Genomic DNA, 57,671 nt, shown 5'->3' with positions numbered 1-57,671 from the left:
CGCGGCACTGATGCAGCAGATGGCTCAAGTAGAACAGGGCCAGCGCAGCGGCAGTCAATAGCGGTGCGGCCAGCAGCCAGAACCAGAAGCGTAGATTGGCAAAACCGCGATCAATCGGCCAGGTAAACAGCAACACCAAACCGGCGAAAGCGACACAGACCAACGGCAGCAGTAGCCATAACCACCAGGCGGGGAATTTGGGCGGTGCGTTACGCGCCATCTGTGGCAAAATCCATTGCATCAGTTACTGTACTCCTGCGTTGGGCAAGGTGGAGCGCAAGACACAGCCACATTGCGCCTGGCAACCATCAATAATCACCGCCTTGCCGGACATGATCCAGGTGGGGTGCCCTTCGGTCACGGCAACCTGACCATGTTGTGGGCAGGAGACCTGATCCCCCACCAACATCACATTCTTGCCATCGAACAGCGGCCCGGAAGCCGTAGCAACGGTACCACCGTGTGAATGGGGATCGCCAAGGCGAATAACTCCACGCATGATCCTCTCCTGAAATGAGTGGTTATTGGCCTAGGGATAATATTAGGGTTACCATTTTTTGTTTACTCACTCATTCACGGTTTCAAATGCAGATAAGGCTGTTTCAGATAACGTATCTGATACTTTTACCACACCATAGACGTTCGACTGAAAACCAGCCATGACCATTAATACTAACGGCGTATCAATTTTGCGTTCACTAGAGTAATTCTGTGATACATCAGAGACGTTATAGGTCTTATCTTTATTCGTCGGTGCGAGAAGACCAATACCTTTGAGAATGACACTGCATTCAGGTAATTGGTCTCTAATTAGGTCTTCTTTTTTGGGGATCATCACCGCTAGGACTTGAGGGGAACTTTCAGCAACAGTTATTGCCGCGACATATTCATCAACATATTGTTTTTTAATGTAAATAAATCCATTATCTTCAACTTTATAAGTACCCTGTAAGGGTGGGCAGGCGGTTCCGGCACTTTTTATTCCACAGCCAGTTATGATGACCGATAGCAATGCAACGATGAGTGGTCCGATTAATTTTTTCATTCTCTATTTTCCTTGTTGTGATGCAGGTAACCCTAAAACCGGGTTGCACTGCATACGGTCCCAACCGCGATAGTTTTTCACTTCGGGCACTTTATTCGGGATGTTTTGCCAGTTAGGTTTATAGGCAAAAATCGTCCATGGGTCAGGGTCGTTAACTGCATTCCAAGAGATATACGCCCTTCCCCAATCCAGCCCAGAGGAACCTGGCTTTAAGCGAGCATGCTGTGTGGAACCATCATAATCACGATAGGTGTAAGGGATGCCAGTACCACCCGGTTGCAGTCGCGGATCATCAAAGGGTTTGGAGCTCATATAGAGGTCACCGGATTTGGTTTGGATAAAACCTTGGTCGTTAACGACGGTGAAGGAAAGAATATCGTCAGGTGAAGGTTTCCTATCTCCATAGCGCTTTGCCCCCCCTCCAGGCGTATATCTGGCTAAATACCATGTCTGTCCATAGTCTTTTGAAACGAAAAAACCGGCTCCTTCATACATAGTTACAGCTAGATATCGCTCTGAAGGGTGACGATAGGGTTTGGTGAAAATACGGTAAAATTGAGAAGTAACTTCACTGTGAATATTGCGCTGAGTGTCGGTATACCAAAGTGCCCCTTCGCAGTTAAAGCCCACCAACTCCAAATAGCGATGGTCGTCAAAGCGATACACTACCTGGGTTGGTGGCGGTTGGTTGACCGTGACCGCACTACAGGCGGTTAACGCACTGAGTGTGGTGATAAACACTGCGGTCACTATCTTCTTCATTGCTTCTGCCCTGATGCCGGTAACCCTAAATCCGGGTTGCACTGCATATGATCCCAACCACGATAGTTTTTAACTTCGGGCACTTTATTGGGGATATTTTGCCAGTTAGTTTCATAGGAAAAGGTTGACCAACCGGAGTCCATCTGAACAGAAGCCCAGGAGGTGTAATTTTTACCCCAGTAACTGTTATCATCGGTACCATTATATCTTGGTCGGAGGTGATGTTTTTCTCCTTCATAGGTATAGTCAATGCCTGTACCGCCGGGCATCATACGCGGGTCATCAAAAGGCTTGGAGCTCATATAGAGATCGCCGGATTGGGTTTGGATAAAACCTTGGTCGTTAACGACAGTGAAGGAAAGGATGTCATCACTTTCAGGATTTGAAGCCCCATAACGTTTCGCCCCCCCTCCAGGCATATATCTGGCTAAGTACCATGTCTGTCCATAGTCTTTTGAAACGAAAAAACCGGCTCCTTCATACATGGTTACAGCTAGATATCGCTCTGAAGGGTGACGATAGGGTTTGGTGAAAATACGGTAAAATTGAGAAGTAACTTCACTGTGAATATTGCGCTGAGTGTCGGTATACCAGAGTGCGCCTTCACAGTTAAAGCCCACTAACTCCAGATAACGGTGATCGTCAAAACGATACACCACCTGCGTTGGTGGCGGTTGGTTGGCCGTGACCGCACTACAGGCAGTTAGCGCACTGAGTGTCGTGATAAGCATTGCGGTCACTATCTTTTTCATGACTTCGACCCTGATGCCGGTAACCCTAAATCCGGGTTGCACTGCATATGATCCCAACCACGATAGTTTTTAACTTCGGGCACTTTATTGGGGATATTTTGCCATTTGGGATTGTGAGCACCAATGTCCCAATGGTCAGGTCCATCTACAGCGTTCCAAGAGATATATTCCCTTCCCCAATCCAGCCCTGAACTACCGGGCATGAGCCGATCATGTTGTGTTGAACCATCGTAGTCACGATAGGTGTAAGGGATGCCAGTACCACCCGGTTGCAGTCGCGGGTCATCAAAGGGTTTGGAACTCATATAGAGATTGCCGGATTTAGTTTGGATAAATCCTTGGTCGTTAACGACAGTGAAGGAAAGGATATCGTCACTTTCAGGGTTCGTGTCTCCATAACGCCTTGCTCCTCCACCAGGAGTATAGCGAGCACCTTGCCAAGTTTGCCCATAATCTTTCGAAATATAAAAAGCTGAGCCTTCATACATAGTTACTGCTATATATTGTTCTGATGGGTGGATATACCGTTTTGTGAAAATGCGATAAAATTGAGAAGTTACTTCACTGTGAATATTGCGCTGAGTGTCGGTATACCAAAGTGCCCCTTCACAGTTAAAGCCCACTAACTCCAGATAGCGATGATCGTCAAAACGATACACCACTTGAGTGGGGGGGGAGCTAGGTGCGGCATAACAACCTGTTAGTACAACCAGCCCGATCAACAAGGTTAGTATATTTTTCATTTTTATCTGTTCCTTTTGCTCAAACCAGCGGTTTTGGTGGTTCCCATTGCACAACGTCCACCATTTGATTTTCACTATCCTGTTTGCTACCCGGCTTAACACGCTGACGGGGGCCGTAGTCATTGACTACTCCAAATTCTTTATCGGTTGGAATACCATGTGGTAATTCAGGTTTGTTCATCAGTTGCTTGAATTCAGGAGGTAATATCCCTTTTTTGTAATAAATTTTGACTTTCTCTAGTGGATTTAGATCCCCACGTCGCCAGTCTGCTTGCAGTAGTAAGCTTTCCCAGAAATCTTTATTTTCAAATGCTTTGTTTTGACCAATCGCCAAGTCATAAACCATGGCCATTCTTGGTGCAAAAGTGCTGCGGACAATGGATGAGTGCTGGCTATAAGAGGATGGTACTTTTAGTGCCTCATTTAGTTCGTCATCAGTCATCCGGCGGCGCAGGGTTATCTTTTGGAGTGGACTATTATAATCACCAGTCACTCTGGCATCGATCACCTCGATATTATTGGGGGATAGGCTTTCTATCTCTTTTATCTGGGTAGGGTCCAGTCGTCGCCCGTCGTTGAGATAACGAAATTGCGATGAGTTGGGGATGTCTATCGTTTCGCTGATCAACCGTTCTGCTTTCATGGCAGCCTTGGAGATATAGATATCATTATCAGCCAGATCGTACTGATATCTATTCTTGCTGTTCTGGCCTTGCAGCACAAAAGTAAAAGAGACCGGCAGTAGCGGGGCATTTACCGTGATATCGTTAAAATTCCATTTGGCATCTTGCAGTGGTATTGCCGGGTCGTCCTTACTGGCGGGCGGCATAGCGAAATGGTAACCAGTTTGTTCACCCACTTTGGCCCCTTTACAGAAAGCCCGCTGATTAAAATTATCCCCTAGTTGGCTGCGTACCTTATCCGGCACCCCATGCCAGCCCATACCTTGAACCGGCAACATGGAAACCACCTGGTCATTAGGGCAAAAGTAGTTGTAGACCATACCAAAGTTATTGCGGGTGTAGCGGCTATCCCCCCAACGATTAACCCGGTGTAGACAGGTGGTGTCATCCAGTTTTTTGATATAAGCCGCATCGTGAGCTTTACCACCGTTATAAAGTGCATTGGTTGCCATCAACTTACAAAAATTTGCCAGAGTCTTTTGCCGAGCCTGACTGGTTTGCTGATTACCCGGCTGAACGTTTTCCAGCTTGCGGCTTTCCAGCGAATAGGGGGAGTGATTCAGGATGACACAATCAGCAGGCTCCAGCCCCTCGGCTTTAACCCACATATTGGCCAGTAGGGTAATAATGGTCCCCTGGCTATGAGCCACAATATTGATAGTATCTCTCTTGGATGGCTCGTTGCGTCTGATAGCAATAATCAAATCTGCCAGCCGCCGGGCGGCATAAGCCTGGTAGATACGGTGCGGGTTGTTGTATATCGGGTGGCTCCAGTCCCCGCCGTTCATTGCGGAGCGGGAGAAGGCTCCCACGACAGTTAATGCTGCACCACTAGCACCCGGGCCGAACATATCTGGGATGTTGGTAGTGGCATTGGCAAAGGTGCCACCGCCTTTGGCAAAAGCCGGATCGAGCCAGTTATTAAGATTATCCAGATTCTGATTATCGTGTTTCTTGATTATTTTGGAATCATTTTGCTGGTAAGTATCATAGGGTAAATCAGCATCCTGCTTCTTTTTTATTAGTTCATCGCGGTAGCGTTTTTGGTCAGCAGTAAAGGTGGTGTGATCCACCGGCTTATAGCCCCAATAAAAGGGGATAATCGGTGAGCGGTTAACCTCACCCACACAGTTCTGGTCGGATATTGAGCATGTCTTGAACGATATGTTGCCATCGACATCTGAAATCATAAATTCATGGGGTTTCCACTCATGGGGGTGGAGATCGTAACGGCCCAAGCGGTCATTTAGCCCGGCACAAATCCCTTCATCCTGATTTTGATAAGCTTCCCCCACATCGTTAACCCCATGCACCAGAATAACAATGCAGGGCATAGGCCGATGAACGCCGCAACGTTGATTGACCATATCGCCGGCTTCACAAGCTACGCCGATATCATTACTGGAAACACGCCCCTCTGTACGAATGGGTTTTTTACCTGCTACCGCCATGTTGTTATTTCCTTATTATCTCAAGTGCCACTTTTTCCAGCTCATTCATGGTGAGCAGTGGTGACTGCCCGAGCTCATCGGTGACACCTTCTAGCACCGAACCATCCTTCCGATGGATACGGAAAGCCTGGTTTTTCAATACCTGCTCAGGGTCGCCATCGGCATGAAGAATATAACGACGTACAAATTCGCCCTTGTTAAACGATGGCATCGCTTGATTCACACTTTCCCCCCCTTGATAGACCAGGTTTGGTGTCTTTTGCACAATACGCGTCGGGCCAAGCTCTTCAATCACGCCATTTTTGATACGGATACCGGCTCCGCCGCACATCAGTAGCAGCTCTTCTTTGGCATTGAGCACAATACGCCCATTGGTGCTGCTGATTTGCATATCGGCAAAAGAGGTCAGTTCCATCTGGTCTTTCTGCGCCTGGATCTGCACCCGGCCAGCGGCAGCAATCAGTTTCAGACCGAGTTTGTGGGCGAACAGCGAAACCATTTGACCCGCAGCAACAGAAAACTGGCGAAAGACGCTGAAGCTGGCGTCTTGACCGGCAGTGGCAATCAGGTTTTCCCCCGCAGTTTGTTGCAGTGATTGTGGGGTGGTTTGGGCAATACCAGCCTCACCATGCATCACCACACCGGGCTCTTTTAATGTATGGAGTGCGGTGGCCAGCGCTTGCTGCGTGCTGGTGCTGACTGGCGATGCATCGGCAGTTTGTGCCGTCTGCTCAAGGGTTTTGGCCAGCGCCAGTGCTTTTTCAAGCTGTTTAATGGTAGCTGCCATGTCCAGTTGCTGGCCTTCCGCTTTGGGGCTGGCCTCACTGGTGAGCAACACACCTTTGGCACCACGCACGGCAAGATGGGCATCGGTACGCAGTTCACTGCCTTCACCACGCAGATTTTGCTGTTTATCCACCAAGTGGCCGAGGTTCAACTCACTGAGGCCGGAATGCGGGGTGCTGAGTTTGATAAACTCATGCTCCCGCCAGTCATCCATCAACAGCGTATTTTTTGCCGGGGTCAGCAGGATATTGCGTTTGTGGTTCTGCTGGGTGACATGGTCCTCGTGGCGTGAGTCATGCATCACGTGCGCTATGAAGGGGCGGTCGATATCACCACTTTCAAACCCCACCATCACACCGGTGCCGTCTAACAGCGGCCAGTGAAAACCGTATTCCCCCCCGGCATAGGGTTTGGCCAGGCGCACCCAGCAGCTCTCAAAGCCTTTTTGCCACTCCCCCTGATCCAGGTCGAAGCGAATACGGTAGCGCCCTTGCTCATCAATGTGCGAGTAAATGTCGTTTTCATCAGTACTGGAAACCCGTGCGGGCAGGTTACCACTGACGGTGGGCCAGGGGAGTTCTTCTGGCCGCCAGGTGGTGTTGGCACTCCATGGAATGGCATTGAAGGTAATAAAATAAGCACTGTCACGGGCAATATTTTTGCAACTGGTGGAGACAACCAGCAAGCCATCCGGTGCATCCGGCCACACCTTGCCCGGGGTGGTGATAATCATGCCGGGGCGCAGCGCCATACAGTTGGACTTGCCTTCAAAGGTAATCAATCTACTGAGGTGGCGCTGTTTGCGAATATCGGCGTACCAGATCCCTTGGCCGGGTTGTTCCTGGTAGGCTTTCCCCGCCTCTGGGTAATGCTCTGCCCAGCGATTGTCACTGGCCCGTAAGGCGCGATACTCCTCACTGGTGGTGACTGCTGCCTTCATATCGCTTTGCGCATCACGGTAGTTGTCATCGTTGACCCCCACCTGTTTAGGGATCGCCGAGCGGTTTACCTGCATGTCCCACACTGACTCCTGCCCGCCATCAAATAACCCGGCCGGGTGGCGATAAGGAATGGTAGGCCCGCTGATCCAGCCACGCGAGTGGTCAGTCAAGACAATGACATCTTCATTGCTCTCTTCATCATACTGGCGATAAAAGGTGACACCGGCATCCGCCAGGCGGCGGGCCACATGGGTATAATCCGATTCCTGGTACTGTATGAAAAAATCGTGCAACGGATACTGGGTGTTGAGTTTGAAGGCAAAACCCAGTTTGTCGATCAGGTGATTGCCAAAAGTGTTTTCCGTCATGCTAATGATGCTGTCATTGAGGAACACCGCACTGTTGCGCCCCTGGGCCATGCGGGCCATTTTGTGTTCCAGCACCGCGACATAGCGGGTTTCATCGGCGGAGGTGTTGCATTGGCGGAACTGGGTGATGATGCCGGGAATAATACGCGGGGTCAGTTTCTGAAACGGTTTGCCATCGGGGTACATCAGCAGTTCGGCGGAGTAGTTGATAAGCAGATTGGCAGGAATATCGGCGGTGGCACTGGTGAACTCAATTTCATAACGCGGGATTTGGCTAAGGGCTTCGGTGCCACTGAATTTGAGCACCGAAATCTGAATATCCGGGCGTTCCCGGTTAAGTTTTTTCAGCCTGAGTTGATAATGGTTGTATGCGCCGTATTTACCACTCTCAATGATGTAGTCCACTATGCCCATCAGTTTTAATCCTTTATTTCGCTTACTGCGTCAGTAAAAACAATCGAGCACCTGCCCATGTGCCGACAGTGAGCAGCACCAAGGCCGTCATCAATAACCAGGGGGAGCGCCATAACGGGATTTCACGTTTTCCACGGCTGATGACTATGCTGTTGGGGTCATGAGTGCCAGTGGTTTGCGGTAATAACTTTTCCAGTTGCCGAATGAACGACATGCGCTCGCGATGGTCTTCGGTGTGATATTTGCCCTTGTAACCGAGTAACAGCATCCGGTGATAACAACTCACCAGCGCTACAGAAGGCGAGGGGGCTTGCAATAACGCCTCGATATGTTGATAGAACAGGTCACCCCCGTTGGTATGCCCGAGGAAATGCCCCTGCAACGGCGTGAGTTCCAACCAGACTGAAACATCGGTATCAGGCTGATTCATGATGGTTTCATCGAGGAAAACACAATGGGCAAAGCGGATTTCATCAATCACAGATGCGGGTGCGTTGGCCGCCGTCAGCTTGTCTTGTACCTGCTGAACCCGTTCCATACACTGGCGGTGTAGTTGCTGATCCACTGTGACCGATTGACCATGGCTAATCGTCAACGCGAGCAGCCAAGTATCCAATAAAAGTGCATCAAGAAAATCAGCCGTATCGATGTATTGCTCTTCCTTGTTAGGTATCACGACTGCCTGTCCTGAATATTAATATGGCTTATGAGTGTATTCCGAGCAACATACATTATTCAAGTCAAATAGTTAGAAGATTCGGGCTGGGTCACGGTAAGTGAGATTGGGGCTGCTGGGATTGGAGTGCGAACCGTTAATGGTATAGCTGATGGTCCAGGTACTCTATAACTTCGGCTCGCGATGGGAACTATTTTACCTTACTATTTTTTTGCAAGAGCCAGTTCGGATCCCGCAACCTCAACGCAGTGGTGTAGAGGTGACCTTTGCAATAGGGGCAGATTTTTTTCCCTAGATAGATGTGGTTACACAATACGCAGTATACATTAGGTTTGCCTAATGTAGCTGTATCAGGGGGCTTTGGTGTAACGCAAGGCTCGGTATGTTTTGTATCAGGCGATAATGGCAGTGTTGGGCTGTATCGATATCTGCACGTTCCAAATCGTGCTGGAAATATCGCCCTTCGGTATGCGTGACGTGTCAGCCTGGGTCAGTTCTCCGTGGGTATTGCAGGCTTCGCGTAGTTCTTCAAATTGCATGATGCAGATCCTTGTAGGGACCATTTATTATGCTTAAAATTCAGCGAATTAGATGATTATGGCGCGTCGAAACTCTACCTGATTCTACCCGGTTCAACCCACATCAACTACTATCTGTTGGTATACAGTAAGGTAAATCCAGGTATTCAAATGGTTCCTCTGCGAGATAAATGGCGACTATGGATAACATTAATAATGCTAAACGCGTTTTAGATGAAAACACCAAAGTGCTGTACGGTATCTTTGGTATCATTGATGCTTCTGGCTATTTTCCCCCTTTATGATTTTTGGCCCGACAGCACACGTGATGTTTTATCCCCCAGGTTGAATAAAGAGGATTCACTTCACGGACTCAGAAATGCAGGTTTACTCACCTCACCACTATTAAATAAGAGACCACAATGAAAACGTCTTTACTCGTCTGCACGCTCTTGTTGCTCAGCCTGACAACACAGGCACAAACGACTAATGTGCCAGAACCGATCAAGCAAATTGAGAAGCAAGGCATTGAGATTATTAAACCCTTTACCGCACCAGGTGGAGTGGAAGGCTGGCTTGGCAAGCATCAGGATACGGGGGTGACCTTGTATCTTACGCCAGATAAAAAGCATGTTATTGCTGGTTATCTTTATGATGATAAAGGTAATAATCTCAGTGAGAAAATTATCAATCAAGAAATTTATATCCCCGCTGGTCGTGAAATGTGGCAACGACTAGTGAATATGCCAGGCATTAAAGAAGGTAATGAAGGGGCTCTCTGCCATGCAGTGGTCTTTTCCGACGTTTTTTGTCCCTACTGCAAAAAATTCTGGCAACAGATACAGCCTCATCTGAAAGAGAATAAGATTAAAACCACCACGCTGCTGGTGGGCGTTATTCGCCCAGAGAGTGGTCAATATGCGGCTGCGGTGCTTGCGTCAGATAATCCACAAAAAACCTGGAGCGATTTAGAGAGTTCGAACGGCAAAATAATGCCGACACTGAAAAGTACGCCCCCGGAGGTCTTCAAACAAATTCAGGCTAATCAGCAAATTATGGAGCAGTTAGGGGCTAGTGGAACGCCAGCAATCTATTATCTGAATAAAGATAATGTGCTACAGCAAATCCTCGGTTTGCCTGATGCAGAGCAGATGGCAAATTTAGTTGCCTGCCAATAGTTAGTGTTTTTCACATCGGGCAACCGCCTTCAGGTGGCTGCCCGCCTAAAAAACTAGAGCGCTAACAATCTCTCTAATGCAGTGGTCGGTTGCTCTTGTTTGCTGAACCCCGCACGATACCAACTGGTGCCGGTCTCGCTGGTTACTTCTTCCAGTGACCATGTTTGGCGTGCCACAGCGACCAATATTTTTCCTGTCTCAATACACTTAAGCACCAGCCACACCGCAACAAATAGGCCGATGGGTAATACCCACGGATTAGTGGTGTGGAAAAGTTGCACAATCAACATCAACAATGTGGCAGCCTGAATTAGCCCTTTAAGCATAAAAGCCCGAAAGAAAAATGCTTGCAGGTGTGTTTGAATAGCAAAACAGGGGTTAGTCAAGACACTGCGGTTTTCCTGTACCGGGATGCCCTGCACATAGACCGTCCATTGAGACAGTTCTTTGGGGATCACCACCAAACTTTTTTCTTTCAATTGGTGTAAGCGAACAGAAATACCCACAGGGATAACCAATCCTACCAATAGAAAATAAAATATCGGGGCATTGATACCAAAAAAGGCCAAACCAATAGCCAAGACCACCAGCAAAAAAATCTTTCCTGAGTAGAACCACAGTGGTGCTATTTGATAATTCATTGATTCTCCTTACTAACAACCGTTAATAGTTAGCATCTAATTCGAGTGACTTGTAGACGGCAAGGGATGGAAGCCCTAGGAACCTAACCGATTAAACAGGGTGAGCCTCATTCATGGGCTCACCCTGCAGGTCAACATGCGTTTTGTCAAACGACCATCGAATGATGTTGGTTGCATACCACGCTGCGAATCTCACTCACACGATCAAGAATATTGTGATGATTGCAGGCTAACGGGATAATATTCAATTGGTCACACACCGCTGCTAGACCATTATCCTCAATACACTTTATCAGTTGATCTCCAGCCAAGGATTGATAGTAGGCAGACATTTGGGTGGCCTTGAACAGCGTAACCTGGGTATGCCGTAATCGCCCAGAAATCTCTCCTCGGCCAATGGCATTCTCCGCCTCTTCGGCGACCAACGCCCGTATCGCCGCCTCCCCATATACTCCTAACTCTGCCAGCATGTTTTTACGCAAGTCCGGTGTAGCCTGATAATCAACCTTGACCTGATAGAAACTGTCTAACAAGTAAAGCTGGATATTCCTGATGCCACGGGCCTCTAGCATGGCGGCAATCTCCAGGGCAATCACCCCACCCAAAGACCAACCCAACAGTTGAATCACGGGTTGTTCTAGCAGCCCTTGCTGCTCCATTTTAGCCAGATAGTAGGCGGCTACGGTGGACAGTTCGGTCAATTGCTGCTCGCTGTGATAAAGGTTGTAGTTATCCACCCCAAAGCAGTTTACCTCCCCTTCCAACGCCTTGGCGAAATCGAGATAGGCTTCACACCCTACTAAAGCAGGATGAATCATCCACAGGCTGTCGGCCCCCCGCTGGTAACGGTTAATTCGCTGAACGGGCTGATAGTTTTCCACTGCCAACATGCCTCGGATAGTGCGGTATTTAAACAGTTTCACCACTGGTACGGTTTCAGACAATATGCTAGACATTTTCTGGCACAGCGAAATTGCCAGAATAGAACTCCCCCCGCAGGCAAAGAAATCATCGGTCACACCGATGACCTCTTGTTGCAATATCTCTTGCCACAAAACGCACAATTGCTGCTCTTGTTTTGTTTCTGGCGCTACATACTGACGACGAGTATCCATATCAACTGGCAAGGGCAGTTGTTTGCGGTCTATTTTCCCGTTGGCATTAAGCGGGAACTCAGCCATAAAAATAAACGCAGCAGGGACCATATACGTCGGCAGATGTCCCTGAATCTGAGTAAGCAAACGTGAGTGATCCAACGGTGCATCGCTTACGTAATAAGCAATTAAGCGCTCTTGCTCACCGGCATCTTTCAATACTAAACATTGTTTGATGTTACTGACCGCCATTAGGGTATTTTCAATTTCGCCTAATTCAACCCGGTAACCATTAACTTTGACCTGATTATCAATCCGCCCGCAGAATTCGATATTGCCATCGTGCAACCAGCGCCCGAGATCACCGGTGCTGTAAAGCCGTTCTCCAGTGATTGGATGATTGATAAAACTTTCTGCAGTTCTCTCTGGATCGTTAAAATAACCCAGAGCTAAGCCAGCACCACCAATAAACAGCGTGCCTATAACGTTGGGCGGCACCGGCGCTAGCTGCTCATCCAGGATATAAAAGCATTGATTGGTTAACGCTTTACCGTAAGGGATACTCTGCTGAAATAGCGCGCCTTTCTCCACTTCATAGATAATCGACCAGATGGACACTTCCGTCGCCCCACCAGCACTGATAAAGCGGCAGTCAGGCGCCCAACGATGACAGCGCTGTGGTAGGTTCACCGGGATCCAATCACCACTTAACATGACGCGGCTTAAAGCGTTATTGCGCGCCAGCCCTTCACGTTCAATATATTGCATCAAGAGCTCAAACAACGCTGGGGCAGACTGCCAGAGCGTCACTCGGTACTCTGCCATCAGGTAGTACCAAGCCTCCGGCTGATAGCGTTGTTCTTCACTCGGGATGACCAAACGCCCTCCCGCCGATAACATGCCGAAAATATCATAGACCGACAGATCGAAACTCAGCGCACTGATGGCCAGCGTAGCATCACCAGGACCAACATTAAGACGATGATTGATATCGACAAGCGTGTTATTGGCCGCAGCATGTTGAATGGCCACCCCTTTCGGAACGCCAGTAGAGCCAGAGGTAAAAATAACATAGGCCAATTGCGTAGGGGCCACAACTTCGGCAGGGAGAATCACCTCTGTGGCCGGTAATGTAAGCGCTCGCCCATCTGGCGCAAGGCAAATTGTCGAAAACTCCTCCCGCTGCCAAGGCTTATCGGTAAGCACCAGGCGGCAATTCGCATGCTGTATGATGCTCAGCCTGCGACTCTCTGGCCATGACGTATCCATTGGCAAATACGCTCGGCCAGCCATCAGCACGGCAAGCACCCCCACTATTTGCGCTCGCCCTTTATCTATCACAACCGCAATAAGGTCTGAATGGCCAAAATTGCCTTGGCGGATCTGATTAGAGAGCGTCAGTGACCATTGATACAATTCACCATAGGTACAACTTCCCTGTGAATCGATCAACGCAATATCGTTCGGGTGTTGTTTGGCCCATGACATAAAGCCATGATGAATCCCATAGGCATATTCAGCAGCGGGTCTGGCCTCCACAGCAGGTTGCAGTAACTCACGTTGTTTCGCTTCACTTAGCAGGCTCAGGCTGGCCACGTTTGCCGCTGGCGTTTGCACCATCGCGCGTAACAACTGCTGAAAATGCTGCATAAAACCGTCGATCGTTTCTGGGGAAAACAACGCGCAGGCGTAATTAATATTTGCGACGAGCTGTGGTTGCCCATCTTCAATCAGCAGGCCTAAATCGAATTTCGCAACCTGGTAGTATTGCATGAGGTCAAGCGGAGTAAATAGCGACCTTTCCCCCTGTGTCTCCATCGCCTGTTCGACGCTGAACACTACCTGAAACAGCGGTTGTCTGGACAGATCGCGCTCAACATGCAAACTTTCAACCAACTTCTCCAATGGCATGTCCTGATACTCTTGACTGGCCACGGTATTGTTGAACACTTGGCGAATCATTTCATCGACCCGTAATTCAGGGTTAATGGTATTACGTAATACCAGTGTGTTAACAAACAGACCAATCAACGGTTCTATTTGAGAATGGGGCCGGTTGGCTACTGGCGCACCAATAACAATATCCTGCTGATGGCTGTATTTACCCAGCAGCAGAGTGAACCCAGTCAGTAATACTGCGTGGAGCGTTACGCCAGTCGCTCGGGCCAGGTTACGCAACTGCTCACTCAGTTCCAGCTCGATGTTTAATGAAACCGTTGCTCCGCGATGATCAAACTCTTTAGGTCGAGGATAATCCGTCGGGAGCTCCAATGACTGGTATCCTTGCATTTTGTCCAACCAGAATTGTTGACGAGCCTGGTTGCGCTCACTTCCCTGTTGGCTCTCCAACCACAACGCATAGTCAGAATATTGGATAGTCAGCTCAGGTAACGTTAGCGGCGTATCCTTGGCAAAGAAGGCATAATGCCCTTCAAGTTCAGCCAACAGTAGGTTGGCCGACCAGCCGTCAAAAGCGATGTGATGCACGTTGAGCAAGGAGAAACAGGTTACCCGCCCATCAGTCTCCCGGCGTTCGATCAATATATTGCGAATAGGATATTCTTTACGCAAATTGAATGGGCGATGAATGGCCGTTTCTAGTGTGGCTTCCCATTGGTCTGCAGCCACTTGCAAACGCTCCAGCGGTAACGGTTTCTGGTGCAGTAAAAACTCTGTGTCGCCCGACGCTGTATTTTGCACTATCGTGCTGCGCAGCAAATGATGGCGCGAGACCACCGCCTGCAATGCCTGCAGATAGGCGGCGATATTAATCTCTGCCCCCAGTTCGAACAGCACTGGAACCTGATAAAGATCACTGCCTTGCATCAGTTCATCAAGAAACCATAAACGCATTTGTGATGAGGATAGTGGATATTGCGTCTTCTTCTGTGCTGCGATTGGCCCTGCCGTATGCACCGCTGTCTGCTGTTTCAGGTGCTGGCAAAACTGTCGGATAGTGGGGTAAGCACTGAACATCGCGAAAGTCACTTCCCTTGCCAACGCTTGGCTCAGGCGGTTACAAAGGGTAATCGCCTGAATCGAATTGCCACCGCTACTATAAAAATTATCGTTGACGCCAACGCGTTCAGTACGCAATACCTCAGCCCATAAGTCGCAGCAAAGCATTTCCCACTCATCGCTTGGGGGCGTGTATTCTTTATGGCTCTCGCTCTGCCCAGGTATCGGCAGCGCTTTGCGATCAATCTTGCCACTGACGCTTAACGGAAAGCTCTCCAAGGCGATCACATCTGACGGACGCATATATTCTGGTAACGTCTGCGCCAACAGTTGGTGCAGGTAAGCGTTGTCCATCACTTGGCTGGCGGTGTAATACAGCAAAATCCGAGGATTCGTCTCAGTCACCAGCGCCACACATTGGCTGATTTCTGGCATGACGGATAAGGTACGCTCTATTTCGCCCAGCTCGATGCGATAACCATTGAGTTTGATCTGATTGTCGATACGGCCGAGGAACTCGATATCGTTATCTTCAAGCACACGCCCCAAGTCCCCAGTGCGGTAGAGGCGCTCACCGGTGGTGGGATGGAAAATAAAGCGCTCGCTGGTTCGCTGCGGGTCATTGAAATAGCCTTGTGCTACTCCCGCGCCCCCGATATACAATTCACCCGCCATTCCCTGTGGCAAGGGCTTGAGTTGCTCATCCAGAACATAAAGCGACTGGTTGGCCAACGTGATCCCAAGCGGAATACTTTGCTGGAATTGCTCAGTTTGCGCCACTTCATACATTGTTGAACAAACAGCAGCTTCAGTTACCCCCCAACAGTTGAAGAAACGACACTGCTCAGCCCAGGTAAAACAGCGCTGAGCCAATGTAGGTGGCACCCAATCCCCCCCTAACATCACTGCACGTAACGGTGAATCAGAGTCGCTGGCATAGTGCTCCACATGCTGGAGCAACAGGTCAAACAAGGCGGGTGTCGAGAACCAGAGAGTCACCCGATGCTGTGATACCAACTGATACCAAGCTTGCGGCTGATAGCGTTGTGCTTCTGTAGGCAGCACCAAACGCCCCCCAGCAGATAGCACGCCAAACAGGTCATAGACCGAGACATCAAAACTCAACGCGCTGACAGCAAAAATGGCATCGCCTGCACCGACATTCAGTTGCCTATTCATCGCTATAACGGTATTGGTGATCGCCGCATGCGAAACTGCGACGCCTTTCGGCACGCCCGTGGAACCAGAGGTAAAAATGACATACGCCAACGCTTCTGGATCTACCGGCTCTGGGGGTAAGAGAGGCTGTGGTAACGCTATACCTTCTGCTTTACCGGTACTATCCAACACGAGAGAGGTGAAAGCAGCATGCTGCCAAGGTTCATCACACAGGACGATCTCGATATCGGCCTGTTCAATGATGGTCAAGCGGCGTTTTTCTGGCCATGACTTATCCATCGGCTGGTAGGCTTTACCCGCCATCAACGTAGCCAAGATGGCGATCACCTGGGCTCGTCCCTTATCCATCAGAATAGCGACCAACGCCGAATGACGCCCTGCGCACTGGCGTATCTGGTTTGATAACACCAACGCTGCCTGATACAGCTCGCCATAGCTGCAACTGCCCAATGCATCGATAACTGCAATATCGTCTGGGTGCTTCCGCGCCCAATCCATAAAATTCTGGTGCAGGGCGTGTTGATAGTCAAACGGCGAATTGGCTACCGGCATGGGTTGCTGAACCATCCCACTGACTGGCAATAGGGGTAATTTATAATGCGGTACATATAAATGAGCTGGCAGAGAGCTCAACAGCGTGACCAGCAAGGATAACAGCGTATCGGCTTTCTGTTCGGTCAGATAGGGGGTGGCATACGCCAAAGAAAGCATTAATCCGTCTTCGGTAGTATGTGCCAACAGATTCAGGGGATAATCTGTTTTCTCGGCAGTAGAACGAATGCTCACCGGCATAGCCTGCATATCCACGCTTGGATAGTTTTCAAACACCAGCAACGTGTGGAATAGTGCCTCACCGCCATAGCTCAGTTCAGCCAGAGGTTGATAGCTGTATTCATCCAACTCATTCAACGAACGCTGAATGACCTGTAATTGCTGCAAACAGCTGTGATCGTTATCCCAATCCACCCTCAGCGGCAACGTATTGATATACAGACCAACGCTTTCCTCAATACCATCAATCGGCAGATTACGGCCAGATAGTGTAGTGCCAACCAAAGTGACTTCCTGCCGACTGTATATATGCAGAATTTTATGCCAGACAAACTGCAACATCACATTCAGCGTCACCCCCTGGTTCTGTGCAAGTTGCTGCAACGATGAAAATACAGCGGCAGGCAGCAGGCGCGTTAACAGGGTTTGTTCTGCGCTGGTGATACTTTTTGGCTCATAAGGCACGCTAAGCAGATAAGAGATATCATTTGCCTGGCATTGGTTAAGCTGGCGCTGTTGCCAATAGGCTCGGCTGTTTTCAGCCTGCTCCATATAGTATCGCTGTGCTTGCAGGTAGGTAATTTCCTGCTGCCGCTCAGGTTGCAGCCCTGTTTGTAATTGTTGGTAGGCAAGATGTACGTATTTTAACAATAACTGGCCGCTCCACCCATCGGTGATGCTGTGATGCACGGTATAAACCAGGCAGTAATGCTGTTCGCTAATCTTCACCAGTCGTAAGCGGAACAGGCCTGGTTGTTGCAAATCAAACGGCTGAGTGAGCTGTTGTTCACATAACTGCTCAAGAGCCAATGGCCACTCAACCTGTTGTTGATAATCAACATATTGCCAATCCATTGCCGCTTCTGCACAAATCACCTGCAACGGTTGCCACTGCCAATTAAAACAAGTACGCAAAATAGGGAAGCGCGCCATGGCCATTTCCCATGCCTGCCGATAGGCAGTAGGGTTTAGCTCGATAAGATAATCCAACACCATTTGCACCCGATAACTCGGATCGTCCGGTTGGCTAACTGCATGATAGATAAACCCTTGTTGTAAACTATTACAAGGGAAAACCGCTTGCGGTGTATAGCGTTGCTGTAATTTCTCCCATAGCGTTGTGGGCAGTTTATCGCCCATTATGCACGGTAACTCGTTATGGTTATCAATCAACTGATTGATTTCAATGGTGAATCTATGAGCAACATCCCTTAAGACCGATGCCGTCAGCATACCATCCAAGCGGAAACACAACTGTTGGTTCGCCACCCAGCTATTCAATATCAGCAGCTCGCGGTTGGTATTGTCAGGATGGCTGTTTTTCCCTGCGGGTTCAGCCAGCAGTTGCCATTCACCACCCTGGTCGGTAAATTGCCCCAAAAAGTTGAAAACTATCCCTGGGTTGCGCAAGGCTAGCGCGGACTCGTTGCCGCGATTACGTAATACACCGTAGCCTATACCATGGTTCGGTACTGCTTCGAGAGCGGAACGTACTTGGGCGATATCCGCCTGTGGATTATCCGCTAAGGTAAAGTTCACTGGGTACATCGCGGTAAACCAGCCAAGCGTGCGCCCGACATCCATTTGCCCGCAGGGTAAATCGCGCCCGTGACTTTCTAGCATCAGCGTATGGCTATTGCTATGGCTGTAATGGCGCAAGGTGCGTAACCATGCGGTAAGCAGCAGGTCATTTACCTGATCGCTCATTTGCATCAGCCTGCCAGTCACCACCGTATCCAGTTGCTCATAATGCAGGTGAACCTGATGACTTAACGCAAAATCACTACGGTAGTCGTGCTGGCGCTGACACTGTAAGTGCCAGTAATCCACTTCTTGCTTATCGACAGGTTTATAATCCAGTAAGGCATTCACCCACTGCCGATAGCTGGCAGACTTTAACCCCAAGTCTTCGCCAAGATACAAACGACGTAAATCCTCGACCAGAATGCGCCAAGACACCGCATCAATAATCAAATGATGACAAGCGAAGAAAATACGCGCAGAGCCATCCTGATAGCCATCAACGTAACCGAATTGCCACAAAGGGCCCTGTTGATAATCAAAATCACTCTGCCACTGACTGAACAATGCCTCCAATTCAGCATCAGACAGCGTGGCTCGGTGAGCACACCGTAACTGATGAGGGGATAATTCAGCCTGGTAATACTGATGGGAACCCTGCTGATCTAATGTAAAACGCGCTCGCAACATATCATGGTGAACCACCAACGTATTGATCGCCTGCTGTAAACGCCCCAAATCTAATTCAGGTACGCGGATCAGGAATGATTGATTCCAGTAATGACTCTGCTCAAACGCCTGATCGAAGAACCAGCGTTGGGTCGGTGACAAGGATATCGCCTGGCTAAGGTTACCCTGCTCAGGCAGCACTGCATCGGGCAAGGCCGCAGTGGTCAAATTATCCAGCAAAGCGGCAATAGAACGATATTGATAAAGATCTTGCGTGCGGCATGCCAAGCCAATCCGGCGCATTTCGGACACCAAGCGGATCGCGGTAATGGAATCGCCACCTAATCGCAGGAAATCATCATTGAGCCCAATGTCTTCAAGACCCATCACCTGTTGCCAAACGGCTTGCAACTGTTTTTCCTGATAGGTAGTTGCCATGCGATAATCACCACAAACTTGGCTGTAATCCGGTTCAGGCAGCGCCTGCGTATCCAGTTTGCCGTTGATGGTCAACGGTAGCGCCATTAACTGCACCAATACTGCTGGCACCATATAATCTGGCAACCGTTCAGCTAACTGACGTTTTACCAATTGATCATTGAGTGTGACCTCTGCGACATAGTAAGTAACGATACGTGGCGTCTCCTGCCCACGAACCACTACCGCACAATGCGCAACCGACGTCACGGCAACAAAGGCTTGTTCAATTTCACTCAGTTCAATCCGATGACCACGAATTTTCACCTGATCGTCGTTACGGCCAACATATTCCAGTTCACCATTCGGCAGCCAGCGCACCTTGTCGCCAGTACGGTAAAGCCGCTGAAATTCGCTTTCGTCCGCTTGTGCAAACGGATTGGCAATAAATTTTTCCTCCATCAGTTCGGGCTGGTTAAGATAACCCCGTGCCAACCCAAGCCCTGAGATACAAAGCTCCCCAGGCACACCGATGGGTAAGGGTTGCTGCTGGCTATCCAACACGTACAAGCGCACACCCGGCAATGGGCGCCCGATATTATTCGCCCCGTTGTGGCGATAAAGGTTAATAGAGACACACACGCTCGCTTCTGAAGGGCCATAAGCATTAAACAACTGATGCCCTTGCTGCGTGAAGTGGTCAAGGCACGTGAGAGATGTCGCTTCTCCCGCTACCACAATTTGCGATAAACAAGCTGGAATGTTCGGTTGAAGCTTTAATAGCGCTGGCGGCAAATGGGCAAAATCAATGTGATGACGTTCAATCAGCGCCAATAAGGCTGGCAGATCATGACGTTGCTCCTCGGTCGCCACCACCAGCGTATGGCCGCCACACAGCGGGATGTAGGTTTCCGCCACATGGGCGTCAAACACTACGGAGGCAAATTGCAGGCAGTTGCGCGCTTTATCGGTACCGCCGATCATCGCCTGAAAACCACGCACCATATTGAGCACCCCTTGGTGTTCCAGCAAGGTGCCTTTGGGCTGCCCTGTTGTCCCAGAGGTATAAATGGCATAAGCCAACTGATGAGGTGAGTGCTCGACAGGCAAAGGTGCATCACTCACTGCCTTGCTATTGACCAATGCATCCGGTACCCACAACGCTGCTGGTAACGCCATATCCTGTAGTTTTGCTTTTAAAGCCTGCTCAGTTATCAGCATTGGGCAATGACTATCCGCCAGAATATAGCTGATACGTTGCTTGGGCAGTTGAGGCTATAAAGGAATATATGCGGCGCCGGTTTTCATAATCGCCAGCATGGTAACGATCATCTCTACGCCACGGTTCAGGCAAAACGGGATCAGGGTGTCGGGGCTAATGCTTTTTTGCGCAATGCGCTGATAGTTTTCCGTGATACAGCGAGCAAGCTGGTTACTTTTTTGCTCCAACTCTAGGTAGGTCAGTTGTTGCTGCTCATCAACCAAGGCTATGCGTTGCGGGTATTTTTGCGCTTGTTCAGTGATTGCCTGGTGTAAAGTCCCTGTTGCCATCATCGCTTCCGGCTGCGGGGGATTCCAATCGATTAGCTGCTGGCGTTGTTGGGTTGGGGTCAGCAATGGAAAGCTCGCTAACGGTTTTTCGGGGTGCAACAGGACTTGGTTTAATAACTGCTGAAACTGCTCAGCCATCGCGGCAATCTGCTGTGGGGCAAAGCGTTCTGGCTCATAACGGATACGAAATGCGATATTATCGTTCTGTTCTTGATATTCCAAAACGAGCTCAGCGTTAGCCAGACTCTGGTCAAACCGATGATGACAGCGCGTTTGGCATCCCCTCAGCGACAGAGTCAACTCATTGAAATGTGCTTGGGCAAAACTGATGTTGGGTCGTATCCCTGTGCTTTTCAGCACTTCATATATCGGCCAGCGAGTAAAACGTAGCCCTGGTTTAGCTTTCAAATCGTGGTGGTGTGCCAAAGTCCGTTGATAAATATCAGCAAAAGTATCGTCTTGATGAACAAAAAAAGGGAATACTGCGGTATTCACCTGCGCGCCTAACCTCAGATGACTACCATTCTCCATCGAGACCGGGTAAGCAAGATGTACTGCCTCGCTTTGGCAATAACGGGCAATTAATAAAGCCCAAATAGTTTTAAACACCAAAAATGCATTAGTATGTTTTAAATTCGATTTAAGAACTTGCCATGTTTTAACTGGAAGATAGAACTTTACTTGTCGTTCAGTGGAATCTTCCCCAAAGTGCTGGATATAAGGAATGTCGTTCGTTTTAGGCAATCCTGCCAACGCACTTTGCCAAAATTCTGTCGGATTGGCAGTGGAGAGGTTTTTTAATTTAAACAGATATTCCTGAACCTTCTCCGAAAAAAAATTATCATTAACAATATGATTTTCCGTCATCAAATTGTCATTGTAATAATCCGACATTTCAGCATAAGCGTCAGCCACTGAAAGCCCATCAATAATCACATGATGATAGACCACGACAAACTCGTACAGATCTTTGTCTTTATCATGATAATAACCATAGCTAAACAGTGGGCCATTATTGAGGTCGAAAGGGCGCGCGGCTAATGCTGCCAAAGCTTGTAGGCTATCGCATTTTTCTAACTCTGTGACCAGCGTATGCGCATTTTTACGCCATAAAAGCTGACCATCCTCTTCAACCAAATGACTGTCTAATACAGGATACTTATTAATCAGATATTTAACGGCGCGCTCAAGTTTATTGATATCCAGTGACCCAGTAATAGTTTGGTCCATTATCATATTGTATTTATTTGACAATGGATCAAGTTGCCATTCTGTCCAAAATATTCTGGTATACGGTGATGCTAACTGAATATTCATTTGTAGCTCCTTGCTTAAAATAACAAAATGCTTTTTGTTACCCGGTGGTGAGGTTTACTCAGCCCGGGTGTTTTTTAATACTCGCTAACGTTAATTCGCTCACTGAGTCCGGCTGTGCAGATTGTCGTAACGGGTGTAACGAAAGCTGTAATCCTGCGTTCAACCCCAAAGTCACCACGACGGAGAGCGGAATCCGCAACAGACGAGAGTGCAGTAAGGTCGTATGAGCGGGCTCATACAGGATGGTTTTAATGTTGTCCAATAACTGGTTGCCCGCATCAAACGTAGAAAAAAGCGAGCCTGAAGTGGCATTGCATGCCAGGTGGGATTGACCTCCTGGTTTAAATTGTTGATGGTGTGGCTACGGCGGGTGAGTACGGTTTCATCCAAGAGTGCGCATTGCCCATAAGTGATGGTATCAATATGGCATTTTCTGACACCATGCTGAACCAACGCCGTCGGCTGGCGATACACCGCTTTACTGACAAATACAGAAGGATTATTTTTAACCACCAGCAACAACATCCATGTGTCCTGTAATAATGTATTGATAAGTACAACGGGATTGTCAGCAATACTAACTATGAATAAACTCAATCCCATCATAACAGAACCAATAGGTTACCATGTGACCAGAGAGGATAATATAAGAAAGATTAATATTATTCCCAGATAATTGTTAAGATGAGGTAAATATACGAGCAACTGTACTTGCTGAAGCTAATACTCCCCTTCATCTTGCTACGTTTAGCTTCTCTATCGATAGACTGAATCTGCTATGATTCAACTCCATTAGCTTGATTTTTAGTATTAATCTACGCGAGAAACTGTATGAAGCCTAAATCTGTCACGCTTAATGATGTCGCCGACTATGCGGGGGTGTCGTATCAGACTGTGTCACGGGTATTAAATCGGGCCGAACATGTTTCAGATAAAACTCGTGCTAAGGTCGAACAGGCAATGGCTGCGTTGAATTATGTGCCAAACCGTGTCGCACAACAGCTGGCGGGTAAACAGAGCTTTACGCTGGGGTTGGCCACCACCGAGTTGGCACTGCATGCACCTTCGCAAATCGCATCGGCAATTAAAACCCAAGCTAACCAGTTGGGTTTTAACGTGGTGATTTCCATGGTGGAAGATCTTGGCATTCAGGCCTGTCGCTCTGCGATGAATGAGCTGCTGTCACAACGGGTGGATGGTTTGTTGATTAACGTCCCCCTGACAACCGATGATGCTTATGCCATGGTGCAAACCTGTGGCGAGATCCCTGCACTGTTTTTAGACGTAGACCCCGATGCCGAGGTATTTAGCATTTTGTTTGATCCCTATGAAGGTACTCGGCGAGGCGTCGAACATGTTGTTGCTCTTGGGCATCGCGACATTGCGCTGATTACCGGGCCTCTGATCTCTATTTCCGGTCGTTTACGCTATCAGGGCTGGTTAGCGACGTTAGCCGAACATCAATTGGTACCTTGTTCTGTGTTTCACGGCGATTGGGATGCGGCTTCCGGTTACCAGCTTGCTGGGCAGATTTTAAGTTTGCCAAAACACCCGACGGCAATATTGGTGGCTAATGACCAAATGGCGTTAGGCGTACTGCGCGCATTACAGGAGTATGGGTTGCAAGTTCCGGCGCAAATGTCGGTGGTTGGCTACGATGACACCGAAGATAGTGCTTACTATTTCCCGCCGCTGACCACCATCAAGCAGGATTTCCGCTTGTTAGGGCAGGAAAGTGTGAAACGTTTGGTCCAGTGTCTGGAAGGGCAGCATCAGTCTCGTGGGTGCTCTTTGCGTTTGGCAACCTCGCTGGTGCAAAGGCATACAACAGCGGCAGTGAATCAAAAAAATGTCTCGCCGAAAAGTTTATCTCAGGAGTTGCTGCGTATCGCTCGTCAAATCGCCACGTTGGACGAAAAATAAAATTCAATCTGAGGGGATCAACCCTCACTCCTTTTGCTGAATATGTGACCGACATCTATTTCCCCATGATATTTGCTTTACACCTTTGTGCTTGTTATTCATTTTAAAATTAATTGTGAGCGGATAACATTTTGGGGAATGTATGAGTTCATCTCAGTTAGGGAAATCACTCAGTGCTGTTTTATCTCGTCGAGACTGGGAGAATCCTGCCTGTACACACTACCATCGCTTGCCAGCACATCCGCCATTTCGCAGTTGGCGTAATGAGCAAGATGCCCGAGATGACCAGGCTTCATCACAGTCTATTTCATTGAATGGTGTTTGGCAGTTTAGCTACTTTAGCCAGCCAGAACAGGTGCCTGAAGCATGGCTATATGACGATCTGCACAGTGCGGATGAAATGCGGGTGCCTTCAAACTGGCAAATGGCAGGCTATGACGCACCAATTTATACCAATGTCACTTATCCTATTCCGGTTAACCCCCCTTTAGTGCCTGAACAAAACCCTACGGGGTGTTATTCGCTCACATTCAGTGTTGATGACGAGTGGATAACACAGGGGCAAACCCGGATTATTTTCGATGGTGTCAATTCGGCCTTTTATCTTTGGTGTAACGGTGAATGGATTGGTTATTCACAAGACAGCCGTTTACCTGCCGAGTTTGATATCAGCCACGCGCTGCAACCGGGTGAAAACCGCCTGGCGGTGATGGTATTACGCTGGTGCGACGGTAGTTATCTGGAAGATCAGGACATGTGGCGCATGAGCGGGATTTTCCGCGATGTTAGCCTATTACATAAACCAGCCAGCCATTTGAGTGATGTCCATATCACTACGCCATTAAGTGACAGTTTCCGCCGGGGAGAGTTGGTTGTAACGGTAGTCGCCCAACAACCACAGCAACACCGGGTGCAGGTACAACTGTGGCGTAAAGAGAAGCTGATTGCCGAGAAAACCCAGTGCTTCGGCAGCGAAATCATCGATGAGCGGGGCGCTTATGACGACCGTACTACGCTGCGCTTGCCAGTGGAGCAACCGGCGTTATGGAGTGCGGAGACGCCAGAACTGTATCGTGCCGTAATCGTGCTGCTATCGCCCACCGGAGAACTGGTAGAGGCAGAGGCTTATGACGTGGGTTTCCGCCAGGTTGAAATCAGCAACGGCTTGTTGAAGCTAAATGGTCAGCCGTTGTTGATCCGTGGTACCAATCGCCATGAACACCATCCCGAACTAGGGCAGGTGATGGATGAGGCCACAATGCGCCAGGATATTTTGCTGATGAAACAGCATAATTTCAATGCGGTGCGCTGTTCCCATTATCCGAATCATCCGCGTTGGTATCAGCTTTGCGATCACTATGGCCTGTATGTGGTGGACGAAGCCAACATTGAAACCCACGGTTTGCAGCCGATGAGCCGGATTGCCGATGATCCGGTTTGGTTGCCAGCCATGAGTGAACGCGTGACGCGTATGGTGCAACGCGACCGTAACCATGCTTGTATCATTATCTGGTCACTGGGTAACGAATCGGGTCATGGTTGCACCCATGATGCACTGTACCGTTGGGTGAAAAGCCAGGATCCAACCCGCCCGGTACAATATGAAGGTGGCGGGGCCAACACGGCAGCAACGGATATTCTCTGCCCGATGTATGCACGAGTGGAGCAGGATCAGCCCTTCCCAACTGTACCGAAATGGTCGCTCAAGAAATGGATCGGTTTACCTGATGAACCTCGCCCGTTGATCCTGTGTGAATATGCTCATGCCATGGGGAACAGCTTTGGCGGTTTTGACCGTTATTGGCAAGCTTTTCGTCAACATCCCCGTTTGCAGGGGGGATTTATTTGGGATTGGGTCGACCAAGGCTTAACGCGCCTTGATGATAACGGCCAACCTTACTGGGCTTATGGGGGGGACTTCGGTGATACCCCTAATGATCGTCAATTTTGTTTGAACGGTGTGGTATTTCCCGATCGCAGCCCACACCCGGCTCTGTTCGAAGCGCAGCGCGCTCAGCAGTTTTTCCAGTTCCAGTTGCTTGAGCAGTCTCCGCTGACGGTTGAAGTGAGTAGTGAGTATTTGTTCCGCGCCAGTGACAATGAACGGTTGTATTGGCACTTAACCCTGGATGGCAAACCGATTGCTGAGGGGGATGTCGAACTTGCATTACCGGCACAAGCCAGGCAGAAAATAGTGCTGGGTCACATTCCCGAACTGAATGGGGGCGGTGAGCTGTGGTTGAATGTGGAGGTTCGCCAAATAAAGGCCACAGCATGGTCTGCAGGACATCACCGCTGTGCCTGGGACCAGTGGCGTTTAACGCGGCCATTAATGTTGCCAAACGAAAACAATCATCTCCAGGGGGTACTACCACGGCTGAACCAGACCAATAATACCTTCAGCATTGAGTGGGGCACACAACGCTGGCAGTTCAATCGGCAAACTGGTTTGTTGGAGCAGTGGTGGCAGGATGAAAAAGCCACACTGTTGACGCCGTTATGCGACAACTTTACCCGTGCACCGCTGGATAATGATATTGGCGTGAGTGAGACCACCCGCATCGATCCTAATGCCTGGGTTGAACGTTGGAAGAAAGCCGGGATGTATGCGCTAGAAACGAGCTTGCTGCAATGTGAAGTCGATTTGATTGCGCAAGGTGTGCAGATCTGCACAACGCATAGTTATAGTGGTCATACTTATAGCGGTCATAGTTATAGCGGCCATGGTTATAGCGCTCATAGTGATAGCGGCCAAAACAGCATTCTGTTTATTAGCCGTAAGACCTATTTAATTGACCGTCTGGGTAAACTGCATCTTGATGTAAACGTTGATGTTAGCTACGGAATTCCATCACCAGCGCGCATCGGCTTGAGCTGTCAACTTGCCGAAGTTGCTGAACAGGCAACCTGGTTGGGGTTAGGCCCACATGAAAACTATCCTGACCGTCAGCTTTCTGCTCAACATGGGCGTTGGACACGACCGCTTTCAGCGTTACATACGCCATATATTTTCCCAACCGAGAACGGGTTGCGTTGCCATACGCGCCAATTGAATTTTGGCCGCTGGCAGTGGCTGGGGGATTTCCACTTTGGCCTCAGCCGTTATAGCCAACAGCAATTAACCGATACCTCGCATCAGCATTTGTTGCAGGAGGAGCAGGGGGTTTGGGTCAATATTGATGGCTTCCATATGGGGGTTGGCGGCGATGACTCGTGGAGCCCGAGCGTAAGCCCTGATTTTATCTTGGATGCCGAACATTATCGTTATTCGTTGGTTTGGCAGTACGCTGAATAACATACAGCAGGGCTAAACAGTATTTATCACTAACATTATTCATAGATAAACCCTGCCGTGTATTTGAGGTTAGCTTCAACGCGCGGTAGGGTTGTTGCGTAAGGAATTCGCCATGTACTATTTGAAAAATACTAATTTTTGGATGTTTGGGCTGTTTTTCTTCTTCTACTTTTTTATCATGGGTGCTTATTTCCCCTTCTTCCCCATTTGGCTGCATGATATTAATAACATCAGCAAAGGGGACACTGGCATTATTTTTGCGACTATCTCTTTCTTTTCATTGCTATTCCAGCCGGTTTTTGGCTTGCTGTCAGATAAGTTGGGGCTGAAAAAGCATTTGCTGTGGATTATCACCGGGATGCTGGTGTTATTCGCGCCGTTCTTTATCTATGTTTTTGGCCCACTTTTACGCACTAATATTATCTTGGGGTCCATTGCTGGTGGGATCTATCTCGGTTTTATTTATAATGGCGGTGCACCGGCTATTGAGGCGTACATCGAGAAAGTGAGCCGTCGCAGCTCATTTGAGTTCGGTCGTGCGCGTTTATTTGGTTGTGTGGGCTGGGCGTTGTGTGCGTCAGTGGTGGGCATTATGTTTACCATCAACAACGAATTTGTCTTCTGGCTTGGCTCTGGTTGTGCAGTGATATTGGCGATTCTGTTATTTATTGCTAAACCTGAAGCAGCTAGCTCTGCGCAAGTTGCAGATAAATTGGGTGCCAACAGTAAACCGTTCAGTTTACGCTTGGCATTCGAATTACTGAAAAACCCTAAACTGTGGTTTTTGGCTCTGTATGTGGTGGGTGTTTCCTGCACTTATGATGTGTTTGATCAGCAGTTCGCCAATTTCTTTACCTCGTTCTTCTCTTCAGCCGAGCAGGGGACGCGTGTTTTTGGCTATGTCACCACGATGGGTGAATTGCTCAATGCATTGATCATGTTTTTTGCTCCGCTTATTGTGAACCGTATTGGCGGGAAAAATGCACTCTTGCTAGCCGGTTTCATTATGTCGATACGTATTATCGGTTCTTCATTTGCCTCTACACCATTAGAGGTGATTATTCTGAAAACCTTGCATATGTTTGAAGTGCCGTTCCTGATTGTCGGTTGTTTTAAATATATTACCACCGTATTTGAAGTGCGCTTCTCTGCCACTATTTATCTGGTTTGCTTCTGTTTCTTTAAACAACTAGCCACTATTTTTATGTCGATCTTGGCCGGGAATATGTATGAAAGAATCGGTTTTCATGGGGCTTATCTTATTCTGGGGATGGTTGCACTGTCGTTTACGCTGATATCGGTGTTTACTCTGAGCGGGCGGGGGCCACTATCAGCGTTTAAACCAGAACCTAGCGTAGTCAGGGATATGGCGTAATTAAGCGCCAGGATAACGTAATGATGACGCAACGAGAAAGATTAGCAGGTGGGTATTTATATACTGATCTTGATGAGGGCATGGCAGAGGAGCGCTTACGCGGAAAAGAGTTAATTTATGATTTTAATCATTCGCGGCCTTCTGAGCAGATAAAACGGGAAGCATTGATCCGTCAACTGATGGGGAAAATCGGCAAAAATTTTTGGATTGAGCCGCCACTGCATGTTGCTTATGGCAGCCAGATTATTGTTGGCGATAACTTTTATGCCAACTTTAATCTGGTGGTGGTGGATGACGGAAAGGTATTGATTGGTGATAACGTGATGATTGCGCCGAATGTCACGATATCCACCACCGGGCATCCGATAGATCCCTCGGTGCGTATTACCGGGCAGCAGTTTTCTTTAACCGTCACCATTGAGGATAATGTTTGGATAGGCAGTGGAGTAATAATTAATCCTGGAGTGACCATTGGCCGTAATAGCGTGATTGGAGCAGGGAGTGTAGTGACCCGAGATGTCCCCCCCGACGTGGTTGCCGTAGGTGTTCCATGCCGCGTGCTAAGGCCGATCGGTGAGCAAGATACTTGGGAGGGCAGCGCCAAGCGCACTGGGCTTTGAGCAAACGCCAAGGGGCGCTGCGGCGCTCCTTGGGTTTTAATGATGCTGACAGGGATTATTTAACCGGTTATCTACTTGGTTGCCATTCAAGCTGCCGAGGTATTAGTGACGCGAGATACTTAGCTCTTCCTACGCTTCGACCCTTATCGGGGCCGCTGCAAGCGTTTCCATAGTTCTGGTATGATCAGTTTGATAAATCAGGCAACCGCCGGAGTCAACTTTAGTTCAATAGGATTCAGTAAATTCCGCGGCTTTATTGAGTAGAAAATTCATTTTAATACTGGCGCTAACGGTTAATTCTGCGGTTCCTACTTCTTGCAGAGTGTAAATTTTATCTAAGGCCTTGAAGTAGGCTTCTTTATATTTAACCCACGATTTTTGTTTCATGATTAATGCAGACTTTATTGTTTCATCTTTTTGTTCTTTAAGGGAAAGTTTAAAGAGTCTATCGATCTCCTTTTCCCATGCATCAGCGGCATCATAATAACAGTTCATCATCCTGGTACTATAATTTTTCGCATCATCCTTGACACATTTATCAAATTCTTCCTCAATTTGATAATTTAACTCAAATTCGTCATCAGATGTTGCACTGAGTTCAGCGGCTCTGGCCGTGTTAATGAATATCAATAAAACGATAATAATCATTTTTTTTACCACAATTCTCTCCCTCGGTTTTATGACTTAATACATTGTATTTATTAAAGATAATAGGGTACATAACCCTAGACAGTAGGGGCCTGGTGCGCTATCGAAAATAATTCTCGCTGAGTTGCCTTGCTTGTTTACTAAGGAAAATCATTTTAAAAAAAGCGTTTATTTCAGGCCCATCCGGCCATTGTTGCTGATCGGAAAAAATAACATCTAAAGCTTGAAAAGATGATTTTTTATACTCAACCCAAGCGGTTTGCATTTTTTTTAGTGCCGACAGTTCATTCTCGGTCCGATCTTGCATCATAAGCTGAAGTTGTTTATCAATTTCCGCTTGCCAAGCATCTACAGCAGTATTATAGCAGGCAGCCATCTCTGCACTCGAGCGTTGCGGAACGCTGTCAGTACACTTAGCCAATGTTTCATCAATATTTGTATCGAGTCCCTTAGCGTTCGCCAAGGGGGGCGATACCAGTAAGAGCAGCATAATAGCCGTCTTTACCATTCTATCCATCTATCCCTCTCATTTTATGCTTAACCGTTATCGCGATATATCATACAGATGAGTTGGAAAAATTGCAGTCATTGGCATTGTAAGTGGCTGAGTCAAAGGATAGCGTTAAACAAGCTCGATGATATGGAGCCGTCTCAGCGAAGTGGGGGCAGCGACCGTACCATTGTTCTCGGAAAATGCTCCCAGGATAAGGCATCCAGGATAAGGCAACCCTAAAGGGGGCCGTTTTGAATGAATCGTATCAACACCTTGACACTGTGCCACAATCAGGCTTCAAGCAAGCTGAATCCAGCAAGTCAGTGTCACCTTATCCAAACAAATCGTACATCACGCTAATTATCTGAAGTGAATTTTCACTTTTTACTAATGAATGTTTTTACTCAAATTATTGTTGTAATTACTTGATTGTTAAAGATAATAAATATTCTTTAGTGATTTAATCCTGTTAGCTTTTAACATTCGAAAGATATAACTATGAATCTCTCATCACTGTAAACGATACCAATACACCCCTTAACTCATGTATAATAGTTATGAATTAAATTTAAATTCCGTAAATCTTACATTTTTAGAATAAAATTCTGTTTTGTGGTTTTTTTTGATGGATTTACATTAAAATTTAATTGATTGCCAAGGGATTAACAAGTTATATAATCCGTCCGTCAGTGACGGCTTTGGTGTTTTTTTGATCAAAGAGAGACAGTGTTCCGAGACATATATGGAAAGTAGACTTTATGGATTTTTGCTCAAAGAAGACATTCAACTCGATATTATTAATAAAAGGCTTGTGTGTTACCGTGCTGAAACTGCTGAAAATGCAATGTTCTTTAAAGTGGTCACACTTAATGACGTGCAATTGAGATTATTGTTATTACTATTGGATAATGAACCGGGAACCATTATTTCCAAGAATGATATCATAGAAAATGTATGGAAAGAGGGTCAATCTTACTCTTCTAGCCAGCGGCTATGGTATTTAATAAAGGTATTGAGAAATAAATTAGCCTCCATTGGGCTACCAGAAGATTTTATTTCAAATGCCCACGGTGTTGGATATTTTATAGGCAGTTACAGCGTATTACCAATGTTTATCGGGTAATTCTACTCTGTTTTAACGGGGTGGATACCGTGTATCCATATTGTATGGGTATACGTCATATCATTCTAATGGATATTAGAATGGGTTAATAACACGATGAGTAGTAGGAATATATATGAAAAAGTTAGCAATTGCTGTCTCCCTGGCCACAGTATTGGGTTCTGTTAACCTTGCTCAGGCTGTCTCTACAGGTACCATTACCTTTAATGGTGAGTTGACCGCCAATACCTGTGATGTTTCGGTAAATGGTCAGGGAGCAAACGCAACTGTCGTATTGCCAACAGTAGGTACTAACCAGTTGACTGCTGCAGGTCAAACCGCTGGGCGTACTAACTTCAACATGGCTTTGACTAATTGTTCAGGTACGTTGCAAACCGCATCTGCCTACTTTGAAGCTGGTTCTTCTGTTGACTTGGCCACTGGCCGTCTGAAAAATACCACCGGTACTGCCACTTTAGTGGCTCTGCAACTGCGTGATGGTTCAAGTGCTTCTCAAGCCGTGATTAAGGTGGGTAATTCCAGCCAGAGAAGAGATACCACTTATTTAGATGTTGCAAGCGGTAGTGCAGTTCTGCCGTACGAGGTTGAATATTACGCCAATGGGCTAACTACCGCTGGTACGGTAGTCAGCAGCGTTGTTTATTCAATTCAGTATATGTAACAGAACTTCGGGGGAGGCGGTGTCCTCTCCCAATCTTCAGGAAGATATCATGATATTTCCCTTGTGCAGTATTCGTCAATGGTGTGGGCTGGCTGTAGTTGCTTTATTTAGCACCAGCACGCTGGCCAGTGTGGTGATCAGTGGAACACGCGTAATCTATCCTTCTGATGCCAAGGAGGTCAGCGTTAAACTTAACAATGTCGGCCCTGCTCCTGTCCTGGTGCAGAGCTGGATTGATAAAGGGGACCCTAATGCCAAGCCATCAACTATCCAAGTGCCGTTTGTGTTAACCCCGCCGATGAACCGTGTTGACCCAAATAAAGGGCAGACACTACGGATAAGCTATACCGGGGAGCCTCTCCCCATGGATAAAGAATCCATATTCTGGCTCAATGTGTTGGAAGTGCCCGCTAAAGATAGTGTCGTGGTGGCGGAAAACCGCCTGCAGATGGCCTTTCGCTCACGCATCAAGCTGTTTTACCGGCCGATCGGGCTACAAGGTAATGCCAGAGATGCCGCCAAAGCGCTAACCTGGAGTTCACAGGGTAATCGTATTCAAGCTTCAAACCTCACGCCGTACCATGTCTCTTTGGTGAATCTGACACTGAATGGTAAGAAAATTGAAGGTGCGATGATAGAACCTCGTGCAACCATGACGTTCAATTTATCGGGGCAGGCAGGAAGTACACTTTCTGGCAATTTTGTCGATGATTATGGCGCAATCAATAATTTCGAAAGCATTATTCATTAATGACAATCAATCCGTAATCTTTGATTAAAAATAGCACCGTTATTATTTAAGGGATGCGTTTTTGAAGGGATGTCTTATGTCAAAAGATGTGTATTATAATATCCAATATAGGTTATCTCCTTTGGTTATGGCTATCCTATCTGCTCTTTTTGCAGGTAGCGCCATGGCTGAAAATAAGCTCATCGATGCTAGTGCGCCAGTGAATACCACAAAGAATGTTGAGTTTGATCCCTCATTCCTGAATGTTGATGATAATAAATCGGTTGATCTCAGCCGCTTTGCCAATGGCGCTTCGGTGTTGCCCGGCGTGTATAAAACCATTGTCTATGTTAATAATCAAGCGGTTAGCAATAGCGATATTGAATTCAAAGCTCGGCCAGATAAATCGGTTTATCCCTGCCTGACCCGCGATCTGATTAAGAATATCGCTTTTAATTACGAAAAATTACCTAAAGATTTTTTGCATACGTTAGACAACGCAGAGCAATGCTTAGATTTACAGCATAAACTGCCAGAGGCACAGGTTAACTTCGACAGTAATGAACAGCGTCTGGATATTCTGATCCCCCAAATCTATATGCTGAACACTGCCCGCGGTACCGTTAGCCCGGAATTATGGGATAGCGGCGTACCCGCATTGTTATTAGGTTATAACGTAAATGGCTACACCAGCGAATCGCAGGGGGATAGCTTTAACTCACTGTTTGCTGGGGTAAACGCGGGGCTGAATGTCGGAGCCTGGTATTTACGCCATAATGGTTCGTATAACCGGATAAGTGACGGTTCAAACCAATACAGTAATATTAATACCTATCTACAGCGTGATATTCCATCACTTAAGGGGCGGGTATTATTAGGGCAGTCAAATACCACTGGGCAACTGTTTGATACCCTGCCGTTTTTCGGTCTTCAACTGGCCAGTGATGAACGGATGTTGCCGGAATCTCAACGCGGTTATGCCCCGGATATCCGCGGCATTGCGCGCACCAATGCCCGTGTCACCGTGAGCCAAAGCGGCCAAGTGTTGTATGAAACCACGGTTCCGCCGGGAGAGTTTCTGATTAATGACTTGTACCCTACCGGTTTCGGTGGTGATCTTGACGTGACGGTGCGTGAATCGGATGGGACGGTGCAAACCTTCAGAGTCCCCTATACCTCGGTGGCGCAACTGTTACGTCCCGGATCATCCCGCTATTCCATCACTGCGGGGGAATTGCGCAGTGATAATCTGCGTGAAAAGCCAGCCCTGTACCAGGCTACCTATCAGCTTGGCTTGACTAACATCATTACGGGTTATGGGGGCCTGCAGGCCAGTAAAGACTATTACGCGTTGCAACTGGGTGTCGCGACCGGCACCCCGATTGGGGCGGTAGCCTTCGACGTGACTCAAGCGCAGACACGTCTCGAGGGTAATAGCAATGACAGTGGGCAATATTCATCGGGTAATAACTACAACGGTCAAAGTTATCAGGTGAGCTACAGTAAACTGATTAGCGAAACCAACAGTAACTTATCGCTGGCAGCCTACCGCTTTTCCACTGATGGCTATATGGATTTTATGACCGCGATGCAAGTTCGTGATGCAGTGGCACAGGGGGATTCACCAAACTCAGTTTCAAGAGCCAAAAACCGGCTGACAGCGACTGCCAGCCAAGGCTTGCCAGAGGGATGGGGGCAGTTGTATATCACCGGTTCGGTGCAGAACTACTGGAACCAAGACGGCAACGATAAACAGTACCAGGTAGGATACAACAACCGTTACAAAAACCTTTCGTATGGTTTCAGTATCAGCCGTAGTTTTTCCAGCCTCGGCGCGGCTCAAACTAACTATCTCTTGAGCTTCAGCATACCGTTGGGGAGTTATAGCCAGATCCACACGCCGCAACTGCGCCTGGATTTATCCCATGACAGTAGTGGTCGTTACGGTCAGCAGGCCAGTGTCTCCGGTACTAGCGGAGCGGACAACCAGTTCAGCTACGGTGTGACGGCGATGAACGCTAACCAAGGCATGGGAGCGAGTGGTTCACTGAGTGGCAACTACCGTTCACCGGCAACCGCACTGAGCGCGACTTACAGTACCGGTAAAAGCTACCATAGTGCTTCCGCCGGGATAAATGGGTCGATGGTTGCCCATTCTGGTGGCGTGACCTTTACACCTTACAGCTCCGATACTTTTGCCTTGATTGAGGCTAAAGGGGAGGAAGGTGCCAAAGTATCCTCGTATCCGGGGGTGACTGTGGATTCGCATGGTTACGCTTTGGTGCCTTACCTGAATCCCTACCAGATGAATGAGATCAATATTGATCCTAAAGGTACGTCAAATAATGTCGAGTTAGAGAATACCAGCCAGCAAGTGGCACCTTATTTTGGGGCCGTTGTGAAGGTGAAGTACAACACCAAGCAAGGGACACCTATTTTGGTGAATGCTACCTATCAAGGGGAAGCGTTGCCCTTTGGCGCTAATGTTTTTGATGATCAGGGCAATAGTGTGGGCTCGGTAGGCCAAGGCGGGCAGTTATACGCGCGTGTAGCGGAAGATACAGGGCGACTGCAGGTGAAATGGGGTGATGGCAATGAGATGCAATGTAGCGTGGCCTATAGCCTACCATCAGGAACTGCCGGAAATCCAGCGAGCAAGTTAGTCCGTTTGACCCGCATCTGTACCAGAGAGAATCAATAGGGAGCGATAGAATGAAATTAGCATGGTTATCAAGTATTCCTCCGATACGATTACCTTGGGGAGGCCATACATTGGCGTTGGTCTTGTGCCTGTTGTTGGGTTCGGCGACAGCCGTGCAAGCGGCTGTCACCTGTAATATCAATAATCCACGCGCTGATGTAACGCCGCTGGCACCGGGTAATTTATCTATATCCGGCGGGTCAGAATTGCCGCTGGGGACTGTCCTCTATCGCTTTCGCTGGTCTTCATCGCCATTAACCATTACCTGTAGTGGTGGGGATGTCAATAGCACGGTACCAATACAGATAATCGGGCAGGTGTTTTCTGCTCCGCGGCCACTGTCCCAATGGAATGGTTCGCCCTATGCGGGGGCGGTTTATAGCACCGATGTTGCTGGTGTGGGGGTTGCTACCTGGAAGGGCAGTAGGCCGATCGTTTATGGTTCACCCGTTGTTTTAGCCACATTTCTTGTTTCTCAAGAAGGAACTCTTAATGTGACCGGGACCTCGGTATCTCTCGATTCCAGCTTGATCAAAATAGGGAATGTAGCGCCAGGGAATTACACCATTAATGGTGCGGATTTACCCACGATAGGTGTTTCCATTGCTTCGGAGGATGGCAGTGCCAATATTTATCCCTCATCTAGCATTCAGACCAGTTTCAGTGGTCAGTTGGTGGTTACACAACCCACTTGCATCACGCCTGATGTGAATGTTTCCTTGGGAACGTACGATGTTAGCAACTTTAATGGTATTGGCTCTGCGACGCCCTGGGTAAATGCCACCCTGACATTAATCAATTGCCCTATCTTTCAGGGTTATTATAGTCGTGATAATCCCGTGGATGTGAACCCAGTCAATGCGCCTGGCCCCGACAACAATGAGATAGGGCTCATGCTTACCCCCTTGAATGCGATTATTGATACGAATAACGGGATTATGGCCGTAAGCTCTCTGACTGCAGACAGTGCAGCCAGCGGAGTGGGTATCCAAATTAGTCAAGGAAATCCCGATAGACCTCTGGCACCGTTTAATTTTAACAGTGAAGTCAGATATACACTGACTACCACAGGAAGAGGGCTACTGACGATTCCGTTGTCAGCCCGTTACATTCAGACGGATAATACAGTGACGCCAGGGCGTGGTGATGGCAAGATGACATTTACGATTAATTATTATTAAGTAACAAGGGGCCTGATTCGCCCCTTGAGTTTTAATGATATTGGCAGGGATTATTTAAACAGGTTATTAACCACCAATTCCTCAACATCTTTTATCCGCCCATGAAGTGTCGCCTTGGCGGCATACAGCACCATACCTGCCGCTTGACCGATTTCAATGGTCGGTGGCATGACCAATTCCATGGGGTTGGTATGGACATCCAATAATGCGGGGCCCGTGTGAGCGAGAAACGCTTGCACGGCCGATTCCAACTCTGACAACTGGGTCACTTGCTGGCCATAAAAACCAATCGCTTCAGCCACTTTGGCAAAATTCGGGTTCTGAAGGTCAGTGTAATTATTTAATAGCCCGTCTGTTTTCTGTTCCAGTTCAACAAAGTTGAGGGAACCATTATTGATGACCACGATTTTTATCGGCAGTTTTTCCTGTATCGCGGTGAGTAGATCGCCCATCAGCATACTGAGCCCACCATCACCGGAAAGCGAGATCACTTGACGGCCAGGGTAGGCTTTTTGCAAACCCAGCGCCTGCGGCATAGCGTTGGCCATGGTGCCGTGTAACAAACTGGTCAATGTGCGCCGCTTGCCATTACTGTGAACATGGCGTAACAACCACACCATGGCTGAACCCCCATCGGCAGTGAACAGTGCATCTTCATCAGCGTATTTGTCGATCAGGTGCACTAGGTGTTGCGGATGGATCAGCGGGCCTTTACCAGCACTTTCTTCCTTTTGAAGGATCTCTAACGTACTTTGACGATGTTTCAAACATTCTTGTAGAAACTTGTCATCGGTATTTTGCTTCAGCAGTGGTAAAAGTGCAGACAAGGTCGGCACGATATCCCCGACGACGGCAATATCCACTGGATGCCGACGGCCAAGGTGGCAACCGTCACGATCTACCTGGATTATCTTGGCATTGGCAGGATAAAACTGCGACCAGGCAAAATCAGCCCCCAGTAACAGCAGGGTTTCACAGCTATTCATCATGTTAAAGCCGGACTTGACACCTAACATCCCGGTCATGCCCATATTGAATGGGTTGTCATACTCAACAAAATTTTTGGCACGAGAAGTATGCGCGATGGGGGCGTTAAGCGTTTTGGCCAGGCTAATTAACAGGTCATGGGCACCTTCACAGCCCGCCCCTGCGTAAATACCAATTTTTTTACCTTGATTAAGTAGATCCGCAATTTCTTGTAATTCATTAGCGGCAGGTAACAAGACTGGATTCGGGTGATGCACTGAATAGTGTAACTCTTCTTTGATAACAGCCTGGCTGATATCTGCAGGCACCACCACAATAGCAACACCACGCTTGTTGAGCGCCGCTTGGCAAGCTTGCGTCATGATCCGCCTTGCGGATGCCGGGTTGATGATGGTTTCACAAAATACCGAACAAGATTGATAGACCGAGCTGAAGTTCACTTCCTGTGGGAACTCGAAACCTATTTGTTCTGTAACAATTTGACTGGCGATCAGCACCATCGGGGCTTTGTTGCGTTGGGCCTCAAAAATGCCATTGATAAAATGCAGGCTACCTGGTCCACAAGAGCCAGCACAAGCGGTGAGTCTGCCACTGATATAAGATTCAGCCCCAGCAGCGAATGCGGCAGCCTCTTCATGCCGCACATGTACCCATTCGATAGTGCTGCGTGAAAGGGCATCAGTAACATAATTGAGTGTATCACCCACTATGCCATAACAGTGTTTGACTCCAGCTTCTTCAAGCACTTCAACAATAATTTCAGCAACTTTCTTTGTCGTCATATATGCATCCCTATTTTTAAGCGAACATGCAGCAGGTTTGAGTATTAAAAGTGGTATAGCAACTTAGTTTCTGCGAATGGTGACTATTATGGTCGGTTTTTCAGTGTAGACGATAAATTGCATCGTCTGAACACCATGCACTTTTTTTTATGGTTTGTCACTCAGGCCGCGCCGCGCAGGTGATATTTTTCTCGTGATAACAGCATGGTGCGTTCCAGCATCACCATCCGTTGTACAATTTCATACTGAGCGTCATACAAGCGTTCATCCATCCAGGCTGAATCCATCACGGCAGCAAGCTGTTTTTGATCGGCACAGGGGAATAGAGCGCTGGCGGCATGACGAAAGCCGTGAAGTTTCAGCCCTTTCATCTCCCGATCGACCTGGTCGCCAATCAGGTTTTGCTCATCGGGGGATTTTTCCAACATAGATTCATACTGTTCCAGCATCTGGTCGATCATACGTTGGTAATTGCTCATAGGGCCCCCTATTGAGCTGTTATATTTACAGATTGACGGTAACCCGCAGCAAACTTGGCGACTTCGGGTAAGCAGCAAGATCCGCTGTATTCTTCCTTCCGCCGTGGTAACTCGGTGCGAGTTAACTTCGTCCAAGCTTGGTTAATTTTCCTTGCCAACGCTCGGTCTGCGTCTTACTTGGCGAAGAACGCCTTGGTTTTTTGGTATTTGCGCGACTTGGCATTGTCTATTGCTGGCTTAACGATGATGGTGGTCATTGTGCCTCCAGTGATAAATCTTGTAATTTGTATGCTTTGTTAGTGATTTCGATAAATGATACAAGAAATATTGTTCTCGGGTAAACAAATTAATTTGTATATAAATAAGTAATTTGTGGTATTTATTTGTTTTTAAAGGGGTTTATTTCTTGAGATGGCAGGTGGGGAAGGGGATAAAGTCATGGTGTTACTTGATGGGAGGGCTTGTTTCTTTTTTAAATCAATTGATTATATTGATTTCAGAGGAGATAAGTTTGGGCATGGGGATACCCAAGCTTGGTGCAAACTACCAGGCCATCACCGACCAGTTGATCACCCGCCCGATAATTTTGATGTTATCCAGGTCGGTTTCTTCATCGGGATAGTCCTCTTTGTTGTAGCTACGCAGGCTGATTCGGCGCCCGGGCAGGCGATAGAGCATTTTCATCCGGAAAAGCTCATCTTGTTCAATGGCATAAATGCCGCCATCAGTGATGCCTGTGTGCCCTTTATCCACCGTGACGGTAGATTTATTGGGGATCACCGGGGCCATACTATCGCCATGTACCGAAAAACTAATAACATTTGCGGGCTCTGCGCCATATCGCCGCAGTGTGGACTTTGAAAATCTGAGCTTAAATCCGTTATGGTCTTCGTTGGTTGAACAGCCATATCCTGCCGCCAGCTCTATATTTTTATAGTAGGGGATATAAACCTCATCATCATCTAGCGGCGTGTCATCATCCCACGTGGTGACGCCAGCCCACTCATGCTCAGGGGGGATCGTCGAGTTGGGATGATAAGCCGGTGGTTTATCTTCATCGCCGGTCAGAAGCCATTTTACGCTGCACCCTAAAGCCACAGAAAGTTCTGGGAGATAACGTGGCCGTTGTGTCTCCCCCCCTTCAAGTTGTTGTATGGCTTGTTGTGATGTTTTGGCGCGCACAGCAAGTTCTGCCTGCGTCAGGCCAAGCTCAGCCCTTCTTGATTTAACTCTTTCAGCGATGCCCATAAGACCCTCAGATTGTTAGATCTGATTTTTACCAGAAAAATGGTATTTGACAAACAAAATTTTTTAACAATAATAAACAAACTATATTGTTTATGAATTTGTATAAACAAACTTATCACCTCGCTCTTTAACATATCTGGCTCTCTCCCTGGAAGGTCTGGGGAACTATCGCCGCCGTGCAGCCTGCCGGTTGGCGATAACCAAGCAAGTCCCCGGCGTTGCGTTTACCGGGGCTCGTTACCAATACCACTACTGCGTAAATAACGGCGAGTAACAAGAAATTATTGGAGTTGCCATGGCAAGAATACGCACGGTTAAACCTGAGCTTTGGACTGACGAAAAGGTCGCGGAATGCTCAATAGCGGCGAGGCTGCTGTTTATTGGCATGTTTAATTTTGCTGACGATAACGGCAATCTGGTCAATTCGCCAAAGCGGATCAAAATGCAGATCTTCCCTGCGGACAGTATGGATTGCGAACCGCTGATAGCAGAACTGATGACTCACGGGCTGCTCACTGAGTACTCAGTGAGTGAGGCGAGCTATCTGAATATTAAGGGGTTTAATAAACATCAGAAAATAAACCGACCATCAAAAACTACCATCCCCAGGCCACGACTTACTGAGCACTCAGTGAGTGATCATGGAGCCTTCACTGGCGGAAAGGATCCGGAAGGGAAGGGAGAGGATCAAGATATTAATTATCATTCCCAGCCTGCAGGTGTTACCTGCTGTGAGCCAGATTTCCCTGTGGAGGCCATGAATTTACCTACCGAGGCAATAGTTCACCCCATCTCTGGGCGCTATGCCTTTGAAGGCCAGGTGATCCGGCTCAACCACAAAGACTTCAATGCCTGGGCGCAACTCTACCCGTTGATCGATCTGAATTACGAACTGCAAAAGCTGGATATTGAATTCAGCCATCAGAAGCCCAAAAACTGGTTTATCACCGCCAGCCAAAAACTCAGTTACCAGAACAAACAGTTAAAACAGCGGGGAAGAGCCAAGCAGGTGGTGAATGCCGAGCCGGTGCCCCACTGGAACAGCAAAGAATCATGGGAGGAATTCTTATGACCCATCGACTCAGGACGGCCATCGCTAAACGTGATGCGCTGACACTGGCCGAAATCTATCGGCAAAAGCCCGCCAATGTGCAGAGTATCGTCAACCCGGATGCAGAAAAACTGGTTGATACGCTATTTAAACAACTTAAACAGGTGTTCCCGGCGGCCCGCCAAACCAACTTGCGTAGCGAAGCGGATGAATCGGCAGCCAAAAAACAGTGGATTGCCGCTTTTGCTGAAAATGGTATTCACCGCCGTGAACAGCTTTCTGCCGGAATGCAACATGCCAGAGCCTGTGAATCGCCATTCTGGCCATCACCGGGGCAATTTATTGCCTGGTGCCAACAGGGGGCCAGCCGCCTGTTTGGCTTGCCTGATGAGCGCGAACTGTATGACATGGTAATGAAATACAGCGCCGAACGCGGTTACTACCAAAGTGCCGAGCACTATCCTTGGCAAAGCTATTCTTGGTCAAGCTATTCTTGGCAAAGCAACGCCTGCTGGCTGATGGTCACCCAACTCTATTCAGAGATGCGTGCTCTCAGGCTGACAGAGTCTGAGCTACGCAAGCATTGCACTAAAGTGTTGGCAGCCATGATCCAGCGCCTTGAAGCGGGTGAAGATCTCCCGGCTCCTGCGGCCATGATCACCCGGATACACACCCCGGTCAGCAATGAACAGGGGTTACAGTACATCGCTGCAATACGCAAAAAATTCAATCTCTCTTCGGGTTCATCCAAGCGATAAGTGCTTGGCACAATCCCAATCCCTCTTTGGTCATAACCCCAACCACCTTCTCTGCACCTGCTGGAGAGGTCACCCATTGATTATCTGGCATCACTGCCAGAGGGCTTAACACGGCGAGTGAACCACCAGAAGAGGAAACAAAAAAACAGAAAATAACAGGTGTAACTATGAAAACCAGCTTTATTCACCAAGCAGTCACTACCGAAGAATCGATCCAACTGCTTGAAACTTATCGTCGTACGGGGGCACAGGCAGAAAGAACCTTAAATGCCGACCCTAAATTGTGGGATGTGATCGTACAACTGCATGAGCAGCGTTATCTCAAACCCACACCTCGCTCGATGATCAGCCGGATATGGCGCTAACAGAATCCGCATCCATTTTTTACCCGACTTTGCCGCTATAGCACACCCGCGATATCCACCGTGCCCGGCGGCACCTATCACAGAACAAAAACAGCAACATTCAAAAATAACATTACAAAATGGGGGAGATCCTATGGCAGTTAAAGAATTGAGCCTGACAACAGAACAACATAATTGGCTTAATGGTTGGCTGGAGCTCTGGGGGGCGTGGGTCTATTCTGGGCGGTTGGAAAAGCGGCAAAGTAATGTGATCGCCCGCTATATGGAGAGCGTGGAACCCTCAGGATACCGAGCCAGGCCGAAGTGCAATGACGACGACGGGATGTTGATTTCCCAGGTGGTGGATTCAGTGATGTCGATTGATAAAAAAGCGTTTGGCATCCTGCTGAGTTATTACGCCCATGGCTCATCCAAGCGAGCCATTGCCACCTACTATCATCAGACAGCAAAACCGCGCAAATTCAACGGACGTTTAGGGGAAGAGTGGCGCAAACCGTCATTTGGCACCTGCCGCAATGAAGTGGATCAGATCCTGAGTGCCAGCCTGTTTATTCTCTACCAACCACTGCAAAATGCCTTTATCGGTCGTAAACGTGTCGCTAAAGTTTCACATATTGCTGACAAGTGGCTTGACAAGGCATTAGCCACGAGGGTATGATTACCACATAAGCTGCCGTTAGTGACAACCCAGTCGCACCGGCAGCTTTTTTTTGTCCCGCAGATCCCCATTCTTATTCAAGCCGCACCTAGAGAGACGGTCTTGAGAATAAGCGTGGGGATGACAAAGCGCGAAGTTATCCATAAGCAGCAGGATATTTTCGTGCACTAATAAAAATTGCAATACAACTTCAGGCTCACTTCGGTGGGCCTTTTTTATTTCTATCGCCCGGCGTTCGCTGAGCGAAGCGAACAACAGGAGATCATTATGTCAGAGCCGATTAGCACCGGTGCGGCGACAGCAGCCGTCACCAGTGTCACTTTTATCGGGCTGCTATCAGGTATTGATGCTGGGGCGATGGTCGGTGCCTTTGCCGGTTCAGTGCTTTTTGTGGTTTCAGCAACAGATTTAACTTGGCGCATTAAGGGGTTGCTATTTGTGGTCTCGATGATCGCAGGCATCCTCGGGGCCGATTTTGTCGCCTCGATTATTACCTCAATCACCCCCGAAAGTGTCATGGCCGCCAGGCCGTTAGGGGCGATTGTCGCATCAGCCGTAGCGGTCCGCTTACTGATGTTTATCAGCAATCAAGCGGGTAACCCGACGGGTTTGATTGATCGTCTAAGGGGGCCCAAATGAACGCCGACCAACTGTTACTGATTATCAACTCCATTGCCTGCGGCCTACTGGCGCTCAGATTGGTGCTCTACAGTCGCAGTGGTTCAGCACATAAACCTTTTATCTCCTTCGCCGCCTACCTGCTTATCGTGGCGGCTGGCTCAGTGCCGATCCGCGCACTGATGGGGGATTACCCCGCTCATGACATCTCTGAAACGGTGATTAATTCGATACTTTGCATCGCAGTTTTTGTGGTGCGGGGCAATTTAGCGCAGCTTTTTAACGGACTGAGAACGAAAAATGGCCAGTAAATTTATTTTAGGAAAAGTGAGTGAAACCAACTTACGTGGAGTCAGGCCGGAATTGGTTGCCGTAGTACGCCGCGCTATTGAACTGACTTCGGTGGACTTCAGAGTGATTGAGGGGGTCCGCAGCGAGGAACGCCAGCGCCAGCTAGTACGCAATGGTGCCAGTCAAACGCTCAATAGTCGGCACATTACGGGCCATGCTGTTGATTGCGCCCCACTGGTGAATAGCGCCATTCCCTGGAATGACCAAAGTAAATTCAAGGCGGTGTCTGATGCCATGTTCCAGGCGGCAAAAGAGCTCGGTGTCAGGATTCGTTGGGGCGGTGACTGGAATGAAAACGGCCGTAGCAATGATGAGAAGTTCTACGATGGCCCACATTTTGAACTGCGCCGCCAGGAGTACCCATGAAACTAGGGCAATACGGCCTGATCGGCGCGTTGCTGGTGGCCATCTGCCTGGGTTGGTACAGCACCATTCTTTCCAGCCGCCTGGATACGGCCAAGGAATTGTTGGCAGAGCAGAGCAAGTCACTGGCACAACAAGCCGCCCTAATTGGCACTTTGCAAACGCAAGATGCGCAAAATCGCGCTTTGCTCGCCGCGCAGCAGCAGAAAGAGCAGCAACTGCGGCAACAGGCCAGCGACAACCAAAGGAGGTACCGTGATGCAACTAAAAACGATCAGTGCGCTGTTACTGCTGCCCCTGGTGCTGTTATTGAGCTCTTGCAGTAAAGCGCCGCTCCCCCCGGTACCGCAGCCGGTGGTCCTGATGCCGCCGGAAACCGTCTTTACTCCCTGTGAAAAGCCCGCATTGCAAGGCACGACCTGGGGGGATATTGGCAGTTATGCGCTGCAGCTACAAACCGCGCTGGAACTCTGTGCCTATCGCATTGATGTGCTGAATTTGTGGCGTTCTGCGCACCCCTTGCCGTTTAGGGCTTAACGCACCGTTATTTAGAGCCACTTTGTAACAAATCACCCTACCCAAACGAGATATCACCGGCTTGATCATCGGCGGCGGGCGGCTATGCCTAGCAACCGTCGGCCGGGTTTATCCACATTACCGCCATAGGGAGGTCTATTGAGCGATAACACGAGCAACCACACTGGCTATTTAACACCTATTGCGTCCGGGCCGGAATATGACGAGGAACTGGAGCAGTTACTTCGCTACTGGATCGTCGGCGTTTCCGGCTTGCCTGAAGGGGCGGTTCACCCCCGCTGGGCACCCATTCCACCTCAATTATCTTTTGCGGCGGGTAATGGGTGTGAATTTGGTATCTCGCTGCTGCAGGGGGACACCGATACGGTGTTCGAAACCCAGCAAGCGGCCAGTGCCGAACTCTGGCGGCATGAAACCATTGAGTGCCTGGTCAGCTTTTACGGCCCAGGCAGTCAACGTATTGCGGCGCAATTTCGTGATGGTGTGACGCTAAACCAAAACAACGAGCAGTTAAAAACTGTTGGCTTGTCGTTACACAGCGTTGGCGACATTACCCCGAGCCCAGAATTAATTGATGAGCAATGGGTTCGTCGCCACGACATCACTGTCCGCCTATCTCGCAAAGTGATTCGCGAATATGGCATCCAATCGCTGGTGGCAGCACCAGTAAATTTCTTCGGAGAATAACTTATGTCACAGGGTTTACCTGTATCTAACATCGTATCTGTTACGGTGAATATGGCCTTGCGCGCGGCGCAGGGGAGAAACTTCGGGGCGTTGCTGATTGTTGGCGGTTCTCCGGTAATCGACGGTAGTCAGCGTATGCGCAGCTACACGAGCATTACCCAAGTCGGCGCAGATTTTGGTATGGAAACGCCTGAGTACCAGGCCGCACAAATGTATTATCAGCAAATGCCCCAGCCGCAAACGCTATTGATTGGCCGCTGGGTCAAGGCGGACCAAGCGGCGTTACTGCGCTGCGGTATGCTGACCCCGGCTGAAATGGCCATCAGCACCTGGAATGCGGTCACCAATGGCGCGATGAAAATCACCATTGATGGCAGCGAAAAAGCGATCACTGGTTTGAGTTTTGCCGCAGAAACCAACCTTAATGGGGTGGCAGCACGGATTACCGAGAAGCTGATTGATGCGACCGCCAGTTGGGATGCGGCCAATAACCGCTTTATCATCGCGTCGAAAACCACCGGGACAATGTCATCGGTTGGCTACGGCGCTGCCAACACCACCGGCACTGACATCTCGCTGATGATCAAGGCGGCACAAAACAACGGTGCGTTAGCCATTGCGCGGGTTGCCGCTGAAACTATTCAGTCTTGTATTTTCAAACTGGCGGATATGTCTACCGACTGGTACGGGCTGCAGATTGCCGATACTTCACTTAAAAATGACGATGTGCTCAGCATCGCGGCATTTATTCAGTCTGATGACACAGCGCGCATTTATGGGCATACCACCCAGAATACCGCAGTGCTTGATGCAGACATCACTGACGACATTGCCAGCCAACTGAAAGCACTAAAATATGGGCGTACGCTGGTGCAGTACTCCAGTGCCAGCCCTTACGCCAGTGCTTCGATTTTTGGCCGTGCCTTTACCGTCAACTTCCTGGGTAACAACACCACCATCACCTTGAAGTTTAAGCAGCAACCGGGTGTGGCAGCGGAATTCCTGACTCAAACCCAAGCCAGAACACTGCAAAAGAAAAACTGCAACGTGTTCGTCAATTACGACAACGACACCGCAATTATTCAAGAAGGGGTGATGGCTAACGGTGACTTCTTCGATGAGCGCCACGGCCTGGATTGGCTGCAGAACTACGTGCAGAACAACCTTTATAACATGCTCTATACCAGCACCAGCAAAGTGCCACAGACCGATCAGGGCATTACCCGCCTGTTGGCCAGTGTGACGGGTTCGCTGGAGCAGGGTGTGACCAACGGCCTGATCGCTCCTGGGGTGTGGAATGGCGATCCTGTAGGGCAATTGAAGAGCGGCGACACCTTGACCACCGGTTACTACACCTATGCACCACCGGTTGCCAGCCAGGCTCAGGCGGATCGTGAAGCACGTAAAGCACCGGTGATCCAGTGCGCAATCAAGTTGGCCGGGGCTGTGCACTTCGCTGACGTTATCATCAATGTAAACCGATAAGGGTAAAACATGTCTACTTACAGTTTTTTGGATTTTTCAGCTTCTATTGTGGGGCCAAGTGGTGCGTTTGATCTGGGCAGTGGCTCAGGCAACGGCGAAGAGGGGATCACCGTAGAGATGGCTGCGGCGAAAAATACCATGGTCTTGGGTGCAGATGGCGAAGTGATGCACAGCATGCACCCGGGTAAAAACGGCAAGGTGACGGTTAGCCTGCTTAAAACCAGCCCGGTAAATGCCAAGTTGAGCGCGATGTATAACGCGCAATCACTCTCTTCAGCCACCTGGGGAAAAAACGTGATTGTGTTGCGGAATAGTGCCAGTAACGACGTTTGTGTGGCGCGCGCCGTGGCTTTCCAGCAACAACCCAATTGGCAGAACGGTGCCACTGGCGGCACCGTCAACTGGGTTTTTGAGGCGGGTAAAATTGACCAACTGCTTGGCACCTTTTAAGGGGGCGTGAATGGAGTTTGAAATTAATGGCCAGCAATACCGGGCCAATAAACTGAATGTGTTCGATCAATTGCGGGTCTCGCGCAAACTGTTGCCGGTTCTTTCTGGGTTACTGGGGGAGCTTAAGGTACTCAAGCAGTTAAAAAGCGGGCAGATCACCCTTGATGATGCCTTCAAAACAGCGCTCCCAGCCATTGCCCAGACCCTGGCGGATCTGAGTGACGAGGACAGCAATGCGATTATTCACCCCAGCCTGTCGGTGGTATTGCGCCAGCAGGGGAGTAATTACGTGGCGATATTCAACAACGGGCAACTGATGTTTGATGATATCGACCTGATGAGCATGCTGCAGATTGTCGCCCGCGTGGTGGGTGATTCATTGGGAAATTTCTGGGGCGGTCTCCAAGAGAAACAAGCACAGGAAGCAGCTCCAGCGGCTTAATGCTGGAGTCTTTACCGGGCGGGGAAGATTATCTTCTGCGCCCGGTTGAGGCCGGAATGTGCTCAATGGCTGAACTAAAGGGGGGATCGCTGGATCTCTTCGATATCGCCCTGATGAATGATTATCTCGATGTAAAAATAGCAAATGAACACCGCATCGAGAAATGGAGGCGGGACAATGAGCAACGCTAAAACAATGACCAACCCCCAAGTTTTAGGTGATAGCGCCAGTGAGATGAAACTTTCTACCCGGTTGGCAGGCATGGCATCCAGCCTGTTGAACGTGGCCTCTACACTGGCAGAGACCACTGGCAAGGTGGTGACTTTTACCACCCAGGTGGCAGAAGAGTTCGATAAAGTCTACTTCAGCGCCAAGCGTGTCGGCAGCAGTGCTAGCGGGATCCTGGCACTGGGTTATGCTGCAGAACAAACCGGGGCCGATTCCGCCGATGCGCTTAATTCGCTGAATAGCTTGGCGGGGTTTATGGAAAACAACCCCAAAGCAGAACAGATACTTAATGGCATCGGGGTGAAGACCCGTGATGGCAAAGGGCAACAACGAGATAATCAGGCCATTTTGATGGATCTCGGTGACCGTATGGCGCAAATGCCAGCGGGTCAAGCCAGTTCATTGGCGCAACAGATAGGTGTTGATCAACACGCGCTGCAAAGCATGCGCCAGCCTATGGAAGAATATAGCCAGATGCTGGCAGTCACTGGGCTGAATGCGGAAAAAGCGGCACAACAGTCCAACGCCTATATGACCTCAGTGCGCAGATTAAGCACCTTGTCTGACATGGTGAGTAACAAGATAGGCAGTGAGATTGCTGGGGGCTTGAGCGGCCCACTGAACCAGTTATTTGAACGTATTATGTCTGATGGCCCGCGGCTGGAAACGTTTATTAATGGTGTTGGGCGCGCTGCTGCCTGGGTGGGTGAAAAGCTGGGTAAATTGGCCTATTACGCCTTTGTCGGCATTAGCGAAGTGATTAAGTGGTGGGATAGCCTGGATAGTAGCTCGCAAACCGTGATTGGTGTGTTTGGTGCCATTCTGACGGCCTGGCGTGTGTTGGGTAGCGCCTTTATGACTTCGCCACTGGGCATCATTTTAGCGGTGGCGACCGCGCTGATGGCGCTGTATGACGATTTCCAAACCTGGAAGGCGGGTGGGGAGAGCCTGTTTGACTGGGGGCCCATTGTTCAGGCTTTTGAGTATGTCAGGGAGGCTATCGGCAGCTTGGGGGCGGATTTTGGTGAATTGTGGGGCAAAATAACGCAACTCGGTAGTGCTATTGGCGATGCCGCCAAGCAATGGCTAGACATAGATACTTCAAGTTTCGGTGAAGAAATAAGCCAGCTAGGCACTATTATTGGTGATACAGCCAAAAAATGGTTCGATTTTATTACAATCGATTTCTCAAAATTCGACGGCAAACGGCTGTTTGACCAGATTATCGAAAGTGTGCGTAGCAGTATCAAGTTTGTTGGTGCGCTGGTAGATGCATTACGCAAACTGATTAGTGGTGATATTACTGGGGCAGGGGAATCGCTGAACGAAGCCCGAAAGATAGCGATAGAAAGTCCAGCCGGGCAAGGTGTTAAAAGCCTTTATTTTGCAGCCAATGACAAAGTTAATGAGTATCTTCCTAAATGGATGGGTGGGTCAGCAAAAAAATTGCCTGATAACTGGTCATTACCTAATCTATTAGGCTTTATTTCACCAGATTCTCCCATAGCGGATAAGATATTAATGTCTGATCCACAGCGGATGATTAATAGCTTACCGCCAACAACCAGTAATTATTCCCCTACGCTCTATAGCCCCGCTATGGGGTTATCAGGCAATGTGGCAAAGGGTGGCAATACACTGAATCAAAATACGGTGATTACTATTAATGGGGCTGTTGAACCGACCTTAACCGGGATGGCAGTGCTTGACGGCCAATTTAATCTCAATGCTCGTCTTTATGAGCAACTGACCACAGATGAGGGGTACTGCTGATGGATATTCTCGCTTTCTCGTTTCCCCAGTCCCGACGGCGCATTGGTATTATTGTGCCAACGGTAGTGATTTCAGAGGCACATAGTGACACCCTACAAATCACTCAACATCCGGTAGAAAATGGAGCCCCCATTAGTGACCATGCTTATATGCTGCCAGCCAGTGTGACGATGGAATTGGGTTTTGCTGGCGGAGGCTCGTTGCTAGATGGGGTTGATACCACCAAGATTTTTGATATCGACACCGGGTTGTCATTGGGTGAAAGCCCGCAAGTGGTTTACCAGAAACTGCAGGATCAGCAACAGAGTCGTACTCCGTTAGATGTGATCACTGGCAAGCGGCAATACAAAAATATGCTGATCAAGTCTATGGACGTAACCACCAATGCGAGCACAGAAAATGTGCTTAGTTGCAAGCTGGTATTACAGCAGGTGATTATCACTGAAACACAAAAGGTGACAGATAAAGCCAATATGTCCAACGGGGTGAGTACCGCCGGGGTGCAGAATGCCGGTACCAAATCCCCGGTACCGGTGAGTAGAGCGATATCTCCTCAAGGTTAAGTGGCTTAAGCCGCAGTAAGGCAACCCTAGTTATTTGTCCTTACCGTGGCAGGTTTCGGCCGCCTAACGTTTTTTATCCCATGAATTTGTTGTGCCTGCGACCGAATCAGGGGCCAAAGGCGTGGCCCCTGATAACCCGCGCCTTCGCCAACTCAGGCGGTCGCTACGCGACTGCTTTCACTACGCTGTGGCACATAACGGCCGGCTGCTACAGACCTCCCTGTCTGTCTCGCCTAAAAACGCCATCCTTGGCGTTTTTGCCTATGTGCCTCATCTACGTTCAACGCCTTCAATGGCGGTTAACTACTGTGCTCACTTTGACAATATTTTTGTCTGATGGCATGTCGGTTTTAAACCGTAAATTGGCGTATACCTTAGTGAGGAAAAAATAATGAATCTACAGGAGATCCCCCTGACGCCTAATAATCAGCACTTTAGTATTACCCTAGCGGGGCAATTACTGAATATGCGTATTATTTGGCGTGATGCGGCGGGTTGGGTGATGGATTTGATGAATAGTGCTGATGAGGTATTAATTTCTGGCGCACCCTTAGTGCCGGGGGTCGACCTGCTGGCACAATATAAACATCTGGGCATTAAAGGGGCGTTAGTGGTGGCGGTTGAAAATACGGCAGAACAATACCCCAGTAAAACCAACCTGGGTTTGGCGAGTCACCTTTATTTTATTCCGGAGTCGCCATGAGCCGAAACTGGATGCGCCACTTTGAATTGGTCTTAACCGATAATAACGGTAATGGCATACTTCTCAGTGAATTCAAAGTGACCTTTAAAATAGAATGGAAAAGTGCCTCAAGCCCCAGTGTTGCCACCGTCACTATTTATAATCTGTCCACAGAGACACAAAATAAAATTATTGGCCGTCAGTTTTCTAAAATGAAAATTATCGCCGGATATGACGGTATTGCCCCCGATGTTGCTGCCAGTGATGTGGGCAAGGTAAAAGTCATCTCTGATGATCAGGTGGGCCAACATGATGATATGAACTTTGGTTTGCTGTTTAGTGGCGACATCCGCTTCACCGCCACCGGGAAAACGGCAGTGACCGATAGCTGGCTGGTGATCCAGGCTAGTGACGGTTTTGATGCCTATAATAAAGCGTTTATCAAAACCCCGCTGGCCAAAGGCTATACGCTGAAAAATGTTTATGATCTGTTGCTGGAGGCACTTAAACCCTATGGCATGGTGGCGGGGATGCTGCCCACCTTCCCAACCACTGTATTCCCCCGGGGCAAAGTGTTTCATGGTTTTGTCAGAGATTATCTCACCGAACTGGTTAAACAGTTCCCCGGTGGGGCGATATGGCAGTTTGTCGGTGATCGGCTTGATATCTACACCAAAGAGATGAGCGCCCATCAGGCGATTACACTTAATGCGGGCAGTGGCCTGATGGTTCAGCCGCAAAAGACCGCCGGCAGTGGGGGGAGTAGTTCTTCTGAGGTTGGCATCAATGTGCGTTGCCTGATTAACCCCAATATCAAACTCAATGGCTTGATTGAGGTGGATGCCGAGAGCTTAAAGAGCTCAACGCCGGATTCCGCTATTGCCGAGCAGAGTCAAGCCGCAGCTAAACCCTCTACCGGTAAATCAGCTACCGGTAAATCAGCGGCGAGCCAACCCGCTGAAAGCAAACCACAATCAGCCCGTCTCTCTTCCGATGGTCTCTATATTGTCCGCAGTATCACTTACCTGGGGGATACCCGGGGACAAAACTGGTATATGGACCTTGTCTGTGACGCTCATGCACCAGTATCAACTCAATCACAGGGGGGCAAATGAGAACCACTCGACCTATTGATGAGCAGGATATTTATCAACAGATACAACAGGAGGTGATTGCCCGCACCCGCACCGCCGCCCCAGGCACCATTAAATCCTTCGACCCGGAGTCTGTCACCTGCGTGGTTTCACTGGGTATTAAAACCGTGATGCCGGATAGCGAGCAGCAAGGGCGCAAAATGAAGTCGGTAGATTACCCTTTATTGCTGGATTTACCGGTGGTCTTCCCCCGTGGTGGTGGGGTGACGCTCACCTTCCCGATTAAAGCCGGGGATGAATGCCTAGTGGTGTTTGCTGACCGCTGTATCGATTTCTGGTGGCAAAACGGCGATACGCAGGAACGGGTGGATCAACGAATGCATGATCTTTCGGACGCGTTTGTTATCCCAGGCCCACAATCACAGCGCTATAAACTCAGTGGCATCAGCACCCGTAGCGCGCAACTACGCAGTGACGATGGCGCGGCGTTTATTGAGTTGGAACCTGGCAGCCATGCCGTTACTGTCACCACTCCTGGCAAATTGACCGCCAGCGCCCAAGGCGGGACAGAAATCACCTCGCCGCAAATTGTGCTCAATGGCAATGTCACCATCAATGGCAACCTGTCACAAGGGATGGGCAGTAGCGGCGGCAGTGCCACTATGTTGGGGCCGATAAAAGTCACCAACGATGTTACTGCAAGTGGCAAGAGCCTGGTCAACCACACCCACGGCGGCGTACAGACCGGCGGTGGCAACACAGGTAAACCACAATGAGATACCGTAGAGAAGAGAGCAACGGGGATTACACCTTTGGCCAGGGGGATAGCACCTTTCTGACCAACAGCCCAGCAACCGTAGCCCAGGCGCTAAAAACGCGTTTTGCCTTATGGCAGGGGGAATGGTTTCTGGATTTGGCGGCGGGGACTCCCTACCGTGAGGCGATACTCGGCAAACATCAGTCAATGGCTTATAACATGGTGGTGCGTGAACGTATCCTCGCCACACCGGGGGTCTCGGAGATCCAGACGTTTAACACTCAACAGAATGGCGAAACGCGTCAGGTCACCTTTACCGCCACCATCAATACGCTGTACGGCGAAACCACAGTCACCAGCGAGGCATAATGTTAAATCTTAAAACACTCGGGCTTGCGGCCACGGTGACCGCGAGTGGCATTACTGCGCCTGATTACCAGACCATCATCGACACTTTGAGCGACTATTTCCGCCAGATTTATGGTGAAGATGTCTATCTGGAGCCAGACAGCAAAGACGGTCAGATGCTGGCTATTTACGCGCTGGGCATTCATGACGCCAACAACACCGCCATTGCGGTGTACAACTCATTCAGCCCGGCAACGGCCCAGTTCGGGGCGCTGGCTTCCAACGTTAAAATTAACGGCATAGCGGTAACGCCTGCCAGCCGTTCAACCGCTGACGTTTTAATTGTTGGGCAGGTTGGGCGACAAATCACCAACGGCGTGGTGCGCGATAGCAACGGCATTTCGTGGTCATTACCGTCCGTTGTCACAATCGGTACCGATGGTGACGTTACGGTCACAGCAACGTGTCAGGTAGACGGGGCGATTGTTGCACCACCGGGCACTATCACAGTGATCGGCACCCCTACGCAGGGTTGGCAGTCAGTCACCAACCCGGCAGCGGCAACACCCGGCAGACCGGTTGAAACCGATGCGGAACTACGCCAGCGTCAAACGCGCTCAGTGGCACTGCCGTCACTGACTGTGTTGGATGGCATTATGGGGGCCGTGGCGACACTGCCCAGCGTCGAGCGGTACAGGGGCTATGAGAACGACACCGCTACAACGGACGCTAACGGGTTACCGGCGCACTCAATTTCCCTAGTGGTTGATGGGGGCGACGCTACAGCTATCGCTCAAACTATCGCAACCAAGAAAACGCCAGGCGGCGGTACATTCGGTACCACAACGATCCCAGTAACCGACAACTACGGTATCGTGCATCCGATCAGCTTTTTCCGGCCGACTGCTGTAGATGTTTTCGTTGAAGTTAGATTAACGCCGTTCGTTGGCTACACCTCGGCAATTGGCGATGAAATCAAGCGAACTGTTTCTGAATACATCAACGCTATCCGGATCGGCGAGCCGGTGTTCATCACCCGCTTGTTTTTACCAGCGAATCTTAACGGCAGCGCTGACGGCTCGACGTACGACATTATCGACCTGCAGATCGGCACCGCGCCTGGCACATTAGCCCCGTCAAATATTGTTGTTGGCTTTAACGAGGCTGCGGCTTGCGCGCCGGCTAACGTGACTGTGGTGACGGTATGACCAGATACCAGGGGCTGATAACGTCATATCATCGGCATAAACCGAAGTTTTTCGATCACATCACTTTAATCACGCAACCATTTATCAATATTCAGGATGTAACCAATAACCTGGTTGCTGATTTTGATTTGGATACCGCGATTGGTGTGCAGCTCGACGCGGTTGGTCTATGGATCGGCATCGGACGCACTGTAAAAACGCCGATTGAAGGTGTGTTCTTTAGTTTTGACATCGACGGCATTGGTGCTGACCAAGGAATTTGGAAAGGGGAGTTCGACGCAGGCGACGGCATTACCGTACTTGATGATGACACCTACCGCACCATTTTACGCGCCAAGATAGCCGCCAACCACTGGGATGGCACCACCGAAACCCTGAGCGATGTTTATCAAGCGATATTCCCAGACCGTAAAACGCGCATATTCGCTGTCGATAACTTCGATATGACGATGGATATTTTCATCACCGGAGAGGGTATTTCAGCGGTGATGAAAGCGATTATCGCCCAAGGTTATTTAGACGTTAAGCCGTCAACAGTGGGGATCAATAGTTACACAATCGTCAGTGAACCCGGGGAGCTATTCGGCTTCGATGTTGATAACAGCTTCATTGTCGGCTTAGACGCTGGCTTTTGGGGTATTAATTTAGGATGAGAATAGCATGGCTAAAAATGAGTTTTTACCGTTTGGCACAGCTGGTAACGCCAACGTATTAAGCAACACCGAGTACCAGTCTTTGGCCGCTCGCCGCACTGGGTTTCAGTCTGGCGTAGCAAAATCCCGTGAGCTAAACACCGCATGGCGCCAGTCGTCAGTCATTGCCTCCGTTGTAGCTCAGTTTATCGCGGATAACAGCGGTAATGATGTGCTGGATAATGGTGACCTGGCGGTGGTGCAGAGCAGTTTACGTGCTGCGCTTAATAAGCTGTATTTGCAGTCCAGTGACGGATCAGTTTTACCGATCGGCACACCAATACCGTGGCCAACGTCCGTGCCTCCGGTGGGATGGCTAAAATGCAATGGTTCGACATTCAATACATCACTATATCCACTGTTGGCCCTGGCATACCCATCCGGAGTATTACCCGATTTGCGCGGTGAGTTTATTCGTGGTTGGGATGATGGGCGTGGGGTAGATGCAGGGCGAGTAATGCTGAGCACGCAAAGTGATGCAATTGGTCTCATGACTGCAACGAACGGTATGGCTATAAACGAGTTTTTTGTATCAACCCCGCGTGCCGCACAGTATCCAGCCACCGATTCAATCGATGGATTTATGCTAGGAGAATCATTTGGTGATGAAACCATAAGGTCAGTGTCGCGAGCGAGGTACAAACGAGCTGTTGAAACCCGATCCCGTAACGTTACCTTCAACTACATAGTGAGAGCCGCGTAAAATGAGTAACAAATTACCAATTGCAATTCTGGATGAAACTGGTTTGACGATAACTGCCGGATGGTTGCCTATTTACACTATTGAACCCACACAGCGGGAATATCAGCAGGTGCTGCACGAATACTTGCCAGTCGGTGTCGGCCTACCTGCGTACAGTTTCGCAGATGAACCACCGACGCCGAAAACTGGCTTTGCTATCGTGCGGAACTTAGGCGTCAATGCATGGGAGATGGTACAGGACTATCGCGGCCAAACGGTTTATCACACCGCAACCGGTCAGCCAGTGCAAGTCACTACGCTGGGTCCTTTAGCAGCGGAGTTAACCCTGATGGCCCCATCAACGCCCCATGATGTATGGGACGGTGAAAAGTGGGTGACTGACACGGCAGCGCAACATGCCGCAGATGTAGCCGCTGCGCAGGCTGAACTAGCTCAACGTCAACGGGTTGCAAATGAGCAGGTAGCTATCTTGACTGATGCAGTTGAATTGGACATGGCAACTGAGGCGGAATCCGCTGCTTTCTTGCAGTGGAAAAAATACCGGGTCTTACTGGGCCGGGTAGACATTTATACCGCCCCGGATATTGAGTGGCCAGTAGCACCATAATCTGAAATGCCGGGAGGGATCCCGGGTCACAATGAAAATTTAGGGGAATTATTATGTCATCTAACGGTTTACCAGCAAGCAACATTGTAGGCGTGAAAGACGAATTGCAACCACGGGATACGCAAGCAGCAGCAAACGCGGCATCAAGTAGTCAAGCCGCTGATAGCGCCGCCGCGTCTGCTGATCGTGCATGGATGTTTAGTAATGACGCGTCCGCATCAGCAGCATCAGCGAAAGCCAGCGAGAATAGCGCCGTTGCTGCAATGGCAGATGCATTGAGTAAGACAACGAATACCAATCAAACAGTAGCAGGACCCGTTGAATTTAAAAGTAATCTTATATTTAATGGAGATCATCAAATTGTTGCCACACCTTTAACGCCAAATGTTTTGATACGTTTTCGTGATGTTAATGCTGTAGAAAAATCAGCGGTGTTTGCTGATACTTCCACAGGAACACTCTCTATGCGTTGGAATGGAACTACTTATTCTATACAAGGCCGCGCCGATGGCCTTGTATCCGTACCAAAAGGTCTTATTTCAACAACTAACATGACGGCTGCTGATATTG

The 57,671-nt window shown here is 48.9% G+C and carries 53 protein-coding genes and 2 pseudogenes (2 of these 55 cut by a window edge); 35 read left to right on the top strand and 20 right to left on the bottom strand.

Going from position 1 to position 57,671, the window contains the following annotated elements; all coding sequences use genetic code 11:
* The 11 genes and pseudogenes from IO95_RS21200 to IO95_RS25715 form a co-directional block, all read right to left on the bottom strand.
* Positions 1-241, bottom strand: a pseudogene (locus IO95_RS21200) (hypothetical protein) (its annotated part extends 384 nt beyond the left edge of the window); the annotation flags it as partial.
* 3 nt (positions 242-244) lie between these two features.
* On the bottom strand, positions 245-499 hold the full coding sequence (locus tag IO95_RS21195; RefSeq protein ID WP_023492886.1) for a PAAR domain-containing protein: 255 nt from the start codon (positions 497-499) through the stop codon (positions 245-247).
* Positions 500-565: 66 nt separating this feature from the next.
* Positions 566-1,045: a hypothetical protein gene (locus IO95_RS21190; RefSeq protein ID WP_037387073.1), complete on the bottom strand. Its 480-nt coding sequence runs from the start codon at positions 1,043-1,045 to the stop codon at positions 566-568.
* Between the two features lie 3 nt (positions 1,046-1,048).
* On the bottom strand, positions 1,049-1,807 hold the full coding sequence (locus tag IO95_RS21185) for a hypothetical protein (RefSeq protein WP_037387070.1): 759 nt from the start codon (positions 1,805-1,807) through the stop codon (positions 1,049-1,051).
* Entirely contained in the window at positions 1,804-2,559 is a 756-nt protein-coding gene (locus IO95_RS21180; protein ID WP_037387067.1) for a hypothetical protein, read from the bottom strand. The genes IO95_RS21185 and IO95_RS21180 overlap by 4 nt, the downstream gene beginning before the upstream one ends.
* Entirely contained in the window at positions 2,556-3,302 is a 747-nt protein-coding gene (locus IO95_RS21175) for a hypothetical protein (RefSeq protein ID WP_037387065.1), read from the bottom strand. Before IO95_RS21175 ends, IO95_RS21180 begins: the two co-directional genes overlap by 4 nt.
* A gap of 19 nt (positions 3,303-3,321) precedes the next feature.
* Complete coding sequence (locus IO95_RS21170) at positions 3,322-5,436, bottom strand: DUF3274 domain-containing protein (protein WP_023492314.1); 2,115 nt, start codon at positions 5,434-5,436, stop codon at positions 3,322-3,324.
* 4 nt (positions 5,437-5,440) lie between these two features.
* Positions 5,441-7,945: a type VI secretion system Vgr family protein gene (locus IO95_RS21165; protein WP_023492313.1), complete on the bottom strand. Its 2,505-nt coding sequence runs from the start codon at positions 7,943-7,945 to the stop codon at positions 5,441-5,443.
* 22 nt (positions 7,946-7,967) lie between these two features.
* Positions 7,968-8,621 carry a DotU/TssL family secretion system protein gene (locus tag IO95_RS21160; protein WP_023492312.1) on the bottom strand — a complete coding sequence of 218 codons (654 nt, stop codon included), beginning with the start codon at positions 8,619-8,621 and terminating at the stop codon, positions 7,968-7,970.
* 190 nt (positions 8,622-8,811) lie between these two features.
* Positions 8,812-9,030, bottom strand: coding sequence for a putative zinc ribbon protein (locus IO95_RS26560; RefSeq protein ID WP_369794397.1), 219 nt, complete (start codon positions 9,028-9,030; stop codon positions 8,812-8,814).
* Positions 9,014-9,160: a hypothetical protein gene (locus tag IO95_RS25715; protein WP_160165632.1), complete on the bottom strand. Its 147-nt coding sequence runs from the start codon at positions 9,158-9,160 to the stop codon at positions 9,014-9,016. The genes IO95_RS26560 and IO95_RS25715 overlap by 17 nt, the downstream gene beginning before the upstream one ends.
* Before the next feature lie 401 nt (positions 9,161-9,561).
* Here IO95_RS25715 and dsbG point away from each other — a divergent pair, with 401 nt between their 5' ends.
* Positions 9,562-10,317, top strand: coding sequence for a thiol:disulfide interchange protein DsbG (gene dsbG / locus IO95_RS21150; RefSeq protein WP_023490297.1), 756 nt, complete (start codon positions 9,562-9,564; stop codon positions 10,315-10,317).
* A gap of 53 nt (positions 10,318-10,370) precedes the next feature.
* Here the strand turns inward: dsbG and IO95_RS21145 are convergent, their stop codons facing one another.
* The 4 genes and pseudogenes from IO95_RS21145 to IO95_RS21130 all read right to left on the bottom strand — a co-directional run bounded on the left by IO95_RS21145 (position 10,371) and on the right by IO95_RS21130 (position 23,041).
* Positions 10,371-10,958 (bottom strand): hypothetical protein, encoded by a 588-nt coding sequence (locus IO95_RS21145; protein WP_023490296.1) that lies wholly within the window; start codon positions 10,956-10,958, stop codon positions 10,371-10,373.
* Between the two features lie 146 nt (positions 10,959-11,104).
* Positions 11,105-19,588: an amino acid adenylation domain-containing protein gene (locus IO95_RS21140; RefSeq protein WP_369794396.1), complete on the bottom strand. Its 8,484-nt coding sequence runs from the start codon at positions 19,586-19,588 to the stop codon at positions 11,105-11,107.
* A gap of 51 nt (positions 19,589-19,639) precedes the next feature.
* A pseudogene (locus IO95_RS26555) lies at positions 19,640-22,435 on the bottom strand (amino acid adenylation domain-containing protein); the annotation flags it as partial.
* Between the two features lie 171 nt (positions 22,436-22,606).
* Complete coding sequence (locus IO95_RS21130; RefSeq protein WP_081878606.1) at positions 22,607-23,041, bottom strand: DotU family type IV/VI secretion system protein; 435 nt, start codon at positions 23,039-23,041, stop codon at positions 22,607-22,609.
* Between the two features lie 225 nt (positions 23,042-23,266).
* Between IO95_RS21130 and IO95_RS21125 the strand changes: the two genes are divergently transcribed.
* The 4 genes from IO95_RS21125 (at position 23,267) to IO95_RS21110 (ending at position 29,648) form a co-directional block, all read left to right on the top strand.
* The gene (locus IO95_RS21125) at positions 23,267-24,358 is read left to right on the top strand and encodes a LacI family DNA-binding transcriptional regulator (RefSeq protein ID WP_023492657.1); all 1,092 of its coding nucleotides are present in this window, start codon (positions 23,267-23,269) and stop codon (positions 24,356-24,358) included.
* A 142-nt stretch (positions 24,359-24,500) separates the two neighbouring features.
* Positions 24,501-27,653, top strand: a complete 3,153-nt coding sequence (locus tag IO95_RS21120) for a beta-galactosidase (protein ID WP_023492658.1) — start codon at positions 24,501-24,503, stop codon at positions 27,651-27,653.
* A 112-nt stretch (positions 27,654-27,765) separates the two neighbouring features.
* A complete protein-coding gene (locus tag IO95_RS21115) occupies positions 27,766-29,028 on the top strand; it encodes an MFS transporter (protein WP_023492659.1) in 1,263 nt (420 codons plus the stop codon).
* Between the two features lie 23 nt (positions 29,029-29,051).
* Entirely contained in the window at positions 29,052-29,648 is a 597-nt protein-coding gene (locus IO95_RS21110) for a maltose acetyltransferase domain-containing protein (protein ID WP_051791324.1), read from the top strand.
* Positions 29,649-29,873: 225 nt separating this feature from the next.
* On the opposite strand, the gene IO95_RS21105 is transcribed toward IO95_RS21110, so the two are convergent.
* Positions 29,874-30,308 carry a lysozyme inhibitor LprI family protein gene (locus IO95_RS21105; RefSeq protein WP_037387061.1) on the bottom strand — a complete coding sequence of 145 codons (435 nt, stop codon included), beginning with the start codon at positions 30,306-30,308 and terminating at the stop codon, positions 29,874-29,876.
* A gap of 88 nt (positions 30,309-30,396) precedes the next feature.
* A complete protein-coding gene (locus tag IO95_RS21100) occupies positions 30,397-30,813 on the bottom strand; it encodes a lysozyme inhibitor LprI family protein (RefSeq protein ID WP_037387059.1) in 417 nt (138 codons plus the stop codon).
* Positions 30,814-31,531: 718 nt separating this feature from the next.
* Here IO95_RS21100 and IO95_RS21095 point away from each other — a divergent pair.
* From IO95_RS21095 to IO95_RS21075, 5 genes are all read left to right on the top strand, one after another.
* On the top strand, positions 31,532-31,912 hold the full coding sequence (locus IO95_RS21095) for a helix-turn-helix domain-containing protein (protein ID WP_037387057.1): 381 nt from the start codon (positions 31,532-31,534) through the stop codon (positions 31,910-31,912).
* A 115-nt stretch (positions 31,913-32,027) separates the two neighbouring features.
* A complete protein-coding gene (locus IO95_RS21090; RefSeq protein ID WP_023491378.1) occupies positions 32,028-32,573 on the top strand; it encodes a fimbrial protein in 546 nt (181 codons plus the stop codon).
* Positions 32,574-32,622: 49 nt separating this feature from the next.
* Positions 32,623-33,324 (top strand): fimbria/pilus periplasmic chaperone, encoded by a 702-nt coding sequence (locus IO95_RS21085; protein ID WP_023491377.1) that lies wholly within the window; start codon positions 32,623-32,625, stop codon positions 33,322-33,324.
* 163 nt (positions 33,325-33,487) lie between these two features.
* On the top strand, positions 33,488-36,004 hold the full coding sequence (locus IO95_RS21080) for a fimbria/pilus outer membrane usher protein (protein ID WP_235186810.1): 2,517 nt from the start codon (positions 33,488-33,490) through the stop codon (positions 36,002-36,004).
* Between the two features lie 11 nt (positions 36,005-36,015).
* On the top strand, positions 36,016-37,185 hold the full coding sequence (locus IO95_RS21075; RefSeq protein WP_023489992.1) for a fimbrial protein: 1,170 nt from the start codon (positions 36,016-36,018) through the stop codon (positions 37,183-37,185).
* A 50-nt stretch (positions 37,186-37,235) separates the two neighbouring features.
* On the opposite strand, the gene IO95_RS21070 is transcribed toward IO95_RS21075, so the two are convergent.
* The 3 genes from IO95_RS21070 to IO95_RS21060 form a co-directional block, all read right to left on the bottom strand.
* A complete protein-coding gene (locus tag IO95_RS21070; RefSeq protein ID WP_023489991.1) occupies positions 37,236-38,954 on the bottom strand; it encodes a thiamine pyrophosphate-dependent enzyme in 1,719 nt (572 codons plus the stop codon).
* Between the two features lie 161 nt (positions 38,955-39,115).
* On the bottom strand, positions 39,116-39,433 hold the full coding sequence (locus IO95_RS21065; RefSeq protein WP_023489990.1) for a hypothetical protein: 318 nt from the start codon (positions 39,431-39,433) through the stop codon (positions 39,116-39,118).
* A 543-nt stretch (positions 39,434-39,976) separates the two neighbouring features.
* Positions 39,977-40,681 carry a helix-turn-helix transcriptional regulator gene (locus IO95_RS21060; protein ID WP_023489989.1) on the bottom strand — a complete coding sequence of 235 codons (705 nt, stop codon included), beginning with the start codon at positions 40,679-40,681 and terminating at the stop codon, positions 39,977-39,979.
* 295 nt (positions 40,682-40,976) lie between these two features.
* On the opposite strand from IO95_RS21060, the gene IO95_RS26220 reads away from it, so the two are divergent.
* From IO95_RS26220 to IO95_RS23690, 25 genes are all read left to right on the top strand, one after another.
* Positions 40,977-41,753, top strand: a complete 777-nt coding sequence (locus IO95_RS26220) for a hypothetical protein (protein WP_023489987.1) — start codon at positions 40,977-40,979, stop codon at positions 41,751-41,753.
* Entirely contained in the window at positions 41,750-42,490 is a 741-nt protein-coding gene (locus IO95_RS21050) for a replication protein P (protein ID WP_023489986.1), read from the top strand. The genes IO95_RS26220 and IO95_RS21050 overlap by 4 nt, the downstream gene beginning before the upstream one ends.
* Before the next feature lie 167 nt (positions 42,491-42,657).
* On the top strand, positions 42,658-42,855 hold the full coding sequence (locus IO95_RS21045) for a hypothetical protein (protein WP_023489985.1): 198 nt from the start codon (positions 42,658-42,660) through the stop codon (positions 42,853-42,855).
* A 133-nt stretch (positions 42,856-42,988) separates the two neighbouring features.
* Positions 42,989-43,513, top strand: coding sequence for an antiterminator Q family protein (locus IO95_RS21040; protein ID WP_023489984.1), 525 nt, complete (start codon positions 42,989-42,991; stop codon positions 43,511-43,513).
* Between the two features lie 267 nt (positions 43,514-43,780).
* Entirely contained in the window at positions 43,781-44,152 is a 372-nt protein-coding gene (locus tag IO95_RS21035) for a putative holin (RefSeq protein WP_023489983.1), read from the top strand.
* On the top strand, positions 44,149-44,442 hold the full coding sequence (locus IO95_RS21030) for a phage holin family protein (protein WP_023489982.1): 294 nt from the start codon (positions 44,149-44,151) through the stop codon (positions 44,440-44,442). Before IO95_RS21035 ends, IO95_RS21030 begins: the two co-directional genes overlap by 4 nt.
* Positions 44,432-44,848, top strand: a complete 417-nt coding sequence (locus tag IO95_RS21025) for a M15 family metallopeptidase (protein WP_023489981.1) — start codon at positions 44,432-44,434, stop codon at positions 44,846-44,848. Before IO95_RS21030 ends, IO95_RS21025 begins: the two co-directional genes overlap by 11 nt.
* Positions 44,845-45,171 (top strand): DUF2570 family protein, encoded by a 327-nt coding sequence (locus tag IO95_RS21020; RefSeq protein ID WP_023489980.1) that lies wholly within the window; start codon positions 44,845-44,847, stop codon positions 45,169-45,171. Before IO95_RS21025 ends, IO95_RS21020 begins: the two co-directional genes overlap by 4 nt.
* Positions 45,104-45,382: an Rz1-like lysis system protein LysC gene (gene lysC, locus IO95_RS21015; RefSeq protein WP_235186809.1), complete on the top strand. Its 279-nt coding sequence runs from the start codon at positions 45,104-45,106 to the stop codon at positions 45,380-45,382. The genes IO95_RS21020 and lysC overlap by 68 nt, the downstream gene beginning before the upstream one ends.
* A gap of 138 nt (positions 45,383-45,520) precedes the next feature.
* Positions 45,521-46,069: a hypothetical protein gene (locus tag IO95_RS21010; protein WP_023489979.1), complete on the top strand. Its 549-nt coding sequence runs from the start codon at positions 45,521-45,523 to the stop codon at positions 46,067-46,069.
* A 3-nt stretch (positions 46,070-46,072) separates the two neighbouring features.
* Positions 46,073-47,554 carry a DUF3383 domain-containing protein gene (locus IO95_RS21005; protein WP_023489978.1) on the top strand — a complete coding sequence of 494 codons (1,482 nt, stop codon included), beginning with the start codon at positions 46,073-46,075 and terminating at the stop codon, positions 47,552-47,554.
* Positions 47,555-47,563: 9 nt separating this feature from the next.
* Entirely contained in the window at positions 47,564-48,004 is a 441-nt protein-coding gene (locus IO95_RS21000) for a phage protein (RefSeq protein WP_023489977.1), read from the top strand.
* 10 nt (positions 48,005-48,014) lie between these two features.
* On the top strand, positions 48,015-48,446 hold the full coding sequence (locus IO95_RS20995) for a phage tail assembly chaperone (protein WP_023489976.1): 432 nt from the start codon (positions 48,015-48,017) through the stop codon (positions 48,444-48,446).
* The gene (locus IO95_RS20990; RefSeq protein ID WP_023489975.1) at positions 48,446-48,637 is read left to right on the top strand and encodes a hypothetical protein; all 192 of its coding nucleotides are present in this window, start codon (positions 48,446-48,448) and stop codon (positions 48,635-48,637) included. Before IO95_RS20995 ends, IO95_RS20990 begins: the two co-directional genes overlap by 1 nt.
* The gene (locus IO95_RS23695; protein ID WP_023489974.1) at positions 48,624-50,447 is read left to right on the top strand and encodes a putative bacteriophage protein; all 1,824 of its coding nucleotides are present in this window, start codon (positions 48,624-48,626) and stop codon (positions 50,445-50,447) included. The genes IO95_RS20990 and IO95_RS23695 overlap by 14 nt, the downstream gene beginning before the upstream one ends.
* Positions 50,447-51,010 (top strand): phage baseplate protein, encoded by a 564-nt coding sequence (locus IO95_RS20980; protein ID WP_023489973.1) that lies wholly within the window; start codon positions 50,447-50,449, stop codon positions 51,008-51,010. Before IO95_RS23695 ends, IO95_RS20980 begins: the two co-directional genes overlap by 1 nt.
* Before the next feature lie 391 nt (positions 51,011-51,401).
* Positions 51,402-51,713, top strand: a complete 312-nt coding sequence (locus IO95_RS20975; protein WP_023489972.1) for a hypothetical protein — start codon at positions 51,402-51,404, stop codon at positions 51,711-51,713.
* Positions 51,710-52,807, top strand: coding sequence for a hypothetical protein (locus IO95_RS20970; RefSeq protein ID WP_023489971.1), 1,098 nt, complete (start codon positions 51,710-51,712; stop codon positions 52,805-52,807). The genes IO95_RS20975 and IO95_RS20970 overlap by 4 nt, the downstream gene beginning before the upstream one ends.
* Positions 52,804-53,562 (top strand): phage baseplate assembly protein V, encoded by a 759-nt coding sequence (locus tag IO95_RS20965; RefSeq protein WP_023489970.1) that lies wholly within the window; start codon positions 52,804-52,806, stop codon positions 53,560-53,562. The genes IO95_RS20970 and IO95_RS20965 overlap by 4 nt, the downstream gene beginning before the upstream one ends.
* Positions 53,559-53,912 carry a hypothetical protein gene (locus tag IO95_RS20960; protein WP_023489969.1) on the top strand — a complete coding sequence of 118 codons (354 nt, stop codon included), beginning with the start codon at positions 53,559-53,561 and terminating at the stop codon, positions 53,910-53,912. The genes IO95_RS20965 and IO95_RS20960 overlap by 4 nt, the downstream gene beginning before the upstream one ends.
* Entirely contained in the window at positions 53,912-55,099 is a 1,188-nt protein-coding gene (locus IO95_RS20955; protein WP_023489968.1) for a baseplate J/gp47 family protein, read from the top strand. The genes IO95_RS20960 and IO95_RS20955 overlap by 1 nt, the downstream gene beginning before the upstream one ends.
* Positions 55,096-55,752, top strand: coding sequence for a DUF2612 domain-containing protein (locus IO95_RS20950; protein WP_023489967.1), 657 nt, complete (start codon positions 55,096-55,098; stop codon positions 55,750-55,752). Before IO95_RS20955 ends, IO95_RS20950 begins: the two co-directional genes overlap by 4 nt.
* A gap of 7 nt (positions 55,753-55,759) precedes the next feature.
* Complete coding sequence (locus IO95_RS20945) at positions 55,760-56,494, top strand: tail fiber protein (protein WP_023489966.1); 735 nt, start codon at positions 55,760-55,762, stop codon at positions 56,492-56,494.
* A gap of 1 nt (position 56,495) precedes the next feature.
* Entirely contained in the window at positions 56,496-57,101 is a 606-nt protein-coding gene (locus IO95_RS20940; RefSeq protein ID WP_023489965.1) for a tail fiber assembly protein, read from the top strand.
* Positions 57,102-57,154: 53 nt separating this feature from the next.
* On the top strand, positions 57,155-57,671 hold the 5' end (the start) of the coding sequence (locus IO95_RS23690) for a hypothetical protein (protein WP_023489964.1). Its footprint extends 1,199 nt past the window's final position; the window shows 517 of its 1,716 coding nt (coding positions 1-517); the start codon lies at positions 57,155-57,157; the stop codon falls past the right edge of the window.

The sequence above is a fragment of the Serratia sp. DD3 genome (assembly GCF_000496755.2).
Note: the sequence above shows the minus strand (reverse complement) of the source record. Positions and strands in the feature narration are given on the sequence as shown.

What these genes read in the sequence shown, in the direction of transcription:
- IO95_RS21195 (WP_023492886.1), bottom strand. Translation starts at nt 499, where the DNA reads ATGCGTGGAGTTATTCGCCTTGGCGATCCCCATTCACACGGTGGTACC.
- IO95_RS21190 (WP_037387073.1), bottom strand. Translation starts at nt 1,045, where the DNA reads ATGAAAAAATTAATCGGACCACTCATCGTTGCATTGCTATCGGTCATC.
- IO95_RS21185 (WP_037387070.1), bottom strand. Translation starts at nt 1,807, where the DNA reads ATGAAGAAGATAGTGACCGCAGTGTTTATCACCACACTCAGTGCGTTA.
- IO95_RS21180 (WP_037387067.1), bottom strand. Translation starts at nt 2,559, where the DNA reads ATGAAAAAGATAGTGACCGCAATGCTTATCACGACACTCAGTGCGCTA.
- IO95_RS21175 (WP_037387065.1), bottom strand. Translation starts at nt 3,302, where the DNA reads ATGAAAAATATACTAACCTTGTTGATCGGGCTGGTTGTACTAACAGGT.
- IO95_RS21170 (WP_023492314.1), bottom strand. Translation starts at nt 5,436, where the DNA reads ATGGCGGTAGCAGGTAAAAAACCCATTCGTACAGAGGGGCGTGTTTCC.
- IO95_RS21165 (WP_023492313.1), bottom strand. Translation starts at nt 7,945, where the DNA reads ATGGGCATAGTGGACTACATCATTGAGAGTGGTAAATACGGCGCATAC.
- IO95_RS25715 (WP_160165632.1), bottom strand. Translation starts at nt 9,160, where the DNA reads ATGCAATTTGAAGAACTACGCGAAGCCTGCAATACCCACGGAGAACTG.
- dsbG (WP_023490297.1), top strand. Translation starts at nt 9,562, where the DNA reads ATGAAAACGTCTTTACTCGTCTGCACGCTCTTGTTGCTCAGCCTGACA.
- IO95_RS21145 (WP_023490296.1), bottom strand. Translation starts at nt 10,958, where the DNA reads ATGAATTATCAAATAGCACCACTGTGGTTCTACTCAGGAAAGATTTTT.
- IO95_RS21140 (WP_369794396.1), bottom strand. Translation starts at nt 19,588, where the DNA reads ATGGCAACTACCTATCAGGAAAAACAGTTGCAAGCCGTTTGGCAACAG.
- IO95_RS21130 (WP_081878606.1), bottom strand. Translation starts at nt 23,041, where the DNA reads ATGATGGGATTGAGTTTATTCATAGTTAGTATTGCTGACAATCCCGTT.
- IO95_RS21125 (WP_023492657.1), top strand. Translation starts at nt 23,267, where the DNA reads ATGAAGCCTAAATCTGTCACGCTTAATGATGTCGCCGACTATGCGGGG.
- IO95_RS21120 (WP_023492658.1), top strand. Translation starts at nt 24,501, where the DNA reads ATGAGTTCATCTCAGTTAGGGAAATCACTCAGTGCTGTTTTATCTCGT.
- IO95_RS21115 (WP_023492659.1), top strand. Translation starts at nt 27,766, where the DNA reads ATGTACTATTTGAAAAATACTAATTTTTGGATGTTTGGGCTGTTTTTC.
- IO95_RS21110 (WP_051791324.1), top strand. Translation starts at nt 29,052, where the DNA reads ATGACGCAACGAGAAAGATTAGCAGGTGGGTATTTATATACTGATCTT.
- IO95_RS21100 (WP_037387059.1), bottom strand. Translation starts at nt 30,813, where the DNA reads ATGGATAGAATGGTAAAGACGGCTATTATGCTGCTCTTACTGGTATCG.
- IO95_RS21095 (WP_037387057.1), top strand. Translation starts at nt 31,532, where the DNA reads ATGGAAAGTAGACTTTATGGATTTTTGCTCAAAGAAGACATTCAACTC.
- IO95_RS21090 (WP_023491378.1), top strand. Translation starts at nt 32,028, where the DNA reads ATGAAAAAGTTAGCAATTGCTGTCTCCCTGGCCACAGTATTGGGTTCT.
- IO95_RS21085 (WP_023491377.1), top strand. Translation starts at nt 32,623, where the DNA reads ATGATATTTCCCTTGTGCAGTATTCGTCAATGGTGTGGGCTGGCTGTA.
- IO95_RS21080 (WP_235186810.1), top strand. Translation starts at nt 33,488, where the DNA reads ATGGCTGAAAATAAGCTCATCGATGCTAGTGCGCCAGTGAATACCACA.
- IO95_RS21075 (WP_023489992.1), top strand. Translation starts at nt 36,016, where the DNA reads ATGAAATTAGCATGGTTATCAAGTATTCCTCCGATACGATTACCTTGG.
- IO95_RS21070 (WP_023489991.1), bottom strand. Translation starts at nt 38,954, where the DNA reads ATGACGACAAAGAAAGTTGCTGAAATTATTGTTGAAGTGCTTGAAGAA.
- IO95_RS21065 (WP_023489990.1), bottom strand. Translation starts at nt 39,433, where the DNA reads ATGAGCAATTACCAACGTATGATCGACCAGATGCTGGAACAGTATGAA.
- IO95_RS21060 (WP_023489989.1), bottom strand. Translation starts at nt 40,681, where the DNA reads ATGGGCATCGCTGAAAGAGTTAAATCAAGAAGGGCTGAGCTTGGCCTG.
- IO95_RS26220 (WP_023489987.1), top strand. Translation starts at nt 40,977, where the DNA reads ATGGCAAGAATACGCACGGTTAAACCTGAGCTTTGGACTGACGAAAAG.
- IO95_RS21050 (WP_023489986.1), top strand. Translation starts at nt 41,750, where the DNA reads ATGACCCATCGACTCAGGACGGCCATCGCTAAACGTGATGCGCTGACA.
- IO95_RS21045 (WP_023489985.1), top strand. Translation starts at nt 42,658, where the DNA reads ATGAAAACCAGCTTTATTCACCAAGCAGTCACTACCGAAGAATCGATC.
- IO95_RS21040 (WP_023489984.1), top strand. Translation starts at nt 42,989, where the DNA reads ATGGCAGTTAAAGAATTGAGCCTGACAACAGAACAACATAATTGGCTT.
- IO95_RS21035 (WP_023489983.1), top strand. Translation starts at nt 43,781, where the DNA reads ATGTCAGAGCCGATTAGCACCGGTGCGGCGACAGCAGCCGTCACCAGT.
- IO95_RS21030 (WP_023489982.1), top strand. Translation starts at nt 44,149, where the DNA reads ATGAACGCCGACCAACTGTTACTGATTATCAACTCCATTGCCTGCGGC.
- IO95_RS21025 (WP_023489981.1), top strand. Translation starts at nt 44,432, where the DNA reads ATGGCCAGTAAATTTATTTTAGGAAAAGTGAGTGAAACCAACTTACGT.
- IO95_RS21020 (WP_023489980.1), top strand. Translation starts at nt 44,845, where the DNA reads ATGAAACTAGGGCAATACGGCCTGATCGGCGCGTTGCTGGTGGCCATC.
- lysC (WP_235186809.1), top strand. Translation starts at nt 45,104, where the DNA reads ATGCAACTAAAAACGATCAGTGCGCTGTTACTGCTGCCCCTGGTGCTG.
- IO95_RS21005 (WP_023489978.1), top strand. Translation starts at nt 46,073, where the DNA reads ATGTCACAGGGTTTACCTGTATCTAACATCGTATCTGTTACGGTGAAT.
- IO95_RS21000 (WP_023489977.1), top strand. Translation starts at nt 47,564, where the DNA reads ATGTCTACTTACAGTTTTTTGGATTTTTCAGCTTCTATTGTGGGGCCA.
- IO95_RS20995 (WP_023489976.1), top strand. Translation starts at nt 48,015, where the DNA reads ATGGAGTTTGAAATTAATGGCCAGCAATACCGGGCCAATAAACTGAAT.
- IO95_RS20990 (WP_023489975.1), top strand. Translation starts at nt 48,446, where the DNA reads ATGCTGGAGTCTTTACCGGGCGGGGAAGATTATCTTCTGCGCCCGGTT.
- IO95_RS23695 (WP_023489974.1), top strand. Translation starts at nt 48,624, where the DNA reads ATGAGCAACGCTAAAACAATGACCAACCCCCAAGTTTTAGGTGATAGC.
- IO95_RS20980 (WP_023489973.1), top strand. Translation starts at nt 50,447, where the DNA reads ATGGATATTCTCGCTTTCTCGTTTCCCCAGTCCCGACGGCGCATTGGT.
- IO95_RS20975 (WP_023489972.1), top strand. Translation starts at nt 51,402, where the DNA reads ATGAATCTACAGGAGATCCCCCTGACGCCTAATAATCAGCACTTTAGT.
- IO95_RS20970 (WP_023489971.1), top strand. Translation starts at nt 51,710, where the DNA reads ATGAGCCGAAACTGGATGCGCCACTTTGAATTGGTCTTAACCGATAAT.
- IO95_RS20965 (WP_023489970.1), top strand. Translation starts at nt 52,804, where the DNA reads ATGAGAACCACTCGACCTATTGATGAGCAGGATATTTATCAACAGATA.
- IO95_RS20960 (WP_023489969.1), top strand. Translation starts at nt 53,559, where the DNA reads ATGAGATACCGTAGAGAAGAGAGCAACGGGGATTACACCTTTGGCCAG.
- IO95_RS20955 (WP_023489968.1), top strand. Translation starts at nt 53,912, where the DNA reads ATGTTAAATCTTAAAACACTCGGGCTTGCGGCCACGGTGACCGCGAGT.
- IO95_RS20950 (WP_023489967.1), top strand. Translation starts at nt 55,096, where the DNA reads ATGACCAGATACCAGGGGCTGATAACGTCATATCATCGGCATAAACCG.
- IO95_RS20945 (WP_023489966.1), top strand. Translation starts at nt 55,760, where the DNA reads ATGGCTAAAAATGAGTTTTTACCGTTTGGCACAGCTGGTAACGCCAAC.
- IO95_RS20940 (WP_023489965.1), top strand. Translation starts at nt 56,496, where the DNA reads ATGAGTAACAAATTACCAATTGCAATTCTGGATGAAACTGGTTTGACG.